The following is a 42,626-nucleotide window of genomic DNA, read 5'->3' as shown; positions in this document are numbered from 1 at the left end:
GCGGCGCGTCTTACGAAGCTGTGCGCCCCATTTCATGCGGTTCTGTTCGTGATTGAAGAGTGCCTGCTGCAAACTTTCGTATACCCAATCGGACGGAATACCGTTGTCGTTTTCAATGTCACGCAGATAGCGAACGCTGATACCGGCACGCTGGGCGAGTTCGTCTTGCGTTAAACCAAGTTCCAGACGCGAGGTTTTAATATATTCACTGATAGTGCTGTTCATAAGACAGGCTCCTTTCTATGTCAAATACCCTAACCCGGAAGTTTCGGACACTGCCGAATCGCTGATTACGAGGTTTCCGGCATGGGGTCTTAGGTTTTTGTAGTTTCTTGTTGTAGTTCCACCCCCCTGTTAGATACAGGGGGTTCAAGGCAAGGGACGCGGCTGCACCGCGTCCCAACAGCACCGCGCCCGACTTCGCTTGCGGCTTACGCGCTGCACGCCACAGCTTGCCGGTCGGGTGCTGTGACAGGCTGAATAGCCTAATTCGGAGTAAACAAAAACCGCCCTCTGAATGTAACTTCAAAGGACGGCTTTCCGTCTTGGTTTGTTCGTTTGTGATTGACTTCGTTGTTGCTGACTGAACCATCTTCCGTAGAGTGTTTGCACCAGAAAGTGTACCAAAGTATTTAACACCAGTTAACACCAGATGAACATTCCTGTACATTTCGATAACTTTGTAACCTTGGTTCGGTTTTACTACATTCGGGATTCAGAACAGATAAAAATTAGAAAATCATTTGACTTTTCTCCATATAATTGTTATAAAATAGAGATAAGCGTAATGACAAAAGGCTGACACCAATTTTCGGGAAGAGCACCCCGCTGACCGAAACCTACACGGATACGAATTTCAGTGGCATTGACAACGCCAACAATTTCACCGGCTACACTTGGGACGAAGTGCTTGACCTGTATTTCGCGCAGAATCGCTTCTACGATCCTGCCGACCACCGGTTCACGCAGGAAGACCCCATCAAGGACGGCGAGAATTGGTATGGGTATTGCGGAAATAGTGCATTAAGCCGTGTTGATCCATATGGATGGGAACAAATTCAAATTCGTGAATTTGTAGAAAAGAAGAATGGTACTATCAGTTGGAATTCCCGAAAGAATAATCTGACGATAAAACTGAATGGTACATATTACTACTTGCCGTGTAATTCTGGGTATATTTGGAAATACAATGGTCATTTTTATACAACTGACGCATATCTATATCAAGCATTGAAATTGAATCGCCCCACAATATGGATCGATCCGCTTCCTAATGCTGCATTCAAGAAAGATACAAAAAATGGTGTATGGTATGCTGCTGTGAATGCTCCACAAAGAGGTGCAGGTTACAATGACTTCTATGATTTTGCGTTTCAAATCTGTAACTATACTCGATTTGAAGCATTTTTCACGGCATCGACCAAGGCTGGAGTACCAAAGGAATGGCGCATCGAAGGCTGGAAAGGAAATTACTTAAATATGGGCATAGGTGGTGAAATTGGTCTGTATTATCGCTCAATAAATACAGTAGATCATTCGTTGTCACTGGACTATTCATCTCTCTATTCCGATAATAACAAAAGATATTTCAAATCTTTACTATGCGACCGTCTTAACCACTATAGTGCGGTGGCAGATACGGATATGATGCTTATGCAGTTTGATCTGTATAAAGGTAGTTATAATCCTCGTAATCTGCTGTTCATTCGCCCAGCGACAACACATTGGTGGATTACAGGTTTTAGACCAAGTACAGAAATTGTAAATTGCCTTGATTTAACAATGGTTGGTAGCATTACCTTCCCGTCGCGTGATGTAGCGAATGCATTTATGAGAACGGTTAAACCTAAGCCGAGTTCCCGAAATAGCAAACTTTCCAATAAAATGACTACACAACTAACAAATACCAAAGTGTCATTCACTTGGGGAGGATATAATAAATGAGACACTTGAGATATTTTCTGTTCTTTTCGGGGATGCTTTTCTTGCTAACCGGTTGTCGTCCGGATTATGAACAAGCGCTGGACAATATGCAGGCAACGCAACGACTTGTATCAGCGGTTGTTCACCCCAATTATGATGCAATTCAGGAGGCGGCGACAGAGGGCGCAAATATGAACCGCATATGGGTAAATGGAGCATTTACAAGCCCAATCCTATGCGTATGGCAGACAACCCCTCGTCCATTGTTTCTGGAACAGATGCTGAAAAACGGGAGCGATGTGAATTATGCGGACCGGAACGGCAACACCCTGCTGATGTATGCGTCAGGTTATGAACCGCAGAAATATGGATTTTTGCCGGGAAAGGGAAATTATTCGTCCGCTGATTATGCGGAACTGTTTTTACGATACGACGCAGATGTATCGCAGCAGAATAAAGAAGGTTGGACAGCGTTAGATTACGCCGTCCAACTGGATGACGATATGGCGGCAATGAACCTGTTGCTTTCCTATGGTGCAGAGGTGACACCTGTGGTGCTATCTCATGCACTGGATTTTGAAGGCGCGTATACCCATTATCAGCGGATTCATAAATTAGTTGCTTTGCTGGATTCGTCGCAGACGAGCACAATTCTCACGCCAATCTTTGATGCTGCGATTCGCGGTGACAATGCGACGGTGCAGGAATTGGCGACGAAAACCGATCTTTCTGAGGCAGAGCGATTGCAAACGCTTTGTCACGCCGTTGCCTTCTGCAATGCTGATACTGTCAGATTATTGCTTGCGGATGGTTTTGGAACCATTCAGACCATAGATGCCGCTGACAACACGCTGTTGCAAATCGCAGCGATGCAGAACAATACCGATGTGATGAACTTCCTGCTGAAACAGGGATCATGGGACACCGAAAGCCGTGATGCGGCATTGTGCACCGCAATTCGAAACAACAGCACGGAGGCTTGCCGACTTTTACTGGACAGTGGCACTCCGGTCATTACCGGGACAGTAAGTATCTGGGAAGTGTTTGATAATATTATGGACGGTGCATCCGAAAACGGCAATGTTGAAATTACGCAGATGCTGATCCAGCATGGCTATCCCGTGAACGAAACCACGGCATGGTATGCGATGAAAAACGCAGCAAGGACCGGACAAACAGCAATTATTCAATATTGGGTTTCGCTCGGATACGATCCGGACTACCATTCAGATGACACGAACGGAGATTCCAGTGTCCTGCAGGACGCCTGCTGGGCAGAACAGATAGAAACCGTGCAATATCTACTGGACATCGGCTGCGATGTCAACGCAGCACAGAGATGTTTACCGATGGCTGTTGAAACCGGAAACATTGCACTGGTCAAGTTGCTATTAGAGCACGGTGCTGCTGTGGATGAAAGTACTGTATTTGATGATGGCTCCGCGGAGCGTACTCCAAAAGAAGGCGCAGAATTATATGGATTTGGTGAAATTTTAGAATTGTTGGAGCAATATCAGCAGTGAAAGAAATAATAAGCACAGATAAAGTGATCTGCGCCTACACAGTGGGATATTCGTGCATCCTTGCATTTGTGTCCTTATTGGCAGCGCAAAGCTATGTTTGGATTCCGCAAATTCCGTTCTTTTATCTCTTGATTATTCCGCTTTTTGTATTACAGGCTGTGTGCTTTCGTTACGGTTCTGATAAACGGTTCATGAAAATCCTGTATTGGATAAATTGGGGCATTTTCAGTATTCTTGCAGTCAGCATAACTCCGCTACTTGGAACGCAGTATTTGTGGATATATCATGGCTTGCTGCTACTCTGCTGCGGCAATCAGTATAGGATGTGTGTACCGAAAGCTCTGATACTGTTAGGAACCACCATCGTTCAATTAGTACGCATCGTACTCAAGACGCATAGAAGTCTATGGGCGATTGTGGTATCCCAAGCAGTTTCCGTTCTTATATCCTGTATATTTATTTTTCAGCCATACCCGCCCATTCAATATGCGGACGATATTGTGCGTATAGGTGTGCTGCCAGACAGCGAATTTCACGATATCAATTTCTTTTGTGTAGACAACAGTATTGATTTGCAAATCGGCGTTTTGGTTCAGCTGGGTGAGTATTACGAGGCATTTGGTTGAGAACTGCGGTGGCTGTGCATAGAGTCGCCATCTCCATTACATTACGACAAAGCACACGAGTCTTAATACAGAAAAAAGTGCCGGTGGATTTTTCCATCGGCACTTTACATTATCTCGCCTGCGATTGCTCGATCCGGCGTTTTTCCGCTTCACGCTCCTGCTGTGCAGCATCGATTTGAAGCAAGCTGTCCACATTCTTCTTTATGGTTTCCAGCTCCTGTGTCTGCTGCTTCAGCGGACGGTATTCCGCATAGGCAACACGCTTTTTCTCCAGCAGTTCCTTGTACTCAGCCTGCAAATCCTTTATTGCAGGCAGTTTCTTCTCGCCGTATTCCTCAAACGCCTGCTTCGCTGCGCGGTGCAGCATCAGTTCATCCTCATGTGCTGAGGCAAACGCCGCCTTCTTCGCGGCTGGCAGCTTGCGGTATTGCAGATAGATGTCGCGGGTCTTGGCATAGTTCACGATATGCGTCCGCAGATCCGCAATGCGCTCCATGCGCTGCTCATATTGCCGGATCGTTGTCACTGCCGCATCTCGTTTTGCGATCTGCTCCGCCGCCAGTTTTTCCAGTGCGGCGTACTCCGTGATCCCGTGCTCGGTGAGGTAGGTTAGCGTCTTTGCCGCTTCTTTCAAATTATGGACCTTCAGCCAACGCTCATACCCCGGACCGCGCCCGCGCAGACGGCTTTGAATATCCACGATGAGGTTGATTTTCGCAGGGTCAGCCGTTCGCCCGGTGCGGCTTTTTGCGTGAATCAGTGGCTTGCCGACACGCTCTCGCAGCGCTTCTTCTGTGTAGTCTGCGCCCAATGTTTTCGCTCTGGTGTAACGCTCCTGTCCGGCACCGACTGCGCGGAATTTCAGGTACTTGCCGTCCTGCCGAACTTCGTATCCCTCGCGGCGCATTGCAGCGAGAAAATCATCAAAAGTGAGGACGGTCGGAAGAACGCGGTCAATGGTATTTTTGAGCGCCGCCTTCCAGCTTGTTCCCCTGCGCTCGTTTGCCCATTCCGCATAGTGCTGCCCCTTTTCCTTTGGCTTGGAAATGACAGACAGACCATGCTCCGCGCACAGTCTGTCGCTGATTTTCCGAATCGTTCGGTAGGTATCTTTGTAATTGTTGAATTTGTGGGTACAGTCCAGTGTCGTGCTGTTGAACTCGATGTGACAGTGGATATGATGCCGGTCCGTATGGGTCGCAACAACGAACTGATGCTGTCCCTCGGTGAACTCCATCGCAAGCTGATACCCCAGTTCCGTTGCTTCCTCCGGTGTGATCTCACCCGGCTTGAAGGACTGGATCAGCAGATAGGAAATAACATCTTCCTTCGGCTTGCGCGTCCGTCCGGTGATGGATGAGTAAATCTGCTTGCTGACGGTAAATTCCTTCCAAGCGGTATCAGCATTGCACTGATAGGTTTTCACCAGCAGACCATCCCGCGTCTTGTCTGGATTTTCATTGTAATCCAAGCGGTCTTTGAGTATCTGCGCGATGCTTTTTCCCTCGCTGGCGTGTCGGGGTTTGATTTTTGTTATTGACATTTTAACCAATCTATATCACAATATTATGTATACTTTAACCATCGGAGGATAAGACAATTAAATTACTAAGACGCACATTGGTTTTTATCATCGCAATTATTATTGCCTGTATCGACCTTGGAAAAGCAATTTTTCACTCTTTAGGAAATTACAAAAAACTTCTCACTTTGCTATATGTAGCGATTTTTTATCCAATCTTACTTTGTGGTATTTCATTATTACCCTTTATCTCAACGACTGATTCGCTTCTTAATTCGATAATCAGTGGAGATTCATCCAGCCTTATTGGCGAAATTTTAATTATTGGAATTCTTTCGCTTATTATCAGTTTGTTTGTCAACGGATTTTTAGAATTATCTGCATATTTTCTTCATCTTGATCAATGGTTTATTCAGCTGTTTGGACTCCAACAAAGTTGCTGTTCTGCCCAGATGACCATTGCTTCATTTGGTGCATTATGGGTCGCTGCAACGATGGATAGTTTTGCTCAAAGTTCAGAAGCGAATCAACTGTTGCTGATGATCAGCGTTTCACTCTTTATCAGCTCTCTATTTTCATCAGCATATAGATATTTTGTGCACTCGAAAAACATAATTCCAAATATCTATAAAACTACAATACAATACTGGAATGCCTATAAGGACTAATAAAAAGTGCGAAACCATATGGTATCGCACTTTTACATTTATATCGCTGCAATCGCGTCTTTTACATTTTCTACCCGGTCAATGATCCACTCCGCTGCCAGCGGCAGACCGAAAGGACTGAGCAGCCATGCGGTGATGATGCCAACGCCCACATTGAAATAGTCCTTTTCAAACAGCGCCACGATGCCCAGCGCAAAGAATACAAAGGATGCAAGGCTCAGGACACCGGATGAGAACCAGCACAGTGCGCGGCAGAACCAAACCAGCATCGACAGAACAAATACAACCGGGAACAACAAAATCTTGAATACGATCCTCATCTTTCCAAACCTCCAATCTCTGTTTTACACCCTTAATATACCACACTAAAGCGGTAAAGTAAAGCTTTTTCAGAGATTTCCCATCTTGCTCAGAATGGTACTGACCGCATTCCACAGTTCACCGTACCGGCTTTGTAGATCCGCTACATCCTCAGCGTAGAGATTTCCAGTGCTGTTCACGCGCTTTGCGATCTGATTGAGGTTGTTGGAGCAGATCCGCAGCAGGGATACCAGCGCCTTAAAGTCCGCCATGTCTACTCGGACGGCGTAACCGTCCACCGCCATCTTCCGCAGGTAGGCACGGCGGTTGTGGATACCGAGCTGGGCCATCTTCTCGTCGATCCTGGCCTTTTCTTCGGGAGATACCTTGAAGTAGAGTGGGATCGTGCGTCCGCTGTCTGGCTTCATGCAAGTTCCGCCTCCTGACTGTGAGATCGTCCCGGTGCAGCTGCCATTGCCGCAGATTCCATGCCCATGCGTTTGAGCATTCCGCGAATAGACGGCTTTTCCTCCGTGTGCTCCGGCTGCGGTTTCTCGCCGTCATCCATGTGGAGCGCCAGACGCAGCACATTCAGACGGTTGGTCTTGTCGGTCAATTCCTGCTCTTGTGCAAAGGGACGCTTTACCTCCTCTTGTGCTTCTTGCTGCTGGGCGGTCAGGTTTTCCAGCGCTGTCTTGTGCTTTTCCAGATTCTTTGGGATCTCGTCCAGCACATGGTCGATGCGGGTCGTATTGCCCACAGCATCCGCACCCAATTCTACCTCTTGGGACAGCTTGTGGTGGAGCGTAAGCTGGAATTTTTGCGTCTGCACATTCGCCCACAGGGTAATGGGAAAACCGCGATATTCGCCAATCGTGCGCTTTTCGGAAACATCCTGCATAGCGGTGCAGGCGTCCAGAATCGCCTGACCTGCGGCTTTGCGTTCGGTGTAGGTCACGCCGCCGATCTGCATGGAAAACTCGATGGGCGTATGCTCCTGAAGGTGGGAGCTGTCCTCGGTGAGCGCCCGGATAAACTCCTGCTCCCGCAGGATGGACTGCGGGAAGAATTTCAGCAGCTTGTCCTCCAGAGCGTACTTCTGGCTTTCAAAGTTTGCCTTGACCAGTTTCAGCTTTGTGACCTGTGCGTCCAGTTCCGTGTACTCGATGATGCGGGGATCACCGGAGGCCAGCGCCTTGACCTCAGCGTAGCTCAGTGCCGCAGCGTCCACATCCTCGCAGGTACGGGACGGGTTCTTGCTGCTCATCAGCTGACCGATGAACTTCTGCTTGTTCTCCAAGATGCTCCAGTTATAAGCGTCAAAGGTGCCTTCGGTGACATACTTGAACAGCTTGACTTTTTTGAACGAATTTCCGCGCCGCAGGATGCGTCCCTCGCGCTGCTCGATGTCAGCCGGCCGCCACGGGCAGTCGATATGGTGGAGTGCCGCAAGGCGTGTCTGCACATTCGTGCCAGCGCCCATTTTTGCCGTAGAACCTAGCAAAACGCGCACCTGACCCTTGCGTACCTTTGCAAAAAGCTCTGCTTTCTGGTTTTCCGTTTTTGCATCGTGGATGAAGGCGATTTCTTCGGGTGGGATGCCTTTTTCCATCAGCTTTTGCTTGATGTCCTCATACACATTGAACGAGCCGTCACCCTTTGGGGTAGACAGGTCAGAGAAGATGAGCTGTGCGCCGCTCTGCTCCGCCGTGTCCTGCCAGACCTGATACACATTCTGAACGCACACATTGACCTTGCTCTCCGGGTCGTCCGGCAGTGTCGGGTCTGCAAGGCGCTGATCCAGCGCCAGCTTGCGTCCGTCCGATGTGACCTTGAGCATATTATCCTCTTTTGGTTCCACCATGCGGCGGCGGATGGCTTCGGCGCGTTCGCCCAATTCAGACACCATGTCCTGCTGATATGCGCTGGGCTTCGTCACGACCGTGATGCTCTCATGCTCCGGAACGGGCAGCTTCAGCATTTCTGCTGTTTGGATGTCCGCCGATTCACGCCACATTGCCATCAGCTCCGGCAGGTTAAAGAATTTCGCAAATCGGGTGCGGGACCGGAACCCTGTGCCCTCGGGGGCGAGCTCCATCGAAGTGACGGTTTCGCCAAAGTTCGCCGCCCAAGAATCGAAATGCAGCAGTCCGGTTTCCTCCAGCAGATCGTATTGCAGATACCGCATCATGGTGTAGAGTTCCGACATGGAATTGCTGACCGGGGTTCCGGTGGCAAAGACAACGCCCTTTCCGCCGGTGATCTCATCAAGATAACGGCACTTTGCGAACATATCCGAGGACTTCTGTGCGTCCGTCTGACCAATGCCGGCAACATTCCGCATTTTTGTGGCGAGGAACAAATTTTTGAACAGATGCCCCTCATCCACAAAGAGCTTATCTACGCCAAGTTCCTCAAAGTAAATGACATTATCCTTACGGCTCTGGTCATTCAGCTTTTCCAGACGGGTCTCCAGCGTTTTTCGCATCCGTTCCAACTGCTTGATGGTATAACGCTCGCCGTTCTGACTTTTCGCCTCGTCGATGCTCTCAAGGATCTGGTCGATCTGATCGTGGATGACCGCCTTTTGCCGATCCGGTGAGAGTGGGATCTTCTCAAACTGCGTGTGACCGATCACAACGGCATCATAATCGCCGGTGGCGATCCGGCTGCAAAAGGTCTTACGATTTGCCGGTTCAAAATCCTTTTTCGTTGCTACAAGAATGTTTGTACCGGGGTACAGCCGCAGAAAATCCGCGCCCCACTGTTCGGTCAGGTGATTCGGCACTACTACAAGGTTTTTCTTTACAAGTCCCAGCCGTTTGGCTTCCATTGCGGCGGCAATACACTCGAAGGTCTTGCCTGCGCCCACGCAGTGTGCCAGCAGACTGTTGCCACCGTAGAGCATACGCGCCACCGCGTTTCGCTGGTGCGGCAGGAGGGCAATATCCGGCGTCATACCGGTAAAGCGCAGATGCTCACCGTTGTACTCGCGGGGACGGATGGCGTTATAGAGGTCGTTGTACTTTCGGCACAGCGTTTCCCGGCGCTCCGGGTCCTTCCAGATCCAGCTCTTGAATGCTTCCCGGATCAAGTCCTGCCGCTGCTGTGCCAGAATCGTTTCTTTGGTATTCAGCTCCCGCGTTTCCTTGCCGCTGGCGTCGGTCACGGTATCATAGACGCGGCTGTCCTTAAGATTCAGGCTGTCCTCGATGATGGTGTAGGCATTGCGGCGCTTGGTTCCGTAGGTCACATAGGCAAGGGAGTTATTTTCGCTGTCTGCTGTCTTTCCGGTCAAGCGCCACTCGCCGGAAACTTCGGAGTACAGCACACGCACCTCCCGTTTCGCCCAATGAGAGGGTTTCAGCAGCTCATGTACAAACTGCGTGTAATATTCCGGTTCGATCCACGTTGCGCCGATGCGCACATCGATCTCCGCCGCTGTCAGATCCACAGGCTGTGCCTTCTCCAGCGCCGTCACATTCCCGGCAAAGGCAGGATCGCGTTCCGCTGCTTCACGGGCGGCAGTCAGCTTCTTTCGGACATTGCCGGACAGATATTCGTCTGCCGTCTGCCAACCGGCAAGAGGATCTTCTCCGGCCGTAGGGTCTTTGTAGATGACCCCTTGCAGCTCTGCGACGATGCTCTCGGTGTCCTCGTGCCCCAGCAGACTTGCCATAAACGGCAGATCGACGCAGGCACGCTCCCCAATGGATACCGCCAGCGCTTCGCTTGCCGTGTCTACATGGTCAATGACGATCTCTCGGTTGATGGTGCGCTTGGTGAACATATCTGCCTTGCGTTCCAGCTTGCCGGTGTCCTCATCAATAATTTCCAAAGACCGCAGCAGGCAGTAAGACGAATCCTGCTCAAAGGCTCGCTTGTTCGCCGTACTGCACAGCAGTCCGCACTTTGCGGTGAAGGTATCATAAGCATCGTTCAGGTCTGCTTGCAATTCATGGATCTCTGCATCGGTGCCGCCACGCATCTGGAGGTCGATCAGGCTGCGGGTAATATCCCGAATGGAAATCATCCCGCGAATGCGCTCCATCGTGGTCGCAGCTTCGCTCACCGGTTCCAGTTCGGTCGCGTTCTTGTAGTACAGAACGCCGTCCTGCTCGGTATAGCTGAAGCTGCGAACCGGTTCCGCTTCTTCCACAGACGGTATCACAATCTCCGGCGATTCGGCGGTGTCAGTGGAAAGAAGCTGTGTATCCGGCTGGTCGAGGTGCTGAATCGCTGTTGCAAGCTGGCTCCCCAAATCGGCACCCGCTACCGGCAGGCAGCGGGTTTCCAGATCGTTGCTGTACATCTTCTTGTCCCAGACCATCGTGCCGAGGATCATTTCCGGGTGCTGCTCAAAATAGCGGTTGACCGGGATACCGTCTGCGGTCTGACCCAGCTCCACCCAATCCGGAAGCTGCTCCGGCGGCTGCTCCCGTTTTTGGAGAAAAATGATGTCCGAGGTGACTTCTGTGTTGGCGTTCTTGGCAAAGGCGTTGCTGGGTAAGCGGATCGCACCCAGCAGGTCGGCTCGCTGCGCCAGATACTCGCGCACAGCGCGGTCCTTTTTATCCAATGTGCCTTTGGAGGTGATGAAGGCAACAATGCCTCCGGGATGTACTTTATCCAGAGATTTTGCGAAAAAATGATCGTGGATCAGGAAATTATTCCCGTTATAGCGCGGCTCGGACAGCTTGTAATTGCCAAACGGCACATTGCCGATGGCAAGGTCAAAGGCGTTATCCGGCAGTTCGACGCGCTCAAAGCCGTCCACGGTGATATTTGCCTCTGGGTAAAGCTGCTTTGCGATCCTGCCCGTGATGCTGTCCAGCTCTATGCCAAACAGCTTAGCGCTGCGGTAGTGCTCCGGCAGCAGACCGAAGAAATTGCCGATGCCCATCGCTGGTTCCAACACGGTGTTCGGCTTGACGCCCATGTGCTCCAGCGCGGCATACATGGCGCGGATCACCGTAGGCGAGGTGTAGTGGGCGTTCAGCGTGGAACTGCGGGCGGCGGCGTATTCCTCCGGTGTCAGCAGAGTTTTCAGCTCAAAATATTCCTTTTCCCATTTTTCGTTCTGTTCGTCAAACGCCTGCGGGATGCCGCCCCAGCCAGAGTAGCGGGCAAGGATAGACTGTTCATCTGGTGTCGCTTGGCGTTGCTCTGTTTCCAGCTCTTTCAGCAGTCTGATCGCCGCCACATTGTCCTGATACTTGCTTTTTTGACCGCCAACATTGATGTCGCCGTCCGTCAGATGAAAATTTTTAGACTGTTCCGGCTCCTCCGGGAAGTCTGCCTCATGAACCGCTGTCGAATACAATACATCGAAGTCCAGAGTTTCAAGCTCGTTGTGGATCAGCTCCTGCAGACTGTCCCATTTCTCCTGTAGCACCAACACGCCGTCTGCGTAATAATTGATGGCATAGTCAATGAGGTCGGCTTCTACCTGTATTTCATGCTCATCGTTATCTCCCGCCGTGGAGTAGGCGAGCCCTACATGGTGCAGGTCGGTTTCCGGAGGAAATTCCGTTTTATCGGATCGATATTCTTCGCTCCAAAAGTCGAGGATCAAGCCTTTTGCCTGTTCCAGAAGCGCGGCATTCAGTGCGTCCTCTCCGGTAAGGACCGGGTTCAGCGGCTCCTTGCCCTCTGCGGCAGCAGTCAAGTCTGCATCCCTTTGCTGCTCCACCCATTCCCGCACATACGACACCGGCTCATTACGGAAGATAGGAAATCCCCGGTGAGATACAAAGGTATCATCCCGCAGCTCCACCTCGCCGGCGCTGTAATCCACGCTCTCCACGGTGAAGATACGCCCGTCTTCCTCCAGCTTCATCCGCAGGGGAATATACTCGCTGATGTCCAGACTTTGAATGACCTCATACTCTCCGTCTTTCTCCTGCCCAAAGGTGACGCTGTGTCCCCGCTGCTGGAGCTTGCTGCCCACAGCCTGCCAGCTCTCGGCAAAGCCGGTGACAGGGACCTTACCCATGCCGGGGATGTCCTGTTCGTAGACCTTGCGGGGATAATCTTTGACGATCTGCGTGGCATCTGCGCCGCAGAACAGGATGTACTGTCCGTCCTGCACACCGATCATGTGCGTCGAGTATTCTTCTTTCAGGCGGAGGTATGCTTCACCGTTGATATGGAACTCCGGTTCGTCTGCTGTTTCTTCGGATCGTGCGACTGATTCGCTCTCATTATTAGGAACTATTATCGTTTTATCTTTGCCCTGCTCCGTAGGAATTTCTCCATCCATCTCCTTTTCCGACTCCGTTTGAGCTGGTGTGGAGAACACCGGGGTATCCTGCGTTGCGGAAACAGTCATTTCCATGGTGCGGGCGATCTTTTCGATCTCCGCCCGCACAGTATCCGGCATATCCTCGTAAAAAGTCACTGTCCTGTCCGGCTGGATATGTGCCACAGTCTTGTAATCGCCATCGGCCAACTCTGCCTTGTTCCAGACGGTCATGCCGTTGCCGAGATGTCCATAGCCGAGGTCATACTGCTTTGACCTTGCCGTCAGGTCAATGGTGATGGTGCGCAGCTTCGGCGTTTCTTCCTCCGGTGCGGGAGAAGGTTCCGGCTGCGGGGACATATCCAAGGTAAGCTGATCTCCGTCCGCCAGCGGTGCTGTTCCTCGAAACAGCTTGCGGGCGGCTTCATCCAGCACAGAGGTCGGTTTTTGTGCGGCTGTCTGCACTTTCTCTTGCTTGGCCTGTGCGGAAACTGCCGGATCGGACTTCCATAGGTCAAAGGTGCCGTTTCGGTAGGCAGTCAGACTGTCGTAGGCGCGGATGCAGGCATCGTAGCCGCGATCCTCCGGCGTCATGCCTTGCAGAACATTCTGCATAGCCGCCTGCAAGCGCTCGGTTTCCTTCGGCTCCGTGAGCATTGCCACGATCTCCGGGGTATTGTCGGAAGAAATATCGCCTCGCTGGTAAGGACACTCTGCGGTCGCCGGGGCGCAGGCAAACAGACGGTCAATGCGCCGTGCCAACACATTTTTCGTGTAGCCGGGAATCTGCTGCTTATCATCGTCTGTGAGGAAGCGGTCTGCGGCGATCAGTTCCGCTATGCGCTTTTCCACCTGCGGCCAGCGAAGCAGGACAGCATCATATTTTTCTCCAGCCGACCGTTCCAGCTTCATTCCCTTGCTGTCACACCAAATATTGCGGACAATATCGCTCTGACCGCTGAGTCCAAAGCGATTTTTCATCGAATCCTGACGCTCTTTTCGGTCCGGATGCAGCGCGAAATAGCTGGATACAGAAAGGCGATATTTTGTGTTGCCTGGATACTCCGAAATCATCGCATCTACTTCATCCTGCGTGATAAAGCTGACCTTGACCGGTTGAAAATCCGGGTCAGCCGCAAAGACTCTCGCAGGCTGCGCCAGTTCCTCCAGTGTCCGAAGCTGGCGCACCGGAGCATACCGCTTCCATCGCATAAGCTCAGGATCTGCGGCGTAGGCAGAGTAGAACACGCGCACTTCATCCGTAATGGTTTTCAATCCTTCCGGCGTTTGCAGCGTGTCCAAAATACGCTTCGTTGCATCCGGGAACCCATACGGCGGACCGGCGTACAAGTCAGACAGCACCGGCATCAATTCCTTGATTTTAGAGCCGCTTTCGGTGTCCTGCATCATGTACCACAGGTTTTGTGAGAGTTCCTTATACTCATTGCCTCGCGCCCAAGGAACTTGATCGGCGGTCAGGTATGTGCCACGCTCTACCAGCTTTCGGATGCGTTGCTCTGCCTGTTCCCATGTGAAATGCACCGCAGACGGCGCAAATCGCGCTGCCTTTCCGGCAGCGATGCAGATACCGGCTTCATCGAACCACAGCGAAAACGGTGCGCCGTCCACGGTGAAGCCGCGACCGCCGACACCATATTCCTTTTTCAGAAACGCCACAATATTTCCGGCACTGTCCGCTGCCTGATACCGGGCATAGATCCGCAGACTGCTGTTTCGCTCATTTCCGCCCGCCGCCAAGATACGGTCTGTGATGGAATCCGTCAGACGGGCAGGAAAAAGCGCAGGGGCCGGTGCCTCTGCGCTGTCTGCGATCTGTTCAATTTGTTCCTCTGGGGTACGGAACAGGGATACCTGCCCGTAGCCTGCCGGTGCGGAAAACGGTGTGTCGATTTCGGTTAAGCGTAGATCAGGTCGCTCAGTACGCTTTCCTCTGCGGAGTGGCGGATGTTGTTCATCTGCTGCACCCACGCCATCTGATTTTCCGCTTTCAGTTTCTCGGTCACGCCCATCGTCTGTGCCTGCTGCTCCGTCACGCGGTCCAACATCTCCGCCGCCTGCCGGTCGATCTCCGTCAGGTGCGTCCACAGCTTGCCGGTCATCAGCATCGAGCTGTACAGTCCCTTGCGGTGCTCCATCAGGTACTTCTCCCGCAGCTTCCCGAAGCGTCCCAACTGCGTCTGCTCCGGCATCTCGTCCATCGTCAGGTCCGGCACCCGAAATCCGTTCTGTTCGGTGTAAGTCAACTTCTCCATGTTCCATACTCCTTTCACGCGCTAATGTGATAAAGTTCGTGTTTTCATTATAGAGGACTTGCGGCGGTTTTGCAAGGTCTTTTTTTCGCAGGTCGAGTTCTGCTTGGCGCACCGTGCGTCCGACCTCCAGAAGTGCTGTACGGCTTGCCTGTGCGGTCGCTGTGCCAAGGTAGGCAAGGACAGCAGGAGTATTGAAGTCCGTCACCCCTCGCAGATCGTCCTCATCCAGATAGTCCGCAGGGTCTACACCGCAGCGGATCAGCAGTTCGTACTGGGTGCTGGCGCGAACCAGATTGCGGAATGCGACCTCGATGTTGAGATCGTCCAGCTCCTCCAGAAAACTGTCCGCTTTTTCATAAATGAGGTCCTGTGTCATATCTGCACAGACCTCCAGTGCCAGCTTTTCGCCGGTATCCATCAGCAGAGCGCCGAGGTCTGCGCCATTACCGTCAAATTTCTCTCGCAGCATTTCACAGACCGCTGTTTCATGCTCCGGGCGCAGTTGCCAGATCCACGGCGTTTTGCCGTCCTTGACCGGGTGGGTATCTGCAATATCATGGACATAGGACAGATACGGCTTGCCGCCGTAGCCTTTGCGGATGAGAGCGATCGCTGTTGTTCCGGCATTGACCCAGCGGCGCATTTCATCATTCCAGAACCCGATGTCCGCGCAGGCAGTGGCGTTAGGGCGCTGGGCGTAGATGAGGAGCTGATCGTCAAAATCATACGCCTTGTAGAACCGGGATGCTGTGGTGAGGAACTCCATCCACGCCTGCGGCGAATGTGTGACCTGTTCACAGGTGTGTGCGAACAGACCGGAGATGGTCTGTATCTTAGCCATTGATGTGCCTCCTTTGCTTTTGGATTTGATCTTCAATATGCGCTTCTACCTGTTCAAGCGTTTTCCCGTACTTAAAACCGTGGGAAACAACATTTTTCTCTGCGTCCAGTTTCCGCAGTTCCTCCCATAATTCAGGATGATCTGTTATGAGATGCGCCAACTCCCCATAACTCTGATTGGGGCAGAACCAGCACCCACCGCGCCTTGAAATGCGGTATATCGGGGAAAGCAGTCCATATTCTTTGCAGAGGTCATACGCCATTTGCTCGGTGTAGCCGAAACGCTGCAAAAGTGAGATTTTATTTGTGCCTTGCAGCCGCTGCAATCGCTTTGGCTCGTCCAGCGCGATACCGATGTACTGGATGTACTCCGTTCCCGCAAGGTTCAACTTTTTGAAATAGCTGCGGATCGGCGGGATTTTTAAGTCACGATTGATCTTGCAGCGTCCGCCTATAGGCCAGCCGCCGTATTTTCCAATGCGTTCAGGAACGCGGCTTCTCTGTGTGGGCTGATAGAAGCAGTCAAGGTAATCTTTTTCGGCGTGTATCATTTCAACTTCATATCCCCAGCTTTCAAACAGCGGCTTTGCCTGATCGCGTACAAAGCGGATATGTTCCGGCAGTTCTCCGCTGATCCCGCGCTTTCTGTCAAACATCACTTCGGAAAAGATGATCTTTGACGACGGCAGACCATGAATGTGATCCAAGATAATACTCGCCGTGCTGTCTTTACCGCCGCTCCAAGAGTGAAAATATTGCATTTCATTCCTCCTATCTATCTCCGGTATCTGAATAAGCAAAGGCGATGCGTTGGTGTCGCACCGCCCTGAAAAATATTTATCGTTCTTCCTGCACTCTTGCAGGGTTTGGGGATGCCTGTTTCTGCTCCTGCTGCATCCGGGCAAGCTGCGCACGAACGGAAGTCGGTTTTTCTTCGCTGTACATCTGGATGTACTCCTTTGTCCGGTTTTTCAGGTCCGCTTTTGCTTTGTGGTAGCTGCCGAAGTAATGTCCCCAATAGAAGTCCGTGGGCGCATCCCCGACGGTATGCCGCCAAGTGACATAGGGCTGCGGCGCTCTGGGGTTTTCGCCCAGCACGAACTCTACGGCTCCAGCCTGCATCCGGTCGATAATAGCGTATCCCTGATGGACGATCTGCTTTTCACGCTCCGGCGTCTGTGCCATGAATGCGACGATTCTGCCGTTTTCGTCTTGTAACGGTTGAAAGACCTGACCCGTCATCATGTACATCCCATCCATTCCGGCACCGGCTTTATAGCCGCCGTCCGGGGTGCGCTCGCTGTTCAGCAGCACATAGCCGCTGTCCAGCACGAAGCCGGGTTCCTGCCGCTGCCCGAATCCGGGTAGTCCCATCGGGACGGTTTCGGCGGTAATACGGGAGAGCTGTGCCAGCGGTCCGATCTCATCAAATGCAGCCGGCTGAAGGTCTGACGCACCGGCATACACCGGAGCATAGACCTTCGGGACGGCAGCTTCGCCGGTCACAAGGCGATCTGCCGACTGGTATAACCACGGAATATCCGGCATAGAGGTCAGCATCGTGCCATCGCCCAAAATGTACTCGGCGTCCTTGACATTTTCGTGCTTGGGTCCGAGGTGTTCGGCAAAGGTGTCGAACGGGACGGGTTCTAACCGTTTCGTATTTTCGTTCATCGTCGTTCCTTTCTAATTTCTAAGGCTTCGTTAAATAGAGCCACTTTGTTTTTATCTCATGCGGCGCGATATAATAGTTTCTTTTCCTGCTGCCTGTCCATTCTTTACCTCCAGCCGCACCGCAGTTTCGGAAGTTCGCAGCCTTGAGGCTTGCTCCGTTTTCGGATGCCAGCGTATAAGTGATAATCTTCCTATATCCCATATCCCTCGCTATACGCTGGCAAGCACCATATAGCTTAGAGCAGGCATTGTGCGTTCCATCTGTGCAATTTCGGTAAATTTCTAATGTATCGCCATCATCGCTATACCGCGAAACAGGTCTACCGCAAATCGCAACGCCACACAATTCATCATTGTTCCAGCAGGCTATCGCAAACTTCCCGCCAACAGGTGGAATATTGTGCCTGTGATATTTTTCAACAAATATTTTTGCTTGAGCTAAATGAATCGGTCTAATTACGAGCATTTTTCCTCTCTCCGCATTTGAGGATTTTGTCTGTTTTCTTAGATACTACCTTCTTCTCAAATTCCAGCTTATAATTCACATACCGCCCGGTATCCGCCAGAACGACAATGGCATCGTAGGTCGTGCCTTTCTTTTCGCTGAACAGGCCGGACATCTTTACGCGCCCCTTTTTCAGCAACGCCGTCGCCGCAGATTTCGTCAGTTCCTTATGCTTATCCTTGAAGAATCGGTCATTTTTCCACATGGTGAAGCCGCAGCCCTGCCGGGTACACTGGAAGCTCAGTTTGCGCTCCATGACGCTCCCGCCGCAGCGGGGACACGCACCAATGCACTCGCGCTCATCGAACAGTTCGGTTTCCACCTGCACATTCTTATAGCACGCCACCAGCTCGGACACCTGCTTTTGAATACCAGCCAGAAATTCCTCCGGGGATAGAGCGCCGTGCTCGACTTCTTTCAGCGCAGACTCCCATTCTGCTGTCAGCTTTGCGGACTTGATGCTCTCCGGCAGGATCACAACGAGGTTGTGTCCCTTTTTCGTGGGGAGTAGCTGACGGCTCTTTCGTTCCAAAAAGCCGCCCTTTACCAGCTTTTCCAGCACTCCGGCGCGGGTCGCAGGTGTACCCAGCCCGGTGCGCTCTACGCCCTCGATCTCAGCAAACTCCTCTGCACTGGCGTGTTCCATTGCGGAGAGCAGCGTGTCCTCCGTAAAGTGCTTTGGTGGTGTGGTGGAACCCTCTTTTGTCACGGCACGGGAAACGGATACGGTCTGTCCCTGTGTCAGCGTCGGCAGCGTATCCGACGGTTCGCTCGCCTCCGGTTTTTGTTTCAGTATGGAGAGGAACGCTTTCTCCGTTGCCCTCCAGCCGGGTTCTATCACCGCGCGCCCATTGGCGGTAAAGACTACACCGTCCTGCTCCAGCCGGACAGCAGTATCCTCATACTGATGGATTTTACCAATGGCGCACAGCAGCCGCACCATCACCAGCGTCAGCACATTGCGCTCACCGGCAGGCAGTGACGCCAGTGCATCCTCTGTAACCTGCATGGTGGGCAGCAACGCATGGTGATCGGATACCTTGCTGCTGTCAACAACGCGCCCCACATCCGTGATCGCACAGGGCGGCGCAAATGGCAGCAGCTTTGCAGACTGCTCGGCAAGAGCAGGAACGCCGTCCTCCATATCTTCAGTCAGGTAATTGGAATCCGTGCGAGGATAGGTCAGCAGCTTCTTCTCGTAAAGCGCCTGTGCGTAGTCCAAGACCTGCTGCGCCGTATAGCCGAACAGACGGTTGCCGTCCCGCTGCAAGGTGGTGAGGTCGTACAGTTTCGGCGGACGCGCTGTTTTTTTCGTCTGCTCCACAGCGGTTATGGTGAGGGACTGTCCCTCGCAGGCGGCACACAGCTTGTCCGCGTCCTTGCGCTGTGCAAAGCGGTCTGACACCGCGCGAAAGCCGCAATCCAGCTCCACCATGTAGAACTTCTGCTTCGTGAAGTTCTCAATGGCGCTCTCACGCTCCACCACCAGAGCAAGGGTGGGCGTCATCACGCGCCCCACATTCAGCGTCCGATGGTACAGTGTGGAAAACAGGCGCGTTGCATTGATGCCTACCAGCCAGTCTGCTTTGGAACGGCAAAGCGCCGCCGCATAGAGTGCGTCATAATCCGCGCCGGGACGCAGTGCCGCAAAGCCATCCCGAATCGCACTTTCCTCCATTGAGGAGATCCACAGGCGCTCCATCGGCTTGCGGCACTCTGCCATTTCATAGACCAGACGAAAGATCAGTTCGCCCTCGCGTCCGGCATCCGTCGCGCAGATGACGCTCTCCACATCGTCCCGCTGCATGAGCGTTTGCAGTACGGCAAACTGCGCCTTTTTGTCCGGTGTGATGATAAACTGCCACGGCTCCGGCAGGATCGGCAGATCGTCCATCTGCCATTTAGAATAGGCGGGGTCATAGGCGTCTGCCGACGCCATTTCCACCAGATGTCCAAGACACCAGCTTACGAGATAGCCGCCGCCCTCCAGATAGCCGTCCTGCCGCTGCCGCACGCCCAGCACAGAGGCAATACTCTGTGCCACGGACGGCTTCTCCGTTACGATCAATTTCATGCCTGTTTCCTCCCAAAGTGCTGTTCCATCAGTTCCTTATAGCAGATCCCGATACACGGGCGCTGCCTGCCATAGCCGCAGCCATGACAGGGATGATCCGGGGAAAGAGCCGGGGTTTCCGGCTCTTGTCCACCTGCGGGTTTCTGCTGCATCATGCGCTCCATGCCTGGGCGGTTACTGAACAGGGGCATCGCTGTCACCGTCCATATCCTCGTCCTCATCTACATCTTCCTCATAGCGTCTGCGGCGTTCGGCTTCTTCCTCGGCGGTGAGTTCAGAAAAGTCCTCCTCCACGGGTTCGTCCTCCGGTCCGGCAAACTCGATCTCGTCCCAATCCTCCGCGTCGTCCAGTTCATGCTTCGGCTTGTAAATCTTCACATAGTAACCGGCACCGCCTGCGGCAAGCACCACGATGCCGATGAGCAGCATCATGCTCGTGCTGATGCCGGTCTTAGCAGGCTGCTCCGGCTGTGTGGGTTCGTCTGCCGGTTTTTCCGGCTCCGGCGTGGGTTCCGGCTTGACCAGTGTAGTCGCAGCGGAATCGTCCTTTTTCGCCAGCGCCATCAGGTCGCTTTCGGTCACGGCGTTCAGAAAGTACACATTCTCGGTGCTGCGCTGTTTATCAATGACGAGGTAGAACACATTTTCATCTGCGGTCTGGATGGTGTAAAACTCCTTGCCGTCCTCGTCCGTGGCGTTATCCACCACTGTACCTGTGCCGTTGGGAGTAAAGGGATTGGTCGAAGTGCCGGTTTCTGCATCAGCGGGCGTAGTCGCCTCTGCGGGAGATGTGGTGGACTGCGCCGGTTCCTCGCTCATGGCGAAGGCAGGGACGCAAAAAAGCGTCATGCAGAGGGCGGTCATCAGTGTGACTGTCAAGGTACGGAATTTAGTTCGCATGGTTGTTGTCCTCCTTATTCAGATGGTTCTGCGGCAGCGGTGCGCCGCTGCGAAGCGCACGAAGTACCTCCGCCAGCTCATCCGGCGAAACATCCATGCTCCGCACCACGCCGACGATCTCCGTGTTCTCCAGTTCGCGCTTCTGCTGTTCCAGCTCACGGCAGCGTGTCTGGTACGACGCGACCTTGCCCTTGAGCTTGTCAATTTCCTGCTCGATCTTCTTGATTCTGGGATTCATACAATGCCTCCTAACAAAAAAGACAGGCTCACAGCCTGCCAAATGCGTAAAAATGTTTCTGCCAGTATGAGGTTTCGATGCTGGCGTATTTGATGGGCGAACCGGCGTGGATCATCATGCCGTTGCCCACATAGATGCCGATATGCGACACCGGACCGTCACAATCGTAGGTTTTTGTGAAGAACACAAGGTCGCCCGGTTTTGCTTCACTTTTCGAGATGACGGTACACTGATTATAGATGCCGGTCGCCGTGGTACGCGGCAGATTATGAACGCCGCTGGCCGTGTAGACCCAGCACACGAAGCCGGAGCAGTCAAACGAGGTGGACGGACTGCTTCCGCCCCACACATACGGCCAGCCGAGATACTTTTCCGCTTCGGTGATGAGCGCCTTGAACGACGGGTCAGACAGTGCTTCACCGGGGATCTCATACTTCGGTCCATCGGATGGGTTTGCGTAGATGTTGTCCCCGAAAATATCCGGTCGGTTGCCTTTCTGCTGAAAGATCACCAGATACCGCTTGTACTCATCCTCGGTCAGCAGCTCCCGTACAACGGTTCCCAACGAGCGATTGCGGACGGTCACATACAATATCTTGTAGGTGTATGCCACACGCCTGGAACTGGTTGTGCCGTCCTTGTTGGTATGGCTCACAGTTTTATACCGCGTCTCGGATACCGGCGTCAGCGTGACCGTGTACTGCTGCTCAAACAGGTCTTTGAGTGCCGCTTGAACCTCATCCGGCTTAAAGTCATTGAATTTCACGGTGAGGTAGGCGATCAGCTCATTGGGGTCATGCCCGATGGTATCCACATCATAGCGGTATTCATCGTAACCACTGTGCGTCTGCTCGATGCTGCCCAGCTCGCGCTCCAACTGCTTTTCCAGTGCCGTATAGTCCGATTCCACCTGACGAATATCCGGGTCCTCGGCGGTGTAGGAGGTGCTGGTGATCGCACCGGTCACGCCCTCCAGCATGGCTGAACAGGAGGACAGTCCGGACATCAGCAGGCAGACCATCAGAGCAAGGATACCTGCCATGCACAGTGCGCCTTTTCGGTGCTGCACGATAAAATCACCGGCAGTCTGCGCCGCACCGGTCACGGCGTTCTTGGCACGCTCCCACACGGTCGCACCGCCTGCCGCTTGCTGCGCCTTGCGAAGTTCCTTGGCATATTTCCGCTTCAAGCGCCGTTTCTGAAGCTGCGCCTTGAAGGTATGCTCCTGAAGCTCCGGGGTATCTCGAATGGCTTCGCGGTATCTCGCCTCCACAGTCGCCTTGGTGCTTTTGCGCTCTAATTTCTCTACCTTGCGGTAGGGTGCGTCTTTGACATAGCGATGCCCATGCCGGACGGCGCTGCTTACCGTGCGCTCGGTCACAAACTCCGTCTTGTGGGCAGCTTCGGTGCCCACATTTTCCTGCTCCACCTGCCGCAGCTTGCAGTGCAGCTGTCTATTTGCCATGCGACCGGAAGCCGTTACTACGCGGCCGGCTGTGCTGCGCTTGCCGCGGGGCTTTACTTCTTCCGCCAAATAAACACTGTGCTTTACCTTGCCAGTTTCCGGGTCTACGGTGCGCTTGAGGGCAGGGCGGCGCTGTTTGGGCAAATCTTGCTTTGCCTGCTCCAGCTTACCGCCCAGCACCTCGGCTTTTTTCTTGGCGTTTTCCGCCCGTTCCTCCGGCGTGAATTTCAGGCGCTTACTGCGGGCGGCGTCATCCGCATCGTAGATATTGCGCTTCCACTTCATGCGGATGCCTCCTCGATCCGCTTCTGTGCCAGCTTGCAATACTCCGGGTTCAGCTCAATTCCGATGTAATGTCGTGCAAGCTGCTTCGCTACGGCACCGGTGGTGCCGCTGCCGAAGAACGGGTCCAGAACGATCCCACCCTCCGGGCAGCCTGCCATGATGCAGGTTTCCGCCAGCTTGGGCGGATATGCGGCAAAATGCCCGCCGCGATAGGATACCGTGTTGATGTCCCACACATCCCGCTTATTCCGCATGGTGGGTTCCGGTTTGTCCGCATAGTATGAGCCGGTCCGCATCTTATTGAGTCCCTGCACATTGTTTTGTCCCGGCACCTTTTCGGCATACTTGCCGCCGCAGCACCTACGCCTATACCGTGCAGCAGAGGACGAAGCCAGCGGCTCTGCGATCGCATCGGCATTATAGAGATACTTTCGGGATTTTGACAGCAGGAAAATATGCTCATAGCAGCGAGAAGGACGGTCTTTGCAGCTCTCCGGCATGGGATTGCCTTTGCGCCAGATGATGTCGCTGCGGAGATACCAACCGTCTGCGCGAAGCGCAAAGGCAAGCATCCACGGAATGCCGATCATATCCTTGGACTTGCAGTCCTCTACCGTGCGGTTCAGCGCCACAGTCTGACCAGTCCTGCCGTTGGGATACTTCGGGTCCAGCGCATCGCCCTGATCGCCTTTTCCGGCAAAGGTATCTGAAATGTTGAGCCACAGCGTTCCGTTCGAACGCAGAACGCGCCGGACTTCGGCAAACACCTCGGTCAGACGCGCAACATACTCGTTGGGCGTACTTTCCCGCCCGATCTGTCCCGCCACGCCGTAATCCCGGAGGGCATAATACGGCGGCGATGTCACGCAGCAGTGAACGCTTTCGTCCGGGAGCATCCGCAGAGCCTCCATACAGTCCATGTTGTAGATCACATCAGTCTGCATGGGGACCTCCTTTCTGCTCCTGTTCCGCAGGCTTCGTTGTCATAAGCTGATACAGCCGGGTATTCTTCGGAAAACGGTCCTCAAATGGAATGACCTTATCCCCAAAGAACAAGAGTCCCTGACCCTCGCCGCTGTTGGTGACATGAGCCAGCTCGTCCGGCGCGATGGAGAGCCGCTGCGCCAGAATTGCGCGGTCGCTGGCGCCCTGATTGAGCATCAACACAAAGTCGCTGTTTTCCAGAATATTTTCAATTTCAGGACTGGCAAGCAGGTCTTTCACATTCTGCGTCAGGGCGGTCGGGATGCCGTTCCATTTGCGGAAACGCTTATAGATCTCTGCCGTGTACGCCGCCGTCTGCGGCTCTTTCAGCAGCAGATGGAACTCGTCCAAAATGATGCGGGTCGTTTTACCGGAGTAACGGTTCGCTGTGGTGCGCTGCCAGATGTGTTTCTGTACATTGCTCATGACCAGCTTTTTTAGTCCTTGCCCCAACCGGCTCGTGTTGTAGCACACAAGGCGGTTATGCAGGTCGATGTTCGTGCGGTGATTTAAGTAGGACAGGCTGCCGGTCACATAAATCTCCATCGCCGTGGCGAGATCGTCTGCTCTGGGGTCGTGCTGTTCTTTCAGCGCACGGTACAGATCACCCAGCACCGGCATCTTCTCCGGTTTGGGGTCCTTCATATATTCCCGGTACACCAATCCGATGCAGCGGTCCAGCAGGGATCGCTCAATGGGCATCAGGGTATTACCCTGATTTGCCATCATCAGTTCACACTGGGACATGATGAAATCTGCCTGCATCAGCATAGGTGATTCGCCCACATCGGTGCTGAGGTCAAGGTCCATCGGGTTGAGGTAATATTTGCTGTCCGGTGCGAGGTAAATGACCTGCCCACCCAACGCTTCGGTGAGTGCGGTGTATTCGTTCTCACTGTCCAGCATGAGCTGATCATCGTCCGTTGTGAAAAAGGTATGGACGATCTCACGCTTGGCGAAGAACGATTTACCGGAACCCGGCGTACCCAGCACGATCCCATTGGGACATTTCAGGGTCTTGCGGTCTGCGATGATGATCTGATTCGTCAGGGCGTTCACGCCGTAGTACAGTCCCCCCGGCTGGTACACCTCGCAGGTGCGGAACGGCAGGAAAATCGCCGTTCCGCTGGTGGTCATGCCACGCTGGATCTCCACCAGATTGACACCCAACGGCAGTGCGGACATATATCCCTGCTCCTGCTGATAGTCCAGCCGAATGAGTTCGCAGTTCGCGGCGCTGGCGATGCCGCCCACAGAGGTCAGAATGTTCTCCAGCTTCTGTCTGCTTGGGGCGATATGCACCATGAGGATCGTCACCATAAAGAGCTTTTCATCGTGGCTCTGCAACGCTTCCAACAGATTTTCCGCTTCTTTAGCGTAGGTTTTGAGGTCCGGTGGGAGAATATCGTAATCGTAGCCGGTGCGTGTGGCGCGTTTCTGCTCGTCGATCTTCGTCTTATCCAGATCGGACAGCTTGCGCTTAACGGCTTTCAGCGCCGCGCCATGCTCCAAGGCCTTTGCGTGGATGGTGAAGATCTGGCAGGCATCGCAGTCCAGCAGTGAATTGAGCAGAGTATGAGAAAGGCGGCTTGCATCGATTTGCAGGAACGATGCCGCGCCATAGGATGCGCCCACGCGGAAATAGCGCCCGTCCTTGAACTGAAACGAGCTGGGTGCAATAAAGTCTTTACTGGAAAGTCCGGTCTGGATCAAGGCATTCCAGTTAAATTTGAACTGCTGGGGCGTATCCAGATGCAAGCACTGATGCAGCGCCGCCAGACGCTCATAGCCGTCCATCGGATGGGCGGTGCTGCCAAGCGACCGGAACGCCGCGATGACATCGCTCTCGATCTGGTCCAGACGGGACAGTGCTCGCACCAGACCTTCCGCCTGCACGGTGTAGGTCAGGCACATCCGGCGCTCGACCTTGCACTTTGCCGCCTGATGCAGCAGGAAATCGCTGAGTTCCTGCCGCACCGGGTCCAGTGCATCGCCATCGGGCGGGATACTCAGATCATGCTCATAGGTTTTGAGGCCCGGGTAATAGCAGATGACGGACAGCTCCAGACCCACAGAGGGTCCGAAGTAATTGAGCAGATCGCAGTAGAGGTCGAAAATGACCACCTGTTCATCGTCCGACACTTCGGTATATGCGCGATCTTCAAACTGGACGCTTTTGCTGTACAGCCCGCCGCCAAGGTCGCACATACCGTTGCGGTACATTTCCACATAGGGAATGGTCTGCTGGGCGGTGGCGGCGATCTTACCGTCGCGTTTTGCCCGCTTTACCGTTCTTGCGAACTCTTTGCGCTGCGCGTTTGTCAGCGGCGTGTCCGGTCGGACGATCAGGCCGCTGTTCCAGCCGACGCTTTTTGGCGAAGGCCGGCTGCTTTTTCTGTTCATAGAGAGCAATATGCTCCACCTCCTCGTTGATTTTTGCCTGCCGTTCCAGTGCGGCAAGGCGGTTGTTGGTCTGATACGGACGGTTCCGGGGTGTCAGGAACCGAACGCGGGCATAGTTTTTCAGGCATCGTTCCACCGGCTGACCGTTTTTCCTGTACAGCGCTGTGAAGAAGAACGGCAAGGCCGAAACGATCAGCAGCACCATCGCCGCATCGCCGCCCAGCGGCTTGCGGGTCAGCAGATAGATCGGAACCGACACTACTGCCGCAAGGCTGAAACACACAAGCTGGCGGCGGGTCAAGCCGAACATGACCTTGTTCTGCACCTGCGTCAGATCCTTTGGGATATAAACTTCCGGCAAAATCAATTCCTCCTTTTAATGGGCGTGCAGAATGCTCTTTGCAACGCCGCCGGACTTGAATAAGCTGAAACACAGCAGCATAGTGTAGGCGGTGCATCCCCAGATTGCAGCGTGGATATTGCCGCCTGTAAGGGATAGCGTCTTGACCAGTGCGGCGTAGATCGCCACGCAGACCATGATGAGGAACCCCTGCAAGCCTAATGCCGCAAGTCCCCGCACATAGTTCGTGCCGATGTTGCCCCATTCCCGGTTGGCGAAGGTGGCAAACGGCAGCGGTCCGACACTGGCGTAAATGAAGATCTCGATCATTCTGCCATAGAGGATGATCATGATGCACACACCCATCACGGTGAGGGCAAAGCGCATCAAGAAGGTTTCCATCATGAGGCCAAACAACTCGCCTGTGCCCATCGCTTCCAACTCGGTCGTGATAGACGCAAGTGCCGCTGTAATGTCGATGCTGGCTTGCGCATCTATGACGCCGGTCGCTTTCTGCACCATGTTTTGTGTGACATCGAAAATCGCCATGATGAAGTCAAAGGTATGATTGATAACGAAAATGGCGATCCCAGCCTTGAACACCCACTTGACGAACATCCATGTGTCGATGTCGTGCATATTGTTCTTGTCAATGATCATACTGATCAGCTCATAGCTGAGGATCGCCGCAATGACCAGTCCGGCAATCGGCAGGACCGCCGTTTGGGACAAGCTGCGGATGATGGAGAAAACGCCGGAGTTCCATGCCTCCGGCGTTTTTCCTACTTCGCCCGCGATCTCGGCAACGCGGGTGTTCACGCCATCAAACATACCCGACAGATTCCCCTGAATGGCTTCGATCAGGAACTTCTTGATCCATTCATTGATCGCGTCGAATATGAAATCCATAGGCGCTCACCATTTACACAGTGATGAGCGTAGTGATGAGGGGGATGACCTTCACGCCCAGCAGCATGATGCCGCCGCCAGCTGCAAGCTGCTTTGCGCCCTGGCTTTTTATTGATGTGCGATAAAGAAGTAATAGAAGTGTAAAAAATTTTGCCGTTCCTATCCGGCACTTAGCTCTTGTGTCGGATAGGTCGGGCGGTTATTCGGGCAAGTCCACCTTGCCAACAAAAGAATAATAAATCTCAATGTCCTGTCTGCGGGTCTTGTTCTCGTCATAGCTGCACTCATGCACAACGATTTTCTCTACAAACTCCCGCAGCAGAGTAGGGGTAAGTTCTTCAAAGCTGGTATGCCGCCGGACAACATTCATAAACTTTTCTGCGTTCACGGTGGCTTCCTGTGCTTTGGAAAGCTCCGCTTGGATAGCGGCGGCTCTTTCTTTCAGCTCCCGTTGTTCTGCTTCATAGTCTGCCGACAGCTCTGTGAAACGCTCGTCTGATATGCGCCCGGTCACACTGTCCTCATACAGCCGCTTGAAGATAGCGGATAACTCGGCTATGCGTTTCTCGGTGGCTTCCAGCTCCTTTTTCTTGGCGGCGTTCCTGCGCTTGCCCCCGTCCTCGTTCTGCTCAATCAGGAGCTTCATAAACCGGGCTTCATGCTTTGCCGCATAGCTGGTCACTTTCCGCAGATTGGAGAGTACACCAGCGGTCAAGAGGTCGGTGCGGATAAAGTGCGCCGTACAGTCATGGGTGCGTTTCTTGTAGTTGCCGCAGATATAACAGTCCTGCTTGCGCTTGTCCGTCTGGTATCGCTGCTGATACATCACACTGCCGCAGTCTGCACAGAACAGTATGCCGGAGAACAAGCCCACTTCATCATAGCGGTTGGGGCGTTTGCGCTGCTTGCGAAGCTCCTGCACCCGTTCCCATGTTTGGGTGTCTATGATAGGCTCGTGGTGGTTCTCGAATATCGCTTGCTTTTCCTCCGGGTTTTCTACGCTGTGCTTGACTTTGTAAGAGAGTTTTTCCGTCTTGAAGTTTACCAGGCAGCCCGTGTATTCCCGGTTTTCAAGGATATGCACAACGGTATTGGTCGCCCACTTGCACTCATAGCCGGGGTGGTAGCGGCGGGTGCTGCCCGTCCTGCGGTATTCCAGCGTCCCCGGCGTGGGGATTTGCTGCTCTGTGAGCATACGGGCTATCTTGGTCGGACCGTTCCCGGCAAGGCAGAGGTTGTATATCTGCTTAACTACGGGTGCAGCTTCCTCGTCAATAATGAAATTTTCGTCCTCGTCCATGAGGTAGCCATACACAGGTTTGCTTGTGATGGGCTTGCCACTCATACCTTTTGAGCGTTTTACTGCTTTGATTTTCTTGCTCGTATCTCTCACCAGCCATTCGTTAAAGATATTCCGCAGCGGGGCAAAGTCATTGTCGCCCTGTGCGCTGTCCACTCCGTCATTGATAGCGATGAAGCGGACGCCTTTCTGTGGGAAAACCATTTCCGTGTACATTCCCACTTGCAGGTAGTTTCGCCCTAACCTCGACATATCCTTTACGATAACTGTCCCGACTTTTCCGGCTTCAATGTCCGCAAGCATGGCTTGAAAACCGGGTCTTTGAAAGTTTGCACCAGAATAACCGTCGTCCGTGTACCAGCGCAGATTGGAAAAGCCGTTCTGCTTTGCATAGGTTTCAAGGATACGCTTCTGATTGGAAATGGAATTGCTCTCGCCTTGCAGCTCGTCCTCATGGGAAAGTCTTGGGTAAAGGGCGGTAATTGGTTGTTGGTTGGTCTGTCTTAACATAAAATCCTCCGTTTCCGACAGCCAGCCCCACTATTCCGTACCTTGATTGTACCACATGGGGCGGCTGTCTGTATAGCGGCAAAAGCGTCAAATCTGCTTCTTTATGGTCGGTCAAATCGCCGTTTTTTGTGTAGCAGCTTCCGCTTCCAGCACTTTCATCATCTTGTCGGCTGCGGTGTCGGTTGCACCCTGCTTGAAGAAGCCGGAAACGGTAAGGACGGAGTTGCCCATGCGGATTTCCGTCACACAGTCCGGGCGGCGGTCTGTTTTGGTGGTGCTTGTCTGTTTGGTTTCTGTCATAGGCTCTCCTTTCGCTGCTTCATCAGTTGCTTTAAGCGTTCCAGCTTTTCCTGTGCGGTTTCCTTTCGGAAGTTGCTGCCCGTGAAGCGGACGGGGGCGCACATGGAAGTCAGCCTGTCATAGATACGGGCGTGGGGCGTGTCCTGCGGGTGCTGCAATTCCTCCAGCGTGAGGTTGGTCGTGGCGATCAGCGGCTTGTCGCTTCGGTAACGGCTGTCAATCACGCTGTAAACCTGTTCCAGCCCGTATTCTGTTCCTCGCTCCATACCAAAATCATCAAGTATCAGCAGGGGGTAGCTGCAAAGGCGGGAAATATATTCGTTCCTGCCATCAAAGCTGGCAGCAAGGTCATTGAGTATTGTTGCAAAGTTTGTCATGCAGACGGCAACCTCTTTTTCCATAAGGGCGTTGGCGATACAGGCGGCAAGGTAGCTTTTTCCCGTCCCCACGCCTCCCCAAAACAGGTAGCCGATATTTTCAGCCTGCATGGTTTCCCAGCTCTCCACATAAAAACGGGCGGTTGCGGTCTGCGGGTTTCTGCCGTTGTCATGCTCAAATGTCCAGTTCCGCATAGCAGGGTCGGTAAAGCCCCGGCGTTTCAAGTCCTCCACTTTTTCAAGGTGCTTCTGTCGGCTTTCGGCGGCTTGCTGCTTTTCACGGGCTACCCGCTGGCAGTCGCACTCTGCCGGGTGGCGGTCACGCCCGAAACAGGTCTTTCTCTCTGCAAAGTAGGCTTCTTTGGGTGTATGGCACTTACCGCAGTATAAAAGCCCGTCCTCGCCTGTGTAGTCCTCCGCTTCGGCGGTAGTGGTTGTAATGTCCGTAATCATAGCTTCAATCTCGTTTTTCATAAGCTCTCGCCCTCCTTACATGAATAATCGGGTATGCCCTGTTTCGGGGCAGCCTTGCCTTTGGCAGTGTCCTCCTGCGCCCACTTGTAAATGGTGGCTGCATGGCTGTGGTACTGCTTCCCGGTGGAAGCGATATGGCAGGAAAGCCGGTCAATATAATACTCCCACTTGTCGGGCAGCTCTGTTTTCAGCCCGGAAAGCTCTGTATCGGTCAGTATCACATTGTTGTATCTGCCATAAGCGGCGGGGGCGGGGCGCCCCGTTTCTCCCTCTCTCTCTTTTTCTATCTCTATCTCTTTCTCTAACTCTATCTCTATCTCTGGTGGACGAATGTCGGACAAATGTCCGCCTTTTGTCCGAGACGGTAAAAGTGCCTTGTTTTCCAGCCTTGCAGCCCGTTTTCGCTCGGCTTCGGTAGAGGACTGTCCTATCATCAGCTCAATATCGGTCATATAAAAAGCCCCGCTGTCAAGCTGCTCCACAAGCCCCAACTGCCGGAAAATCTCTAAAGCCCTTTCAACCGTCCCTATCTGGTGGCGGGTCAGTGTCGCTATCATCTGGGCTGTGTAGGGGATATGCTCGTCAAGCTGCAACTTCCCGCCGTTTTTCAGCGATTTTAAGTACAGCTTCAAGAGGATATTGGAATATAAAATCCCGTCTTTCATATCTTCCAGCAGCACAATGGAGTCGCTGTCAAAAAAGTTCTCTTTCAGCTTGAGGTAGTAATACTTGCGGTTATCTGCCATTGTCCCTGTCCTCCTTTTTCCGGCGTTTGGAGTAGTAGCGGGGGCAGAGTATGATAACCGCCCGGAAGCTCTGCTTGCAGCTATGGGTACAGCCCCGGCAGAGGTCGTTGTATGTGATACGGTCGCAGGTGGTATTCCCGACTTTCACTTGCCGCAGGAAAAAAGACCATTCCAGCCGCCGTTTCTTGCTCATTCTTGGCATGGGTGCGCTCCTTTCTGCCGTTTCCGCTGGTGTGACGGTATCGGCGGTAATTCTGTATCATCTCGGTATCATTTTCGGGGTTTTTCTGCCCTGTAAGCCCGTTAAAAAATCCTTTGGTATTGCGGATAGGGTACGGGGCAGCCCCCTTGTTCTGTATGGGTTCGGGTACATTTGGGGGCGGTTTTTATCGCTCCTGTTCCTGCTTTTTCACAGGCTTGCGTTCCCTGCGTAAAATCTGGTCGATATTGCCCTTGACAGTCTGTAAGCGGCGGTATTCCTCCCGTTTTGCCCGGTAATCGTTGTAGCCGCTGTTTTTCTCTTGGATAAGGCTTTCAATCTCGGCTTGCAGGGCTTTATAGCCCGGCAGCTTGGAAATGCCGTTTTCTTTGAAATAGCGGGCGGCTGCGTCTGCTATGATAAAGTCGCTTTCGTGCTTCTGTCGGTAGGCTGCTTTTGCTTTGGCGTTTTTCTGCTGTTTCAGCCCGTCCCGGACAGGGCGGGTCTTGGAATAGGCAAGCACCTGCCGTTGCAGCTCCTTTTTCCCGTCCAGCGTCTTTTCCACCTGCTTCAGCTCTGTAAGGCTTTCCTGCATGGCGGCATAGGCAGCAGAGCAGGCTTCGTCCAGTTCCTCCGGGGAAGAAAAGCCGTACTGCTGGTAGGCGGTAACGGTAGCCGCCATTTGCTTTAGATTGTACTTTGCCGCCCAGCGGTCATAGCCCACGCCCTTGCCCTCGGCTCGCTTGGCTTCCCGGTCAACCATGCGCTGCAAGGTGTTGTCTGCCGGGGTGGTTTTTGTGGGTTTTTCCCCTTGTGACGGCTTTTTAACTGCGACAGGGTATTCGGGTATGGCTTTGGTCTGTTTGGCGGCTCTGTGGGCGTTCTGTGTAAGCAGGGCAAGGACAGCAGCCTTGTCAAAATCGTCCCCAAGCTTCCGGGCTGTGATAGGCTTTGTCCTGTCCGGCGTGAGGTAGGAAAGCCGCCCTCGGCTCTCCTTGACGGTCACGCCCTCCCGCAGCAAAAGGGAAGAAAACTCGTCAAAGCTGGTAGCTTGGGAAAGTGCCTGCCGTATCGTCCGGCGCAGCTTCGCCTTGTCCGTTTCAAACTTGGTGGGCTTGGTCGGCTGTCCGGCGGCTTCTCTGGTGGCGTTCTCTTTATCAAGGGCAAGCTGCCCTTTCTTTGCCGCCCAGTACTCTCGTTCTGTTATCCGTTCCTTGCTACCGTTCAAGAGGTCGATTTGGTAAAGCCCCTCCCGGTGGCACATCTCCATGACTTCACTCTTGAAATATTCCATAGCGGCATTGGTGCAGCGGTGCTTGCAGCCCGCCCTTGTGTCGGCTGGTCTGTCCATGTAGGGCAGAAGCGGGACTTCATAAATTCGCAGGGAGTTGATGACGATATGCACATGGATATTGCCGCTGTGGTTATGCCCGTCCGGGTGGGTGCATACAAGGGCTTGGTGTCCGGGGAAATGCTCTTTACAGAACTTCTCGCCCAGCTCCTGCGCCTGGTCTACGGTCAAGCCGTTGTCTGTCCCGTCCCGTGGGTCAAAGCTGATGATATAGTGGTGGCTTTTCACATCTTCCCGTTTTTGATTTTTCTCATAGCGGAGATTCGCCCGCATACAGGCAACAGCGAAATCCTCGCCCCCGCAGTTGAGGGAAGAAATGCGGTAATCCTCCCTCGGTATCAGCCGCCCGTTTCCATCAAGGGTGGGCTTCATGGTAAACTCGTCATGCTCAAATGTGAGGTAGGCTTCCGCTGCGCCATAGTCGGCATTTTTAGAGCTGATATGTTTGAATGTTGCCAACAGCGTCACCCACTTTCTGCAAGATTTCAAACTTTAGGGCAGCAAGGTCGGAAACCGCCGCCCGTACCTCCCCGGCAAGCTGCGGGTAGGGGCTGTGCCACTCGTTCAGCGTCCGGGCTATCTGGTTTAAGTTGCCGCCGATCCTGCCGTATTCGGCGGTCAGCTTCCCAACAGCGGCAAGCAGCTCATCATTGACGGGAGAAACGGTTATGATGGGGCGTATGGCTGCCCCGGTTATGGCTTGCCGGATAAACTCGGCTTGGCTCATGTTGTAGGCAGAAAGCCTTTCTGCAAACTCGGCGTATTCTTCCTCGGTCATGCGTGTTTTGACTACCCGGCTGCGGTGCGGTGTGTTGTATCGTTTCATGGTCGACAGACCTCCTTTCTGTGTATGGTGTCCTCTCACTAATAGGAGAAAAACAGGGTGTGAAGCGGAACTGTTTTTGAAAAATCCGAAAAAATATTTTGAGGGATTTTTAAGCGGCGTAAGCCGCATGGCAGGGTTTGGGGAAGGCACTCCCCAACAAGATTCCCGCAGGGGCAAAATGAGCGATAAGCGAATTTTGGTACTGCGGTAGAATCTTGCTCTAAGAAACTGCCGGACTGCCGTTCACTTCCTACTGCCACTTTTTCAGAAAATCTATAACCAGCTTTTTCATAAAAGGCTGCGGGCTGGCGTTCTTCCTCTTACTCCCTACAACACCGCAAAAAGCAAAAATGACGGACTTTCCGGCAAGAACTTTTCCGGCGGCTCGGTCTTTCCCGACAATAAGGCGTTTCGGAAGCTGCGTTTTGCCCGCTGTCTAAAAAAAACGGCAGCCTTTTTTGGTTTCACTATCTAATACGGAACTTTTGGAAATTTGCCAAAAATGAGCGCAAAAAAAGCAGCAAATCTTTTTCGGATTTACTGCTTCATGTGCCGCTGCGGGGCGGCGGGATATTCAGTTTCTATGTTATCGGTCAAGCCGGAACTTGAACAGGCTTTCAATCAGCTTTGTTCTGATGTAGTCCTCCATATCAGAGTTGTAATAGCCGTTCATCTTAGAGAAGTAGCGGATATATCCAGCGTATCGGTCAAGGACGGCTTGTATCGCTATGGGGTCGCCCTCATGTGCCTTTATGATAGTGTCATAGGGGAGAAGTCGGTTACTCATGGGACAGCACCTCCATTTCCTCTTTCAGCCGCTTCAAGGCAAGCCGTATATGCCGCCCGATTGTGCTGCGTGTCCAGCCGCTTTGTTCTCCGATTTCTTTCTGCGTCAAGTGCTGAAAGTAGTACAAAAAGATTTCTTCCTGCGTCTGTTCCGGCAATCGGGCAAGAGCAGCCGCAAGAGAATGCTCATGTACGGTAAGGAAGCAAGCAACCGAAAACAAGAGATAGACCGCCAGCACTACACTATTCCGAACCAAAGACCAAAAGATAAGCATTGTGGGAAAATCTAAACTTTTGGATTTTCCTACAATGCCAACTACGGCGGAATCCCTCCCACTCCTTATATCTTTCTGTATACATTGAATTTGTATTTAGTAAAATGCAGACAACACCACGGATCGGCTTTTGGTTGGACAATTCCAACCAAACACCACAGCAGACAGCAGAAAACATTCTGAACGCTAGGAAGCCGGTATGATTGTTACATATAAGGGGAAGAAAAATTTCTTTTAGGTACTTGCTTTCCTAAAACTGATGTGATACAATGATTTAATCCAGAAAAGGAGTAAAAAATATGCGGCAAGGTATTCTTAAATAAAACTATAATCAAATAGTGGGAACAAAGGATTATGATAGCTCCTTTTGTAGGGGCTTAGTTTTTTGTACCCAATTTAAGAATACTTTTGCCTTATCAATTTTGACATATCCCCAAAAACAGCAATCACAAACAGGTGTATGCTGTATATGTGTATGTCCGCAACTTATAATCCCCAGTGGTAAAAGTATTTTACTGCTGGGGATTTTTATGCCCTTTGGGGCTGTAAAGGGAGGACAATCACATGAAAATAATCAATATTGGAATTCTTGCCCATGTAGACGCTGGAAAGACGACCTTGACGGAGAGCCTGCTATATGCCAGCGGAGCCATTTCAGAACCGGGGAGCGTCGAAAAAGGGACAACGAGGACGGACACCATGTTTTTGGAGCGGCAGCGTGGGATTACCATTCAAGCGGCAGTCACTTCCTTCCAGTGGCACAGATGTAAAGTTAACATTGTGGATACGCCCGGCCACATGGATTTTTTGGCGGAGGTGTACCGCTCTTTGGCTGTTTTAGATGGGGCCATCTTGGTGATCTCCGCTAAAGATGGCGTGCAGGCCCAGACCCGTATTCTGTTCCATGCCCTGCGGAAAATGAACATTCCCACCGTTATCTTTATCAACAAGATCGACCAGGCTGGCGTTGATTTGCAGAGCGTGGTTCAGTCTGTTCGGGATAAGCTCTCCGCCGATATTATCATCAAGCAGACGGTGTCGCTGTCCCCGGAAATAGTCCTGGAGGAAAATACCGACATAGAAGCATGGGATGCGGTCATCGAAAATAACGATGAATTATTGGAAAAGTATATCGCAGGAGAACCAATCAGCCGGGAAAAACTTGCGCGGGAGGAACAGCAGCGGGTTCAAGACGCCTCCCTGTTCCCAGTCTATCATGGCAGCGCCAAAAATGGCCTTGGCATTCAACCGTTGATGGATGCGGTGACAGGGCTGTTCCAACCGATTGGGGAACAGGGGGGCGCCGCCCTATGCGGCAGCGTTTTCAAGGTTGAGTACACCGATTGCGGCCAGCGGCGTGTCTATCTACGGTTATACAGCGGAACGCTGCGCCTGCGGGATACGGTGGCCCTGGCCGGGAGAGAAAAGCTGAAAATCACAGAGATGCGTATTCCATCCAAAGGGGAAATTGTTCGGACAGACACCGCTTATCAGGGTGAAATTGTTATCCTTCCCAGCGACAGCGTGAGGTTAAACGATGTATTAGGGGACCAAACCCGGCTCCCTCGTAAAAGGTGGCGCGAGGACCCCCTCCCCATGCTGCGGACGACGATTGCGCCGAAAACGGCAGCGCAAAGAGAACGGCTGCTGGACGCTCTTACGCAACTTGCGGATACTGACCCGCTTTTGCGTTGCGAAGTGGATTCCATCACCCATGAGATCATTCTTTCTTTTTTGGGCCGGGTGCAGTTGGAGGTTGTTTCCGCTTTGCTGTCGGAAAAATACAAGCTTGAAACAGTGGTAAAGGAACCCTCCGTCATTTATATGGAGCGGCCGCTCAAAGCAGCCAGCCACACCATCCATATCGAGGTGCCGCCCAACCCGTTTTGGGCATCCATAGGACTGTCTGTTACACCACTCTCGCTTGGCTCCGGTGTACAATACGAGAGCCGGGTTTCGCTGGGATACTTGAACCAGAGTTTTCAAAACGCTGTCAGGGATGGTATCCGTTACGGGCTGGAGCAGGGCTTGTTCGGCTGGAACGTAACGGACTGTAAGATTTGCTTTGAATACGGGCTTTATTACAGTCCGGTCAGCACGCCGGCGGACTTCCGCTCATTGGCCCCGATTGTATTGGAACAGGCATTGAAGGAATCGGGGACGCAGCTGCTGGAACCTTATCTCTCCTTCATCCTCTATGCGCCCCAGGAATACCTTTCCAGGGCTTATCATGATGCACCGAAATACTGTGCCACCATCGAAACGGCCCAGGTAAAAAAGGATGAAGTTGTCTTTACTGGCGAGATTCCCGCCCGCTGTATACAGGCATACCGTACTGATCTGGCCTTTTACACCAACGGGCGGAGCGTATGCCTTACAGAGCTGAAAGGATATCAGGCCGCTGTCGGTCAGCCGGTCATCCAGCCCCGCCGTCCAAACAGCCGCCTGGACAAGGTGCGCCATATGTTTCAGAAGGTAATGTAAAGATACATAATCGTCAAGACGGCAACAATCAGAAGTTATGGAGGGTAACAATGGAATATAGTAAGGAAGATTTAATGGAAGCAAAAAAGCAAATTTGGGGAGTGGGAGAGAACATGGGAACAGAGGAAAGTAAAAAAATCTGGGAGGAGAACGCACAATTTTGGGATAATGCAATGGGTGACGAATCTAATGAATTTCACAGAGAGGTAGTGCGTCCCAAAGTAACGGAACTTCTATCTCCTAATCCTGCGGATTACATTTTGGATATTGCGTGTGGCAATGGAAATTATTCTTCGTATCTTGCACAAAGAGGCGCTTCGGTTGTCGCTTTTGATTACAGCAAAAAAATGATAGAATTGGCTAAAAGACGGCAATCACAATATGCAAAACAAATTGAATTTTGTGTGGCGGATGCGACCGATAGAAAAAGTATATTAGAATTAAAAAGAAATCGAGCCTTTACGAAAGCAGTTTCTAATATGGCAATTATGGATATTACGGATATTGAACCACTTCTTATGGCTGTTTATGAACTGTTGCAGGAAAGCGGAATTTTTGTCTTTGCAACGCAACACCCTTGTTTTGTCACGTTGACTGAAAAATATATGACACCGCACAGTTACTATGATATAGCGATTGAAGGGCAACCGAAAGAGCAGATTTATTATCATCGTTCCATACAAGATATTTTTAACCTTTGTTTTAGAGCTGGATTTGTCATTGATGGATTTTATGAAGAATGTTTTAAAACCAACAAAGAAATTCCTATGGTAATGATAGTAAGGCTTAAGAAGGTAAAACGTGATAGCTTAAAATAAATTCAAGTTGAGTTCCGCATGAAGCTTCAATACGATGGCGGATTGCAGGTCCTTGAAATAATAGTAGTCACGCACGAGATTGCGCAGGTCAATGATTGCGTCATCCGGGACAATGGAAGCCTTAAGGGAGGCATCCAGGCCGACTTTAGCAGCTTTTTTTGAATCAAATTTATCATTATGCAGTTTCCTGACGTTCATATTTGTGCTATTCTTAGTAATGATAGGATTAATGACGGCGCAGTCAAAACCCTTATCACGAAGGAAGCACAGGAGTGGGATGTGGTAGATCCCGGTGGATTCAAGGAAGCAGCGGCTTTCAAGAGAATACATCTCCTGGGCTTCCTTTATTTTTGAGATGGCAAGCTCACGGGACTGCGGATCAGAATGAATGATCTTAAAAGGCTTACCGATGAGGATGCCATTGGGGAGCATGATAGACATCCAGGTGAAGTCTGCGCCGACATCAAACCCGACAGAGAGATAGGGGATGCTTTCAGGCATCTTGAGTACTTTTTGATAGTGCATAGTAATATCCTTTCCGGCAGGCATCCAATTCCAAAGGGTGGATACACAACCTAGCGGCTTATACAGGTATAGCCTGAGGCTTCCCAACCAGCCAAAACATAAATCACCACCGAAAGGATTGACAGACTTTCTAAGAGGTATCGCCAGCCAGAAGGCCGGCTCCCAAGGAGGAAACGTCAATGATCCTGCCTTCAGTGATTATACCTCTATATTTTGTCTGGTGCATTAAGGAAACCTCAGACACGGTAAATATGTCCTATAACTTCTGATGGAGGGGGAACTCCTCCTTCCGTTATATCTATATAGATTTATTAGATTGGACTTTGTAACTATTAACCAGTAGTCGTTCTTGACTACACCATTATTATACTAGGAGGATGTAACTTCATGTTTGCTAAAAATTCAAAGGCATATTCTGTCTACCTGCTGTTCCGATTTGTCTGTTCCCTGGCGGTTTCTATGTCCACAGTGCTTTCCATCGTGTACCACCTGGAGGTGGTGCAGCTGGATGCTTTCCAGCTTGTCCTGGTAGGGACGGTTCAGGAGACCTCCTGCTTTCTGTTCGAGATGCCCACCGGTGTGGTGGCGGATTTGTATAGCCGTCGGCGCTCGGTGCTGATTGGAATGTTCCTCTACGGCCTGGGCTTTCTGATGGAGGGTGCGCTACCGTGGTTCGCGCCGGTTCTGCTGGCCCAGGTTGTCTGGGGTTGCGGTGATACCTTCATCACCGGCGCTCTGGAGGCGTGGATTGCCTCGGAGGAAGAGGACAAACCCATAGACAAGGTGTTCCTGCGGGGCAGTCAAATGGGGCAAATCGGCGGCGTTCTGGGCGTGGTGCTGGGCACACTGCTGGGAAACATAAACCTGCAAATGCCTCTCATCTTGGGGGGCAGTTTGTGCTTGTTGTTGGGGCTGGTGATGGTTCGCATCATGCCAGAAACCAACTTCTCCCCTGCTATTGAGGAACGGCAGGGCTTGCTTAAAGACTTTGTCTGCCTGTTCAAGCTCAACCTGGGCTTTGTGAAAGGCGCACCTGTGTTGCTGGCGCTCTTAGCAATCACACTATGCGGGGGACTTGCCAGTGAAGGCTTTGACCGGCTCTCCACCGCTCATTTTCTGGATGACACGGTAATACCCGTTATCGGGCCGCTGAACAGCGTCACTTGGTTCGGTGTTATCAGTCTTATCGGCAACGGCTTAGGTATTCTGGCTTCTCAGTTGCTCATCGCCCGCATGGAGAAAAAAGGGACTGTCAGCCGAACCAGTGTGGTCATGTCCACCAGCGCCGGGTATATCCTGTTCCTGGTTCTCTTCGCGGTGGGGCGGAGCTTTTGGTTCATGTTGTTGGTGTTCCTGCTGGCGGGGCTTATGCGCACCATCAAGGAGCCTGTGCTGGCCGCCTGGATGAACGACCAAGTGGATGAGAAAATGCGCGCCACAGTCTTTTCCACCAGCGGACAGCTGGACTCTTTCGGGCAGATCATCGGCGGGCCTATTGTGGGGCTGGTAGCCCAGCAGGTGTCCATACCCTGGGGGCTGGTCTGTACCGCTTTCCTGCTGTTGCCCGCGCTGTTCTTAGTGCCGGTGGCGGGAAAGAAGCGGGATTGATATGGCATAGTTAAGTTTACTGACGAGCGGGAGATTACTTCCGCTCGTCTTCATTTAGTAGCGCAAAATTTGAGGACTCTTTATTTCCTTATTCGGTATAGCGGAGGCGGCTGTCAATTCGACATAATTTTCTTGTGATACTTTACCGTACATGAGCATTTGCCGCAGGGTTGTCCGACCCGTAACCTTCCAGAAGGTTGATGACGCCCCAGATACCGACCACGCCGCCGATCGCCGTGACCATCGTAGAGAGTGCGGAAACCGCAGAGCTGAAAAATTCCATAAAATTGTCCTCCTGTGTTTTGAAAATGTGAATATATGAAAAACTGCCCGCCAATCATGCCGAATTGGTAGATCAGCGGGCAGGTCATACCGCTTCGTCAGCGGCCTCCCCAAGGTCATAGACCTCGTAGGTTTCGTCCGGCTGTAAACGCAGCCGGTGCGAGAGATATTGCTTGACATTCAAGGTGTATTTCTTGTTGGCATCCGCCGTATAGCGGTACATAGGATGCTTCGTCAGGTCGTACTTCTTGGAGTAGAATGGGCGCACACCCTGTAACTGCATGATGCATTTGCTCGACGGCATGACCGCCAATTCATCGACGCTCATCAGCTCTTTTCCGAGTTTCTGATAGTTCAGTCCATAGCTGCGCTGACTGCCGCGGGTGTCGCTGGTATTCATCGCATCGATCGTTTCTTTGCCCAGCATGGTAGACACCATCTTGAGGCTGCTTTCCTCCTTGCCACCCAGAAAGAGCATCGTGGAACAGCATCCGGCAATGGTTTCGGCGTTGTCCTTATACATTCCCTTGAGTTGGCTATATGTCTGCAACACAATATGTGCCGATATATTGCGGGAACGAATGACACTGACCAGATGCTCCCAGTTCGGGATCTTCTGGTTCGCAAATTCATCAAAAAGGCAAGTCACATGGACCGGCAAACGCCCGTGATAGACCTTCAATGCACGGTCGCACAGCACATTGAACATCTGGGAATACAGCATCGCGGAGAGAAAATTGAAGGTCGGGTCCACATCGGACACGATGCAGAACAGTGCAATTTTTTCATCGCCCAGCTTTTCCAGTTCCATTTCGTCATACGCCATCATGTCACGCACCTCCTGAATGTCGAAGGGAGCCAGCGCCGCACTACACGAAATCAAGATAGATTTTAGAGTTTTGCCGGCGGCTTGGCGGAACTTGGTATACTGTTTCACTGCGAAGTGATCCGGCTCGCGTTTCGCCAGCTTATCAAAAAGCAGGTCTACGGGAGATTTGAAATTCTCATCCCCCTCTCGGCACTCGCAGGCATTGAGCATATCCAGCAGCATCGCAAAGTTTTTTTCTTCCTCCGGCGCTTCATAGTAAATATAGGCGATCAGCGCTTGGAGCAGCAGTGCCGTTGCCTGCTGCCAGAAATCATCGCCGCCCTTTTCCTTGCTCTGGGTGTTCGCCATGATGACTGTGACCAGCGAAAGTATATCGGTTTCACTGTGCAGATAATGGAAGGGGTTATAGTGCATGGAAGCGCTGAAATCAATGGTATTCAGGATCTTCAGCTTGTAATGTCCTTTCTTGATGAGAACTTGTCCCACTTCCTCCACGACCGTACCTTTCGGGTCCGAGCATACATACGATGCGTTCATCTGCAAAAGGTTCGGCTTGATATGATAGCGGGTCTTACCGGAGCCGGAGCCGCCCAGAACCAGTACATTCAGATTCACATTCCGCTTTTCCGGGTCCGCGATCTGCCCCAATGTCAGGCGCTCGGTGTCCGTCAGCAGGATATTCTGCGCGAAATCATCATTGATGAACGGTGCAATATCCTTCTGATTGCCCCACCGGGCGCTGCCGTACTCAGCACCGTGACGAAACTTCTTTGCATTCTTCTTTCGGTAATACACAGTCAGCCACAGCAAAACACCGCAGCACATACCGACCAATAGGTCAAACGGGTGCAGGCTCGGCAGCGGATGCTCCATCACGCGCCCCAGCACCATGATCGTATTCATCAGACGGTCGATGATGTCCACGCCGGTCGCCAACCGGTATTCCTGCCCCAGCTTGGTCGCAAGCAGACCGATCATGCCATACGGCAGCAGTGCTTTGATAGTGGCGGTATCCGGCTTTGAGATTTTCCTCACAGCGACACCTCCTTGTCCTTGGTTTTCGCCGGAGCCGCTTCCTTGTCCAGCACTGCGATCCGCAGCTTGGCAAGCTGTTCCCGAACAGACGGTTTCTTCTCACGCTGCACGACCTTTGCCGTATATTCCTGAAAGGCAGCGGTCATCGCATCGGCGTCCCGTGCCTTGAAGAAAATGAGATAGCGCGGCTTTTCCGCCGCGCTATCCT

At 52.4% G+C, this 42,626-nt stretch carries 36 protein-coding genes and 1 pseudogene (1 of these 37 only partly in view); 7 read left to right on the top strand and 30 right to left on the bottom strand.

What is annotated here, in order from left to right; all coding sequences use genetic code 11:
• Positions 1-225 (bottom strand): helix-turn-helix transcriptional regulator (locus DW724_RS03675; RefSeq protein WP_118760692.1); only part of this gene is annotated, 225 nt, incomplete at its 3' end.
• Between the two features lie 573 nt (positions 226-798).
• Between DW724_RS03675 and DW724_RS03670 the strand changes: the two genes are divergently transcribed.
• Genes DW724_RS03670 through DW724_RS03660 form a run of 3 tightly spaced genes read left to right on the top strand, consistent with a single transcriptional unit; the run spans position 799 to position 4,072 of the window.
• The gene (locus tag DW724_RS03670; protein WP_330426314.1) at positions 799-1,944 is read left to right on the top strand and encodes a DUF4474 domain-containing protein; all 1,146 of its coding nucleotides are present in this window, start codon (positions 799-801) and stop codon (positions 1,942-1,944) included.
• A complete protein-coding gene (locus DW724_RS03665) occupies positions 1,941-3,446 on the top strand; it encodes an ankyrin repeat domain-containing protein (protein ID WP_117750760.1) in 1,506 nt (501 codons plus the stop codon). The genes DW724_RS03670 and DW724_RS03665 overlap by 4 nt, the downstream gene beginning before the upstream one ends.
• Entirely contained in the window at positions 3,443-4,072 is a 630-nt protein-coding gene (locus tag DW724_RS03660) for a hypothetical protein (RefSeq protein WP_118564105.1), read from the top strand. Before DW724_RS03665 ends, DW724_RS03660 begins: the two co-directional genes overlap by 4 nt.
• A gap of 109 nt (positions 4,073-4,181) precedes the next feature.
• Here DW724_RS03660 and DW724_RS03655 read toward each other — a convergent pair whose 3' ends face one another.
• A complete protein-coding gene (locus tag DW724_RS03655) occupies positions 4,182-5,543 on the bottom strand; it encodes a relaxase/mobilization nuclease domain-containing protein (RefSeq protein WP_243105681.1) in 1,362 nt (453 codons plus the stop codon).
• A gap of 149 nt (positions 5,544-5,692) precedes the next feature.
• Between DW724_RS03655 and DW724_RS03650 the strand changes: the two genes are divergently transcribed.
• Complete coding sequence (locus DW724_RS03650; protein ID WP_117750757.1) at positions 5,693-6,262, top strand: hypothetical protein; 570 nt, start codon at positions 5,693-5,695, stop codon at positions 6,260-6,262.
• A 38-nt stretch (positions 6,263-6,300) separates the two neighbouring features.
• On the opposite strand, the gene DW724_RS03645 is transcribed toward DW724_RS03650, so the two are convergent.
• The 24 genes from DW724_RS03645 to DW724_RS03510 all read right to left on the bottom strand — a co-directional run bounded on the left by DW724_RS03645 (position 6,301) and on the right by DW724_RS03510 (position 34,837).
• Complete coding sequence (locus DW724_RS03645; RefSeq protein ID WP_118760689.1) at positions 6,301-6,582, bottom strand: CD1845 family protein; 282 nt, start codon at positions 6,580-6,582, stop codon at positions 6,301-6,303.
• Between the two features lie 69 nt (positions 6,583-6,651).
• Entirely contained in the window at positions 6,652-6,990 is a 339-nt protein-coding gene (locus DW724_RS03640) for a plasmid mobilization protein (protein ID WP_118760688.1), read from the bottom strand.
• Positions 6,987-15,917: a helicase-related protein gene (locus tag DW724_RS03635; RefSeq protein WP_243105680.1), complete on the bottom strand. Its 8,931-nt coding sequence runs from the start codon at positions 15,915-15,917 to the stop codon at positions 6,987-6,989. Before DW724_RS03635 ends, DW724_RS03640 begins: the two co-directional genes overlap by 4 nt.
• Complete coding sequence (locus DW724_RS03620; protein ID WP_118760685.1) at positions 15,910-16,677, bottom strand: hypothetical protein; 768 nt, start codon at positions 16,675-16,677, stop codon at positions 15,910-15,912. The genes DW724_RS03635 and DW724_RS03620 overlap by 8 nt, the downstream gene beginning before the upstream one ends.
• 76 nt (positions 16,678-16,753) lie before the next feature.
• Complete coding sequence (locus tag DW724_RS03615) at positions 16,754-17,590, bottom strand: hypothetical protein (protein WP_118760684.1); 837 nt, start codon at positions 17,588-17,590, stop codon at positions 16,754-16,756.
• A gap of 19 nt (positions 17,591-17,609) precedes the next feature.
• Entirely contained in the window at positions 17,610-18,056 is a 447-nt protein-coding gene (locus DW724_RS03610; RefSeq protein WP_118760683.1) for an XF1762 family protein, read from the bottom strand.
• Positions 18,043-20,169 carry a type IA DNA topoisomerase gene (locus DW724_RS03605; RefSeq protein ID WP_118760682.1) on the bottom strand — a complete coding sequence of 709 codons (2,127 nt, stop codon included), beginning with the start codon at positions 20,167-20,169 and terminating at the stop codon, positions 18,043-18,045. Before DW724_RS03605 ends, DW724_RS03610 begins: the two co-directional genes overlap by 14 nt.
• A 174-nt stretch (positions 20,170-20,343) precedes the next feature.
• Positions 20,344-21,069, bottom strand: coding sequence for a DUF4366 domain-containing protein (locus tag DW724_RS03595; protein ID WP_118760680.1), 726 nt, complete (start codon positions 21,067-21,069; stop codon positions 20,344-20,346).
• The gene (locus DW724_RS03590; protein WP_118760679.1) at positions 21,059-21,307 is read right to left on the bottom strand and encodes a DUF4315 family protein; all 249 of its coding nucleotides are present in this window, start codon (positions 21,305-21,307) and stop codon (positions 21,059-21,061) included. The genes DW724_RS03595 and DW724_RS03590 overlap by 11 nt, the downstream gene beginning before the upstream one ends.
• Before the next feature lie 28 nt (positions 21,308-21,335).
• The gene (locus tag DW724_RS03585) at positions 21,336-23,057 is read right to left on the bottom strand and encodes a C40 family peptidase (RefSeq protein ID WP_118760678.1); all 1,722 of its coding nucleotides are present in this window, start codon (positions 23,055-23,057) and stop codon (positions 21,336-21,338) included.
• On the bottom strand, positions 23,054-24,001 hold the full coding sequence (locus tag DW724_RS03580; protein WP_118760677.1) for a DNA-methyltransferase: 948 nt from the start codon (positions 23,999-24,001) through the stop codon (positions 23,054-23,056). Before DW724_RS03580 ends, DW724_RS03585 begins: the two co-directional genes overlap by 4 nt.
• Positions 23,991-26,366 (bottom strand): VirB4-like conjugal transfer ATPase, CD1110 family, encoded by a 2,376-nt coding sequence (locus DW724_RS03575; RefSeq protein WP_243105686.1) that lies wholly within the window; start codon positions 26,364-26,366, stop codon positions 23,991-23,993. Before DW724_RS03575 ends, DW724_RS03580 begins: the two co-directional genes overlap by 11 nt.
• The gene (locus DW724_RS15940) at positions 26,305-26,805 is read right to left on the bottom strand and encodes a PrgI family protein (protein ID WP_117752015.1); all 501 of its coding nucleotides are present in this window, start codon (positions 26,803-26,805) and stop codon (positions 26,305-26,307) included. Before DW724_RS15940 ends, DW724_RS03575 begins: the two co-directional genes overlap by 62 nt.
• Before the next feature lie 15 nt (positions 26,806-26,820).
• Positions 26,821-27,693, bottom strand: coding sequence for a VirB6/TrbL-like conjugal transfer protein, CD1112 family (locus DW724_RS03565; RefSeq protein WP_118760675.1), 873 nt, complete (start codon positions 27,691-27,693; stop codon positions 26,821-26,823).
• A 13-nt stretch (positions 27,694-27,706) separates the two neighbouring features.
• Positions 27,707-27,805, bottom strand: coding sequence for a Maff2 family mobile element protein (locus DW724_RS03560; RefSeq protein WP_442861251.1), 99 nt, complete (start codon positions 27,803-27,805; stop codon positions 27,707-27,709).
• Between the two features lie 87 nt (positions 27,806-27,892).
• The gene (locus DW724_RS03555; protein ID WP_117536987.1) at positions 27,893-29,503 is read right to left on the bottom strand and encodes a recombinase family protein; all 1,611 of its coding nucleotides are present in this window, start codon (positions 29,501-29,503) and stop codon (positions 27,893-27,895) included.
• A gap of 111 nt (positions 29,504-29,614) precedes the next feature.
• Positions 29,615-29,803, bottom strand: a complete 189-nt coding sequence (locus DW724_RS03550) for a transposon-encoded TnpW family protein (RefSeq protein WP_002569233.1) — start codon at positions 29,801-29,803, stop codon at positions 29,615-29,617.
• Complete coding sequence (locus tag DW724_RS03545; protein WP_118760674.1) at positions 29,800-30,654, bottom strand: ATP-binding protein; 855 nt, start codon at positions 30,652-30,654, stop codon at positions 29,800-29,802. Before DW724_RS03545 ends, DW724_RS03550 begins: the two co-directional genes overlap by 4 nt.
• A complete protein-coding gene (locus DW724_RS03540; RefSeq protein WP_118760673.1) occupies positions 30,651-31,400 on the bottom strand; it encodes a phage replisome organizer N-terminal domain-containing protein in 750 nt (249 codons plus the stop codon). The genes DW724_RS03545 and DW724_RS03540 overlap by 4 nt, the downstream gene beginning before the upstream one ends.
• Positions 31,390-31,602, bottom strand: a complete 213-nt coding sequence (locus tag DW724_RS03535; protein WP_005927784.1) for a hypothetical protein — start codon at positions 31,600-31,602, stop codon at positions 31,390-31,392. The genes DW724_RS03540 and DW724_RS03535 overlap by 11 nt, the downstream gene beginning before the upstream one ends.
• Before the next feature lie 184 nt (positions 31,603-31,786).
• Positions 31,787-33,409: a relaxase/mobilization nuclease domain-containing protein gene (locus DW724_RS03525; protein ID WP_117566072.1), complete on the bottom strand. Its 1,623-nt coding sequence runs from the start codon at positions 33,407-33,409 to the stop codon at positions 31,787-31,789.
• Positions 33,381-33,776: a plasmid mobilization protein gene (locus DW724_RS03520; protein ID WP_109056364.1), complete on the bottom strand. Its 396-nt coding sequence runs from the start codon at positions 33,774-33,776 to the stop codon at positions 33,381-33,383. Before DW724_RS03520 ends, DW724_RS03525 begins: the two co-directional genes overlap by 29 nt.
• Positions 33,777-34,362: 586 nt before the next feature.
• The gene (locus tag DW724_RS03515; protein WP_006858003.1) at positions 34,363-34,563 is read right to left on the bottom strand and encodes a helix-turn-helix domain-containing protein; all 201 of its coding nucleotides are present in this window, start codon (positions 34,561-34,563) and stop codon (positions 34,363-34,365) included.
• Entirely contained in the window at positions 34,556-34,837 is a 282-nt protein-coding gene (locus DW724_RS03510; RefSeq protein ID WP_330411767.1) for a sigma-70 family RNA polymerase sigma factor, read from the bottom strand. Before DW724_RS03510 ends, DW724_RS03515 begins: the two co-directional genes overlap by 8 nt.
• Positions 34,838-35,401: 564 nt before the next feature.
• Between DW724_RS03510 and tet(W) the strand changes: the two genes are divergently transcribed.
• Complete coding sequence (gene tet(W) / locus DW724_RS03500; RefSeq protein WP_002586627.1) at positions 35,402-37,321, top strand: tetracycline resistance ribosomal protection protein Tet(W); 1,920 nt, start codon at positions 35,402-35,404, stop codon at positions 37,319-37,321.
• A gap of 50 nt (positions 37,322-37,371) precedes the next feature.
• Positions 37,372-38,139 carry a class I SAM-dependent methyltransferase gene (locus DW724_RS03495; RefSeq protein ID WP_002586626.1) on the top strand — a complete coding sequence of 256 codons (768 nt, stop codon included), beginning with the start codon at positions 37,372-37,374 and terminating at the stop codon, positions 38,137-38,139.
• Here DW724_RS03495 and DW724_RS03490 read toward each other — a convergent pair.
• Positions 38,131-38,844, bottom strand: a complete 714-nt coding sequence (locus DW724_RS03490) for an IS110 family transposase (protein ID WP_330674035.1) — start codon at positions 38,842-38,844, stop codon at positions 38,131-38,133. The two genes, DW724_RS03495 and DW724_RS03490, sit on opposite strands and share 9 nt — an antisense overlap.
• 207 nt (positions 38,845-39,051) lie before the next feature.
• Between DW724_RS03490 and tet(40) the strand changes: the two genes are divergently transcribed.
• Positions 39,052-40,272, top strand: coding sequence for a tetracycline efflux MFS transporter Tet(40) (gene tet(40), locus DW724_RS03485; RefSeq protein ID WP_109215034.1), 1,221 nt, complete (start codon positions 39,052-39,054; stop codon positions 40,270-40,272).
• 154 nt (positions 40,273-40,426) lie between these two features.
• Here tet(40) and DW724_RS03480 read toward each other — a convergent pair.
• From DW724_RS03480 to DW724_RS03470, 3 genes and pseudogenes are all read right to left on the bottom strand, one after another.
• Positions 40,427-40,555 (bottom strand): annotated as a pseudogene (locus tag DW724_RS03480) (Maff2 family mobile element protein); the annotation flags it as partial.
• Between the two features lie 84 nt (positions 40,556-40,639).
• The gene (locus DW724_RS03475; protein ID WP_118760714.1) at positions 40,640-42,361 is read right to left on the bottom strand and encodes a VirD4-like conjugal transfer protein, CD1115 family; all 1,722 of its coding nucleotides are present in this window, start codon (positions 42,359-42,361) and stop codon (positions 40,640-40,642) included.
• Positions 42,362-42,414: 53 nt separating this feature from the next.
• A protein-coding gene (locus tag DW724_RS03470) for a PcfB family protein (protein WP_118760671.1) crosses the window boundary here: on the bottom strand, positions 42,415-42,626 show its 3' end. 265 nt of this gene lie beyond the right edge of the window; 212 of the gene's 477 nt are visible here — the last part of the coding sequence; its start codon lies off the right edge, out of view — the gene reads right to left on this strand; its stop codon occupies positions 42,415-42,417.

Origin of the sequence: Butyricicoccus sp. AM27-36, from assembly GCF_003480945.1 — a bacterium.
GTDB classification, from domain to species: Bacteria; Bacillota; Clostridia; order Oscillospirales; family Butyricicoccaceae; genus Agathobaculum; species Agathobaculum butyriciproducens.
Note: the sequence above shows the minus strand (reverse complement) of the source record. Positions and strands in the feature narration are given on the sequence as shown.

What these genes read in the sequence shown, in the direction of transcription:
- DW724_RS03665 (WP_117750760.1), top strand. Translation starts at nt 1,941, where the DNA reads ATGAGACACTTGAGATATTTTCTGTTCTTTTCGGGGATGCTTTTCTTG.
- DW724_RS03645 (WP_118760689.1), bottom strand. Translation starts at nt 6,582, where the DNA reads ATGAGGATCGTATTCAAGATTTTGTTGTTCCCGGTTGTATTTGTTCTG.
- DW724_RS03640 (WP_118760688.1), bottom strand. Translation starts at nt 6,990, where the DNA reads ATGAAGCCAGACAGCGGACGCACGATCCCACTCTACTTCAAGGTATCT.
- DW724_RS03635 (WP_243105680.1), bottom strand. Translation starts at nt 15,917, where the DNA reads ATGGCTAAGATACAGACCATCTCCGGTCTGTTCGCACACACCTGTGAA.
- DW724_RS03620 (WP_118760685.1), bottom strand. Translation starts at nt 16,677, where the DNA reads ATGCAATATTTTCACTCTTGGAGCGGCGGTAAAGACAGCACGGCGAGT.
- DW724_RS03615 (WP_118760684.1), bottom strand. Translation starts at nt 17,590, where the DNA reads ATGAACGAAAATACGAAACGGTTAGAACCCGTCCCGTTCGACACCTTT.
- DW724_RS03610 (WP_118760683.1), bottom strand. Translation starts at nt 18,056, where the DNA reads ATGCTCGTAATTAGACCGATTCATTTAGCTCAAGCAAAAATATTTGTT.
- DW724_RS03605 (WP_118760682.1), bottom strand. Translation starts at nt 20,169, where the DNA reads ATGAAATTGATCGTAACGGAGAAGCCGTCCGTGGCACAGAGTATTGCC.
- DW724_RS03595 (WP_118760680.1), bottom strand. Translation starts at nt 21,069, where the DNA reads ATGCGAACTAAATTCCGTACCTTGACAGTCACACTGATGACCGCCCTC.
- DW724_RS03590 (WP_118760679.1), bottom strand. Translation starts at nt 21,307, where the DNA reads ATGAATCCCAGAATCAAGAAGATCGAGCAGGAAATTGACAAGCTCAAG.
- DW724_RS03585 (WP_118760678.1), bottom strand. Translation starts at nt 23,057, where the DNA reads ATGAAGTGGAAGCGCAATATCTACGATGCGGATGACGCCGCCCGCAGT.
- DW724_RS03580 (WP_118760677.1), bottom strand. Translation starts at nt 24,001, where the DNA reads ATGCAGACTGATGTGATCTACAACATGGACTGTATGGAGGCTCTGCGG.
- DW724_RS03565 (WP_118760675.1), bottom strand. Translation starts at nt 27,693, where the DNA reads ATGGATTTCATATTCGACGCGATCAATGAATGGATCAAGAAGTTCCTG.
- DW724_RS03555 (WP_117536987.1), bottom strand. Translation starts at nt 29,503, where the DNA reads ATGTTAAGACAGACCAACCAACAACCAATTACCGCCCTTTACCCAAGA.
- DW724_RS03550 (WP_002569233.1), bottom strand. Translation starts at nt 29,803, where the DNA reads ATGACAGAAACCAAACAGACAAGCACCACCAAAACAGACCGCCGCCCG.
- DW724_RS03545 (WP_118760674.1), bottom strand. Translation starts at nt 30,654, where the DNA reads ATGAAAAACGAGATTGAAGCTATGATTACGGACATTACAACCACTACC.
- DW724_RS03540 (WP_118760673.1), bottom strand. Translation starts at nt 31,400, where the DNA reads ATGGCAGATAACCGCAAGTATTACTACCTCAAGCTGAAAGAGAACTTT.
- DW724_RS03535 (WP_005927784.1), bottom strand. Translation starts at nt 31,602, where the DNA reads ATGCCAAGAATGAGCAAGAAACGGCGGCTGGAATGGTCTTTTTTCCTG.
- DW724_RS03520 (WP_109056364.1), bottom strand. Translation starts at nt 33,776, where the DNA reads ATGAAACGATACAACACACCGCACCGCAGCCGGGTAGTCAAAACACGC.
- DW724_RS03515 (WP_006858003.1), bottom strand. Translation starts at nt 34,563, where the DNA reads ATGAGTAACCGACTTCTCCCCTATGACACTATCATAAAGGCACATGAG.
- DW724_RS03510 (WP_330411767.1), bottom strand. Translation starts at nt 34,837, where the DNA reads ATGCTTATCTTTTGGTCTTTGGTTCGGAATAGTGTAGTGCTGGCGGTC.
- DW724_RS03495 (WP_002586626.1), top strand. Translation starts at nt 37,372, where the DNA reads ATGGAATATAGTAAGGAAGATTTAATGGAAGCAAAAAAGCAAATTTGG.
- DW724_RS03475 (WP_118760714.1), bottom strand. Translation starts at nt 42,361, where the DNA reads ATGATCGGTCTGCTTGCGACCAAGCTGGGGCAGGAATACCGGTTGGCG.